Origin of the sequence: Sphingopyxis sp. (assembly GCF_050725655.1) — a bacterium.
In the GTDB taxonomy this organism is placed as follows: Bacteria; Pseudomonadota; Alphaproteobacteria; order Sphingomonadales; family Sphingomonadaceae; genus Sphingopyxis.
Window position 1 is genome coordinate 1 of sequence record NZ_JBOHHT010000046.1, and the last position, 45,119, is coordinate 45,119.

The window sequence follows — 45,119 nt, forward strand, 5'->3', positions numbered from 1 at the left end:
ACGAAGCGCAGCACCAGCGCCGAGAGGATCAGCCAGCCTGTGGAAACGAGGATCGCGGTCGGCAGCGACGCCAGATCGGCGATCAGGCCGAGCGTATAGGCGCCCAGCGCCATCGCGCCGAAGGTTACCGCTTGATAGATCGACAGGCAGCGGCCGAGGATTTCCTCGGGGGAACGCAGCTGCATTGCGACGTTGAGCGTCGTCAGCGTCGACACCCACGCGCCGCCCGCGACAAAGGCGGCGACGATGACCCACGGCACGCTGGCGGTCAGCGCGACCGGCAGCATCGCGGCGGCAAAGATGAGCGAGGCGGCGGTCACCACCCGGTCGCTGCCCCAGCGGTGGCGTGCCGAGCTCACCAACAGCGCACCAAAGATCGACCCCGCACCAAAGGCGGCAAGGCATAGCCCATAGGTGACCTCGGTCCCGTGCAACCGGTCGCGCACGAGCGACGGCAGCAGCGCCTGGAATCCCGCCGCGCCGAAGCCGAAGGCGAAGCCGCGGATCAGCACGCGGCGTACCGGGTCCGAATGCGCGCAGAAACGGATGCCCGCGGCGATCGCGGTCAGCATCGACGTGCGGCGCCGCGGCGTGGTTTCGGGATGCCAGCGCAGCAGCACGACGATCAGCACGATATAGCTGATCGCATTGAGGCCAAAGGCCGCTGCCGTCCCGACAATCGAGATCAGCAGTCCGCCAAGCGCCGGGCCGACGCTGCGCGCGAGATTATAGGCGATGGTGTTGAGCGCGATCGCTTGCGGCAGATCCCTTGGCCCGACCTGCAGCCGCACCGACGCCTGCCACGCCGGGCCATTGAGCGCTGTGCCGCACCCGACCGCGAGGGTGAAGAAAAGCAGGGTCAGCGGTGTGATCGCGTCGAGCCAGGTCGTCAGCGTCAGCGCCGCCGAGACCAGCAGCATCCCCGTCTGCGCCGCGAGCATCACGCGCCGCCGGTCGAAATTGTCGGCGATCGCGCCCGCGAAGATGCCCAGCAACAGGATCGGGATCGTCGCACCCGCCTGCACCAGCGCGATCAGCAGGTGCGATTGGGTGAGTTCGGTCATCAGCCACGCGGCGGCGACCGACTGGATCATCGACCCCATGTTCGAGGCAAGATTCGCGATCCAGATCGCGCGAAACGCCGGATAGCGGAACGGCGCGAGCGCGGAGGGCGGGGGTGGCGTGTCGGGACTCACGTGTCGTCGCGTAACCCGGCCCGTCACCCCCGGCAAGGCCGCGCTATTCGGTGAGTTCGAAAGCGGCCTCGGACCCTTGCGCCGACGACGGCCCGACCCACAGTCGGAACTGGCCGGGTTCGCTGCCCCAGCTCATATCCTGCCGCGTGAAGGCGAGATCTGCGTCGGTCAGGGTGAAGCGGATCGTCCGTTTCTCGCCCTTCTTGAGGCTGATCTTCTCGAAACCCTTCAGCTCCTTCACTGGCCGTGTTACCGATCCGACGAGGTCGCGGACGTACATCTGCACGACCTCCTCGCCATCGCGCACGCCGCTGTTGGTCACCGTGACGGTCGCGGTCAGTTTCTCTCCCGGACGGATTTTCGCCTTGTCGAGCGTCACCGGCGAATAGGCGAAGCTGGTATAGCTGAGGCCGTAACCGAACGGATAAAGCGGGGTGTTCGGCGTATCGAGATAGCGCGAGACATATTTGGCGTTCGGGTCCTCGGGCTTGATCGGCCGCCCGGTGTTTTTCATGTCGTAATGGATCGGCACCTGCCCGACATTGCGCGGGAAGGTCACCGGCAGCTTGGCCGACGGGTTATAGTCGCCATAGAGAACATCGGCGATGGCATGGCCGCCCATCGTGCCCGGATACCATGCCTCGAGGATCGCATCGACATTGGCGTCGGCCCACTCGATGCTGTTCGGGCGACCGCTCATCAGCACGAGGATGATCGGCTTTCCGGTCTTCTTCAGTTCTTCGAGCAGCGCCTGCTGGTTCCCTGGCAGGTCGAGCGAGGTGCGGCTCGCCGCTTCGCCGGTCATGTTCCAATGCTCGCCCATCGCGGCGACGATGACGTCCGATTTCTGCGCGAGCGCGATCGCTTCGGCAAAACCGTCGCTCTTGCCCGCATCGGCGAACTGATAGCCGGCGCCCTTGGCATAGGCGATCGCCGTGCCCTTGGGCGCGCGCGCCTGCATCCCTTCGAGCAGCGTCACCGGCCGCTCCTTGCGGTCGCCCGCGGCGGACCAGCTGCCGATCATATCCTCCTTGCTGTTGCCGAGCGGTCCGATCACCGCGATCGACCTGGCGGTGGCGGCGAGGGGCAGGGCATTGTCCTTGTTCTTCAGCAGCACGATCGACTTGCGCGCGACGTCGCGTGCCGCCTCGAGGAAGTCGGGGCGATAGATGGTCGCCTTTTCGCGCGCCTGGTCGGAGTAGCGATAGGGGTCCTCGAACAGACCGAGGCGATATTTCATTTCGAGGATCGCCTTTACCGCGTCATCGACGCGTTTGACGTCGACTTTACCCTCGGCGACCGACTTGGCGAGGTGGTCCATGAACACCGCGCCCTGCAAGTCCATGTCGACCCCGGCGTTGATCGCCTGCTCGCCGGCCTGCTTCAGGTCGCGCGAATAGCCGTGCGGGACCATTTCGTTGATCGACGTGTAATCGGTTACGATGAAGCCCTTGAAACCCCATTTTTTGCGCAGCACGTCGGTCAGCAGATAGTGGCTGCCCGATGCCGGCACGCCGTCATATTCGTTGAACGAGGTCATGAAGGTCGCGGCGCCCGCGTCGGCGGCCGCCTTGAAGGGTGGCAGATAGATGTCACGCAGCGTGCGTTCGGAGATATCGACCGTGTGATAGTCGCGGCCCGCCTGCGCCGCGCCATAGGCGGCGAAATGCTTGGCGGTCGCGAGTATCGTGTCGACGCGTTTCAGATCGCCGCCCTGGAAACCGCGCACGCGCGCAACCGCGATCTTGCTGCCCAGATAGACATCCTCGCCCGCGCCTTCGGACATGCGGCCCCAGCGCGGGTCGCGCGCGACGTCGACCATCGGCGCGAAGGTCCAGTGAATGCCCTCCGCCGACGCTTCGGTGGCCGAAATTCGTGCAGCTTTTTCAATGGCTTTAAGGTCCCAACTTGCCGATTCGCCGAGCGAAATGGGAAAGATGGTGCGGTGGCCGTGGATGACGTCGTAACCGAAAAGCAGGGGGATCTTCAGCCGCGTCTCTTCGACCGCCAACCGCTGCAGCTCGCGCGTATATTTGGCAGTGAAGGCGTTGAAGATCGACCCGATGCGGCCCTTGCGAATATCGTCCTGATAGCCCTGACGTATCGTCGGACCGGTCGAATCCCAGTCGCTGGTCAGCAGCGACAATTGCCCGACCTTCTCGTCGAGCGTCATCTTCGCCATCAGGTCGGCGATGAAGCGATCCATCTTCGGATCGGGACGCATCCAGCCTGCGGAATCCATTGGCGCCGCATCGTTCGTGCTCGTCGTGGGCTTCGCCATCAGCGGGGCAGGGGACAGCTGTCCCGCCACCATCAGGGTGGCCAGCGTCAGGCATGTCAGGTTGCGCGTCATCGGCGGCATGATTCGTCCTTCCCAGTCGGGCTTGCTTGTACATTGTCACGCGGATTGGCCGAATTTCGGCCGAAAACCGGCTGGTCCCCGATCGCATCCATCTGTGTCGCTTCCCCCTATACAGTGATCGTGAAACCGGTTACAAATCAAAAAAACAACGACAGGATTTCCCGCGATTCGTCGCTGCACCGGAGGCAAGCCGGTCAGCGAATGAGGCGAAAGCGGGGAATGTCGGGGCGCTTAAAAGGGAGGATGCCGTGAAGTTTTTGCATGATTTTCAGACCGTTTCCGCACGCCAGTCGCGCGCTCGTTCGCTTGCCGCTGCGCTGGCGTGGAGCAGCGCCGCCGCGGCGCTCGCCGTGGCGGCCGCGACCCCGGCGCAGGCCCAGGTTTCAGGCGCATCGCTGCGCGGAACGGTGAAGGCCGAAGGCGGCGTGTCCGAGGTGACAGCGATCAACGTCAACACCGGCCTGACGCGCACCTCGACGGTTAGCGCCAGCGGCAGCTATGGCTTTTCCTCGCTTCCGGTCGGCACATACCGCCTCGAATTCACGACGTCGCAGGGCAAGCGCCAGACCGACGAGTTCACGCTTAATGTCGCGCAGAGTGCGGTGCTCGATTTCGACTTTTCGCAGCCCGATATCGCCGAAGGCGGTGATGATGCGATCATCGTCACGGGCAGCCGCCTCCGCTCGATGGAGGGCGGCGAAGTTGGCACCAATATCTCGCAGCGGCTGATCGAGCAGCTGCCGCAGAACAACCGCAACTTCCTCGCGTTTGCCGATCTCGCACCAGGCGTTCAGTTCATCACGAACGGCACCGACCAGTCGCGCCTGCAGGGCGGCGCGCAGGGAAGCAATTCGGTCAACATCTTCATCGATGGCATCGGACAGAAGGACTATGTCCTCAAGAATGGCGTTACGGGTCAGGATTCGACCCAGGGCAACCCGTTCCCGCAGCTCGCAATCGGCGAATATCGCGTCCTTTCGTCGAACTATAAGGCGGAATATGATCAGGTCAGCTCGGTCGCCATCACCGCAGTGACCAAGTCCGGAACCAATGAATTTCACGGTGAAGCTTTTGTCGATTTCTCCAACCAGAGCCTGCGCGATCGCCGGCCGAGCGAGAATTTCCCGACCTATATCCCCAAGACGCGCACCAAGGATTTCCAGTTCGGCGGCGCGCTCGGCGGGCCGATCATCAAGGACGTGCTGCATTTCTTCGTGACCTATGAAGGAAAGCGCCGCATCAATCCGCGCGACGTGACGCCGGGTCTCGAATTGCCGGTCAGCTATTTCCCCGAAAAATATCGGTCGGCGTTCGGGCCGCGGAACGAAACGTTCGACGAAAATCTGTATTTCGGAAAGATCAACTTCACCCCGACGTCGAACGATCTGTTCGAATTTTCGGTCAAATATCGCGATGAAAGCGGCGAGCAGTTCAACAGCGGCTTTGCGGCCTTCGAAACGCGGACGCTCGCAAAGGTCGAGGAATGGCGCGGCCTCGCGCGTTGGGAGCATACCGCCGATACGTGGGTCAATGATTTCAAAGTCGCCTATGAAGACGTGACTTGGGGGCCACGCCCGGTCAATTTCGGCAATATTTCGATCTTCAACGCGACAGTGCCCAACACGCCGCCGGTAACGGGAACCCGTACGGGCGATATCCTGCGCATCGGCGCGGGCAGCAATTTTCAGGACAAGGGCCAGAGTGGCTGGCAGGTCTCGAATGATTTCACCTGGACCGGCCTCGAGAGCCACACCTTTAAGCTCGGCGTGAAGGCGAAGTGGGTCGAGCTCAACACCAACACGCAAAATGGCGTGAATCCGGTGTTCAACTATAATGTGAACTACGCGCCGGGCGGCGCGTTTAACGATACCATTCCCTATCGCATGACGTTCAGCGCGCCGGTCAACGGCGGCGATCCCAATATCACGTCGAAAAATTTCCAGTTCGGCGTCTATGCGCAAGATGATTGGGAAATCGACGACCGGTTGACGCTGAACATCGGCCTGCGCTGGGATATCGAGCGTACGCCCGCGTTCCTCAACTATGCGCACGATCCCGCGATTGCGGAATTCGTTGCCGGCCGCGCGTCATACACCGCCGCGAACGGCACCGTCACTCCGCCGTACACAAACCTGCGCAACGCCAATTTCGATATCAACGACTATATCTCGACGGGCAGCGAGCGGAAAGCATTCAAGGGCGCCTGGCAGCCGCGTCTGGGCTTCACCTATGCGCTTGACGATGAAAAGCGGTTCGCGATCTTCGGAGGCTATGGCCGCTCCTATGACCGCACGCAGTTCGACTTCATCCAGCAGGAATTGGCGCAGGGCCTGTTCGCCGGGCGCACGTTCAACTTCAACAACCCCGGCGACACGCGCAACACCTGCGTGCCGAGTGCGACTTGTATCGCCTGGAATCCCGCGTATCTGACGCCAGAGGGTCGCGATGCCCTGATCGCGGGTCTCCCGATCGGAGCCGGGCGCGAGCTGCGCTTTATCAAGAACGACCTTAAGACGCCCTATTCGGACCAGTTCAGCTTGGGCGTTCGCGGGAAGTTCAACCTGCTCGACCTCGAAGTCGGCTATAGCTATGTCGAGAGCCACGACGGCTTTGCTTACGTCCTTGGCAACCGTCGCCCCGACGGCAGCTTCTTCCCGGCTACGGGCCGTCCCGATGCGCCTTTCGGTAACCCTCCTGCGCCGTTCGGCAGCATTATCCTTGGCACCAACGGGATCGAAACGCGCGCCAACACGGCCTATTTCAAGCTGACCAAGCGCTACACCGAATTCTCACCATGGAGTCTGGACGCGACCTACACCTTCACCGATGCCGAGGAAAATCGTCAGTTCGGCGAGACTTTCTCGCTCGATTTCCCGGGCATCGAAAATTATCCCTTCATCTCGGCAACCGGCGTGCGCAAGCATCGTTTCGTGATGGCGGGCACGGTGGATATTCCGCTGGGGATCACCCTCTCGGGCAAGTTCCAGATCGCGTCGCCCAAATATCTCGCCGCGCTCGTCGATACGCCGGGAACGCCGCCGAGCCGTGACGTCACCTCGATCCAAACCAAGGGCAATGGCGATCGCTGGGGCTATCGTCAGATGGATCTGTCGCTCACCAAATATGTCCCGCTCGGCTTCCTCAGCGAAGACTCGCGGCTCCGCTTCCGCATCGACATCATCAACCTGTTCAACGACCGCAACTATGGCGGTTTCAGCGCCGCGACCGGTCTGCGCAACCAGAATGATCTCAGTCTTGATGGTCCGCCGCGGACGATTAAGCTATCGGCCGGCTTCCAATTCTGACCGGCTGACCAGGCGCCCGGCCCGCACCCCCCTCCCGCGGGCCGGGCGCCTCATTTTTTGGAGTATCGAATGTCGTTTCGTATCGGGGCATCGCTCCTGCCCCTGGTCGCGCTGACTGCAGCATGCACCGCCACTCCGGCGCCCTCGACCGTCGCCCCCGCCGCGAAATTGCCGCCGCTGACCGAGGCGGCCTTTTCGGAAGAGCTGACCGAGCGCACCTTCCGCTATTTCTGGGACACCACCGACACCGAGCGGTGCCTGGCGCCCGATCGCTGGCCGAGCAACCCCTTCTCGTCGATCGCGGCGACGGGCTTTGCGCTGACCGCTTATGGTATCGGCGCCGAGCGCGGCTATGTGACGCGCGCCGACGCGGCGCTGCGCACACGCGACTGCCTGCGCTTCTACTGGAACGCACCGCAGGGGCCCGATGCGGCGGGCACCACCGGCTACAAGGGCTTCTTCTACCACTTCCTGAAGAATGAAGACGGCACGCGGTACAAGACCAACGAGTTGTCGACGGTCGATACCAGCCTGTTCCTCGGCGGCGCGTTGTTCGCGCAAAGCTATTACGACCGGAACGACCCCGTCGAGGCCGAGATCCGCGATCTTGCCGAGAAAATCTACACGCGCGTCGACTGGACCTTCGTCCAGCGGACCAACACCGGCACCGAGGCACGCAACCTGGCGGGCTCGCACGGCATCACCATGGGGTGGAAGCCCGAGAAGGGGTTCGAGACGCACGACTGGGTCGGCTATAACGAAGGCATGCTCGTCTATGTGCTGGCGCTGGGTTCGCCCACGCATCCCGTCGGCAAGGACGCGTGGGACAAGGGCTGGGCCACCGATCTCGAAAAGGACTGGGGCACCTATTACGGCCAGCAGCATCTGCAGTTCGAGCCGCTGTTCGGGCACCAGTATAGCCATGTCTGGGTCGACTTCCGCGGCATCCGCGACGACTTCATGCGCGGCAAGGGCATCGACTATTTCGAGAACAGCCGCCGCGCGACGCTGGTGCAGCGCGCCTATGGCGCCGACAATCCGAACAAATGGACGGGCTATAGCGCGGACATCTGGGGCTGGACCGCGTCGGACGGGCCGGGATATTCGAAGGACAAATATAGCGTCGGCGGAACCCCGCGCTTCTTCAACAGCTATATGGCACGCGGCGTCAGCGCGATCCGCGTCGTCGACGACGGCACGGTCGTCCCCACTGCAGCGGGCGGCTCGGTCGCTTTTGCGCCCGAGGTGGCAATCCCCGCACTGATGGCGATGCGCAAGCAATATGGCACCCGCCTCTATACGCGCTACGGCTTCAAGGACGCGTTCAACCCCAGCTTTACCTTTGCCGGTACGGATACGGGCAGCGGCGCGGTCGATCCGGTCGACGGCTGGGTCGCCAACGACTATCTCGGCATCGATCAGGGGCCGATCCTTGCGATGATGGAAAATCATCGCAGCGGTTTCGTGTGGAAGGTCATGCGCAAGAACCCGCATATCGTCCGCGGATTGAAGCGCATCGGCTTCACCGGCGGCTGGCTCGATCAGGCGAAGCCGGAGTAGCGTCCCCCGGCTTTCGCCGGGGAACAATCAGCAGCCCTTCCCGATGCAAAGGTCCGCCAGCACCGGATAATGATCCGACGGCAGTTTTCCGCCATTCTGATCGGTCAGCGTCGCGTGACGCAGCACCTTCACATCGTCGCTGACGAAGATATGGTCGATCGGGCTAGGGTCCATCTGCGCGATCTTGAAGCCGGTGAAGGTGCCGAGCGGGCCATAATGCGGCGTGCGGCTGATTATGCGGCTGTCGCGGAGCGCGCCCTTGCCCGGCTCGACGATCGCGGCATAGGGATTGCTCGTCGCGGGGCTGTTGAAGTCGCCCATCAGCACCGCGGTTTCGTTCGCCTTGCGCTGCCCGTCGATCCAGTGGCGGATCTGGCGGGCGCTTTCCTGGCGCGCGACCTCGCCGATATGGTCGAAATGGGTGTTCACGACGAGCAAGGTGCGTTTCGCGCTCCGGTCGTGCAGCCGCGCCCAGGTTGCGATCCGCGGCAGCGCGGCGTCCCAGCCCTTGCTCGGCGTATCGGGCGTCGGCGACAGCCAGAAAGTGCCCGATCCGACCAAGGCAAAGCGGTCGCGACGGAAACCCAGCGGTGAATATTCGCCCTTTTCCTTGCCATCGTCGCGCGCGACCCCGACGAATTGATAGCCGGGAAGGTCGGCCTCGACCGCCTGTTTCTGGTGCTGCAGCACCTCCTGCATCCCGACGAAATCGGGCGCCTGATAGGCGACGAGCGCGATCAGCGCACTTCGCCGATGCGGCCAGGCGTTGTCACCGTCCGAGGCGAGGTCGAGGCGGATGTTGTAGGTCATCGCCTCATAATGATCGGCGCGTTCTTTCGCGGCGGCGGGGAGGGCAAGCAGCGCCGCGGCGGCGAGGATCAGGATTTTTTTCATCCGAGGTTCCCTCCATTGGCGACGATGACGCTGCTGTAGAAGCGCGCGCTGCGCTTCGGCGTGCGGACCTGCGTTTCATAGTCGACATGCACGATGCCGAAGCGCTTCGAAAAGCCCAGCGACCATTCGAGGTTGTCGAGCAGCGACCACGCCATATAGCCGCGCACGTCGACGCCCTTTCTGATCGCGTCGCCAATCGCCGAGATGTGCGTGCGGAGGTAATCGCAGCGCAGCGGATCGTCGATCCCGTCGGGACCAGCGGTCGGCGGATCGTAGAAGGCCGCGCCGTTTTCGGTGATATAGACCGGGATCTCGCCATAGGTGTCGCGGAACCAGACGAGCATGTCGGTGAGCGCTGGGGGATAGACTTCCCAGTCGGTCGTCGTGTGCGTCGCGACCTGTTTGACCGGCGAGGCACCGACCGGCCACTGGTTCGGGTCGGCCTTGACGACGTTGCGCGTATAATAGTTGATCCCGATGAAATCGACCGGCTGGCAGATCGCCTTCAGATCCTCGGCGGACCATTCGGGCCATGCCTCGCCGAACACTTCCGCCAGTTCCTCCGGGTAGCTGCCCTTGAGCGCCGGATCGAGATATTGGCGGTTCATATATGCGTGCGCGCGCGCCGTTGCGGCAATATCCTCGGCGCTGTCGCTTGCCGGATATTTGGGCTCGATGTTGACGACAAGGCCGATCTCGTGCGCGCCTTCGCTACGATACGCCTCGACCGCCGCGCCGTGCGCGCGCATCAGATTGTGGCTCGCGATCGGCGTTTCGAACAGGTTGCGATGTCCGGGCGCGAGCGCGCCATGGAGATAGCCGCCGTCGGTGATCACCCATGGCTCATTGAGAGTGACCCACTTCTTCACGCGCCCGTCGAGGCGGCGGTACATCACCGAGCCATAGTCCGCGAACCAGCCGGCAATATCGCGGTTGAGCCAGCCGCCCCTGTCGTCGAGCGCCACGGGCAGGTCCCAATGGTGCAGCGTCAGCAACGGTTCGATGTCGTTCTTCAGCAACTCGTCGACCAGCCGCTCGTAAAAATCGAGGCCGGGTTCGTTCACGCGCCCGGTGCCCTCGGGCAGCACGCGGCCCCAGTTGACGCTGAAGCGATAGGCTTTGAGCCCCAGTTCCTTCATCAGTGCGACGTCGGCGGGCATGCGGTTATAATGGTCGCACGCGATGTCGCCCGTGTCGCCTTTTACCGCCATCAGCCGCGGGTCGTGGCTGAACCGCTGCCAGATGCTCGCGCCCGCGCCGTCGGCAAGCGGCGACCCTTCGATCTGATAGGCGGCGGTCGCCGCGCCCCACAGGAAATCGTCGGGGAAGACACTCTTGCTCATTTTTTGTCCTTGTTGGTGATCGTTGGGGAGGGAAGCTTTTGCTCAAGCAACCAGGCATAGAGCGCCGGGTCGTCATAAGCGGGATCCCAGGCGTTGTGGCCGAGGTCGGGATAGATGGTCAGGCGGACCTTGCGGCCGCCGCAGGCGCGGATCGCGCGCGCCATGGCAAAGCTGCCTTCGGGGATAACGACATCGTCGCGGTCGCCGTGGAATGCCCAGATGGGCAGGTCCATCAGGCGGCATGCCTCGCCGGGATTGCCGCGTCCGGCGACTGCGGCCACCGCCGCGAACCGTTTCGGCTCGGCGATCGCCCAGCGCCAGCTCGCATGGCCGCCGCGGCTGAGGCCGGTGAGATACACGCGTGCCGGGTCGATGCGATACGTCTTCGCGATATGGTCGACCAGCTTGTCGAGCTTCGGGATGTCCCAGTCCTGATCGGTGCCGAGCAAAGGCGACACGGTGAGGAAAGGAAAGGCAGGGTCGCGCTCGGCGATCTTGGGAGGGCCGTGAACCTTGACCTTCGCGACATCGTCGCCGCGCTCGCCCGAGCCGTGGAGGAAGACCAGCAGCGGATATTGCTTCGCCGTGTCGGTCAGATAGCCCTTTGGCACGAACAGCTGATAGGGATAGTTTCCGGCTTCGATCGCCGGCTGCGCTGTCTGACCTTCGACCGCCGCCGCGGCTCTGGTCTTTGCAGCGGCGGGCGATGCGGCGAGGGCAACCCCCAGCAACGCCGCGGTCCAATATGTCATGCGTCTGTCCTTTGTTGAAGGGCTCATCCCTTGACGCTCCCGGTCAGAAGGCCGCTCAGATAAAAGCGCTGGAGCGCGAGGAAGAGGATGAGCACGGGCAGGGTGGTGACGACCGCGCCCGCCATCATCAGCTCATTGTCCTGCACATGCTGGCGGCTCATCGCGGCGAGCGCGACGGGCAGCGTGTAGAGATCCTGGTCGGCGAGAATGATCAGCGGCCACATGAAGTCGTTCCAGCTGCCGAGGAAGACGAACAGCGCGAGCGTGACGACGATCGGGGTCAGGATCGGCAGTATGATGCGGCGGAGGATCTGTCCTTCGCTCGCGCCGTCGATGCGTGCCGCCTCGATCATCTCGTCGGGGATCGACAGGCAATATTGGCGGACGAGGAAGATGCCGAAAATCCCCGCGAGCCACGGCACCAGCGCGCCGGCATAGCTGTTGACCAGCCCCATCGCCTTGAGTTCGAGGAACAGCGGCAGCATCCCGATCTGCCCCGGCACGACGAGCGCCGCGACGAGCAGGCGGAAGGTCGCATCGCGGCCCTTGAAGCGCAGCTTGGCAAAGGCATAGCCCGCGGGGATCGTGAAGAGCAGCGCGAGCCCCGTCGCAAGCGTCGAGATCAGTAGGCTGTTGAGCAGGAAGCGCCCGATGCCGAAGGTGCCGAACAACATGCGGTAATTGTCGAGGCTGGGGTCGCTTGGCAGCAGCGGCGGCGGGAATTGCGACGCCTCGCCGCGCGCCATGAAACTGACCGAGAGCATCCACAGCAGGGGCGCGATCGTTAGCAGTGCGACGAGCGCGGCCAGCAGTGTGACCGACCAACGGCGGAGCGTCATATCGCGCCTCCGCTTTTCGCCAGCCGCAACTGCACCAGCGTTATTGCGAGAATGCAGAGGAAGAGCAGGAAGGCGACCGCCGCACCCGACCCGAGGTTCCACCATTTGAACCCTTCCTCATACATGAAATAGAGGATGGTGACGGTCGACTGGGCCGGGCCGCCCTGCGTCATCACATAGGGTTCGGCGAAAAGCTGGAACATGCCCGCGACAGTCAGCACCGACACCAGCAGCACCGTCGGCGCAATCGCGGGCAGGGTGACGTGGCGAAGGCGCGTGAGCCCTCCGGCGCCGTCGATCCGCGCCGCCTCGTCGAGTTCGCGCGGCACCGTCTGGAGCGCGGCGAGGAAGATGATCATATTATAGCCGAAGGTCTTCCACCCGACGAAGATCAGGATCGCCGGCAGCGACGCATGCGGATCGCCGAGCCAGTCGATCGGCGCAATGCCGAACAGCGACAGCAGGTAATTGACGAGGCCATAGCGCGTGTGGAGCAGGTAGCGCCATACGACCGCGGTCGCGACGAGCGTCGTCACATAGGGCGCGAACAGCGCGACGCGCCACACGGGCCGCCATTTCAGCCAGCGCGAATTGACGAGCATCGCGGCGAACAGCGACAGCGCGACGATGAAGGGCACGCCGAAGCCGACGAACAGCAAGGTGTTCGTCACCGCTTTCCAGAACAGCGGATTAGCGATCAGTCTTTCGTAATTATCGAAACCGACGAAGCGCAAATTTCCGATGTCGGCGAGCGCATAGATGTCGAAATCGGTGAAGCTGAGGAGCAGCGACGCGATCGCCGGCAGCACGAAGAACAGGATGATCGCGGCGAGCGCGGGTGACGACATCGCCCAACCCGCGCGCGCTTCGCTTGCCCGTCCGGCCGCGCTCGCGCTTTCGCTGGTTCGCCACTGCGCGGTCAAAGTGCGCGGCCTTTCTCTAGCATCCAGCGCCGCTTTTCGAGCAGGCGATCGGCGCGAACGTCGATTTCTTTTGCGGCCTCGTCGACGCTATATTGCCCGCGCACCATACGTTCGGCGACGATCTGCATCTCGGTGACGATGCGCTCCCACTCGGGCACCTTGGGCAGCGGGGTCGCATGGTCGAGTTGGGTCGCGAAGGGGGTGACGATCGGGTCGCCCGCGAGCCCCGCTTCCGCCCAGACCGACCGTCGCGCGGGCAAATCCCCGGTGAGTTGCTGAAATTTGAGCTGCGCGGCGGGCGTCATCAGCCGCGACACTAGGTCCCACGCTGCATCGCCTTGGTCATTACCCGCGAACACGACGAGGCTCGACCCGCCCGGTGCCGCCGATCCGATGCCGTCGGGGCCGGGATTCGGCGCGGTCGCCCAATTGTCCTGCATCGCCGGGGCAAGGCGGGTCTTCATATCGCCGATCGTCCACGGGCCCGACAGGAACAGGCTGAAATAACCCTTCGCAAATTCGTCCCATATGTTCGAAATCTGGGCCGAGGATGCCAGCGGCGCCAGCCCCTCATCGAACAGCGATTTATAGAACGCCAGCGCCGCCTTGAACTCGGGGTCCGAAAAGGCGCCGCGTGCGCCGTCGTCGCGCAGCATCCGTGCCCCCGCCGACAGCGCGAGCGTCGTCAGCTGCTCATATTCGTTGAGCGGGTAGAGCAGCGCGTAATTGCCCGTGCCGACCTGGCGCTTCACCTTGTGCAGCGCCGTCTTCCATCCGCCCCAATCCGACGGCGGCGCGCCATATCCGGCGCGTGCGAACAGATCCTTGCGGTAGAATTGCAGCCGCGTATCGACATACCAGGGGACCGCCCAAGCCAGCCCCGCGATGCGATTGGTATCGACCACCGCGCCGAACTGGTCGTCGAGCAGCCCCAGCGCGCGATCTGGAACCGGCGTGATCGCGCCGATCGCGGCGAGTTCGGCGATCCAGCTGTTGCCGACCTGGCCCACCGTCGGCAGCGATCCGCCCGCAAAGCCCGTGAGCAATTTCTCATGTGCGGCGGTCCACGGCAGCGGCTGAACCGTGACCGGCGGCGCGTTCGCGGGCCAATCGAACGTTTTCAGCAGTTCGGGCAGGCTCGCGGCTTCATTGCCCATCGCCCAGACGGTCAATGCGCCGTCGCCACGCGCGCCGCAGCCGGTTAGCAGCGAAGCAAGGGGCAGCGCCGCGAGCGCGCCCGTCAGATGGCGCCGCGTCAGCTGCATAGGCATGGCCGCGCCGGTTGCATCATGTCGGCAAGGCTCCCGCCGCGGCGACGCTCGCCGGCGTTGCCGCCCCGCCCGTCGTGCCCCGCGCAACCAGCGTCGGGGTCAGGATCGTCGCGCTCGCGCCGCCCAATGTTTCGCCGCGAAGGATCCGCAGCAACATCATCATCGCGGTCGACCCTAGCCGGTCGATCTTGACCTGCATCGTCGTCAGCGAGGGATTGAGGTGGCGCGCGAGCGGGATGTCGTCGAACCCTGCCACCAACACGTCGCCGGGAACCGACATGCCGGCATTGGCGAGCTCAGCCATAAGCCCGACCGCCATCTGGTCGTTCGCGGCAAAGACCGCGTCGGCGGGCAATTGTCCCTGCACGAGCAACCGGCCGGCCTGTGCGCCGCTCTCTTCCGAAAAATCGCCGGGCAGGATCGCGGGGTTCGAAATCTTGGCGATTTTCGCCATCGCGTCGACAAAGCCGCGCTGGCGGTCTCGCGCGTCGCGGTTATGCTTCGGCCCCGCGATATGGACGATCTGCCGCATGCCGCGCGCGAGCAGCGCCTCGGTCATCGCATACGCACCGCGATAATTGTCCACCGCCACAAACGGCAGGTCGAGCGAGCCCGCGTCGTAATTGAGCAGCACCGTAGGGAGCGCGGGGTCGAGATAGTCGGAGAGCAGTTCGGGTTTTAAATCGGGCGGCATCACGAGCAGCCCGTCGACGCGCCCGCGCATCGCCGCGATCGCGGCGGCGGTTTCATGTGTGCTGCCGTGCATGTTGCCGAGCAGCAGGTGCATGCCCGATTCATGCGCAACCAGGTCGATGCCGCGGATGATCTCGGAGAAGAATTCGCCGAACAGATCGGGCAGGATGACGCCGACGGTGTCGGTCTTGCGCCGCGTCAGGCTGCGCGCGCCGCTGTGCGGAACGAAATGAAGCTTCTTTACCGCGGCCATCACCGCCGCTTTGGTCGGGGCGGTGACATTGCTGTGGCCGTTGATTGCGCGCGATGCCGTGGCGACCGAAACCCCCGCTTCGCGGGCGACGTCTCTCAATGTTGCCATGTCGCTGGCCCCCTTTCCCTCATATGGCGCCGGGTCGCCTTTGCGACTCCAGTCCTCTTCTTTCGCCGGGCGCGGAAACGGTCATAACGTAACCGGTTACACAGGCGAAATGCAAGGTCATTCCCCCGCCTTTCCCAACGCGTGGCCTTCGGCGTCGAACAGGTGAAGATGTTCCGGGGCAAAGGACGCGGCAACCGCATCGCCCTCGTCAAGGCCGCCGTCGTCGCGCAACTGGCAGGCGATCGGATCGTCGCGTTCGCGTCCGCCCAGATGTACGGTCGCCAATCCGCCGAGCCGCTCGATAAAACGGATCGTGAAGGGCAGCGCATCCGGCGCGTCGCCGATCGCGATGTCTTCGGGCCGGATACCGATGGACAGCGGGGTTCCGGCCGTCAGCGCCGCCGCAAGCGGGGGCAGGGCGATGCTGCGCCCGTCGTCCAGCGTTGCGCGACCATCGGCGGCGACGGTTGCGGGCAAGATATTCATCCGCGGCGTACCGAGGAATTGCGCGACGAAGATGTTCGCCGGCCGCGCATAGAGTTCGCGCGGCGTACCGACCTGCTCGATCCGTCCGTCGCGCAGCACGATGATGCGGTCCGCGAGGGTCATCGCCTCGACCTGGTCGTGCGTGACGTACAGCGTCGTCGTGCCGAGCTGGCGGTGCAGGCTGGCAAACTCGTATCGCATCCGGACGCGTAAATCGGCGTCGAGGTTTGACAGCGGCTCGTCGAACAGGAAGATCTGCGGCTGGCGCACGATCGCGCGGCCGATCGCGACACGCTGCCGCTGTCCGCCCGACAGCGCGGCAGGCTTGCGGTCGAGCAGCGCCTCGATGTTCAATATTTCCGCCGCGCGCTGCACGGCGTCGTCGATCGCGGCCTTGGCCGCCTTCGCGATCTTCAACCCGAACGCCATATTTTCGCGCACCGTCAGATGCGGGTAAAGCGCATAGGATTGGAAGACCATCGCGATACCGCGCTCCGACGGCGGCAGGCTGGTCACGTCGCGGTCGCCGATGACAATGCTACCGCCGGTCAGGTCTTCGAGCCCTGCCACGGCCCGCAATAACGTCGACTTTCCGCACCCCGAGGGGCCGACGATCACCGTGAACTCGCCGTCGGCGACGTCGATCGACACGCCTTTCAGCACCTCGGTGGTGCCGAAGCTCTTGCGCGCATTGCGGATCGACAGTCCGGCCACGGCCCCCTCGCCCTCGAGGGTCAGTGAACGGTCACGCCCGCGCTCGCTTGCCGGGCCGGGGCCCGTCCGGCGGCGATGGCGAAGACGCAGAGCATGGCATAGCAGGCGGCGGGCAGGATCAGCGCGGCGGCATAGCCGACCGTGCCCGACAGCAGGCCGATGAAATAGGGGATCACCGCTCCGCCGACGATCGCGGTGCAGAGCAGCCCCGAGGTCGCTTCGGCGCGCGCGTTCGAGCGTTCGAGCGTCAGGGTGAAGATCACCGGGAACATGATCGAATTGAAAAGGCCGATCGACAGCGCGACGAAGCCGGCGGTCACGCCGCCGACAAAGACGACGTAGAGGCAGAGCAAGGCGGCGATGGCGGTGAAGGCCACAAGCATCTTCGATGCCGAGAAGCGTGCGAGCAGCACCGATCCAATCGCGCGGCCGACCATCGCGCCGCCCCAATAAAGCGCGACTGCCTTTCCTGCCTCCTGCAACGAAACGCCGGAGACGCCGTCGTTGCCCATGATCCAGCCGAACGTGCCAAAGGCGGCGTCCGACTGCCCCCAGATCGCATCGCTGTTGAGGAACAGCGCCATCTGCGTGCCGATCGCCACCTCGGCGCCGACATAGAGGAAGATCGCAAGCCCGCCGAGCAGCGCCCAGCGCGACGAAAATGCCTCGTGGATCAGTTCGCCCATTCCGGCGCGCTCGCCGATCGGCGCGGGCGGCACCGCTTCGTTGACGATCCGCCGGCTGACCCAGAAGAACAGGAGCAGCGCGACGATCAGGCCGCAAATCCAGAAATAGGCCGAATCGATCCCAGCGAGCGCCTGCGCGCGCACGGCGTCGGTGACCACCCTGCCTTCCTTGACCTCGACGCCCTCGAGAAACAGGTGCGCGCCGATCAGCGGACCGAGAAAGGTGCCGAAGCTGTTGAACGTCTGGCTGAAGGTCAGGCGGAAATGGCTGCGTTTCGGATCGCCCAGCGCCGCCGCGAGCGGGTTCGCCGCGACCTGCAAGATGGTGATGCCGCTCGCGAGGATGAAAAGTCCGGCGAGTACGAGCGGATAAATCGCAAGGTTCGCCGCCGCGAGCATGACGAGGCAGCCGACCACCATCGTCGACAGCGCGGTCAGGATCGACGGCACCGAATGGAAGCGGGCGATCAACGCGGCGGCGGGAAAGGACATCAGGCCGTAAGCGATGAAGAAGGCCGAGGCTGACAATTGCGCCTCGGCGTCGCTCAGCGTGAAGATGCCCTTCACCGCGGCGACCAGCGGATCGATCAGCGACGTGATGAAACCCCAGGCGAAAAACAACACGGTGACCGCGGCAAAGGCCGCCATGGCATTCGACCGGCCGCCGCTATGGGTGGTCGCCTGGCTGGGCACGTTCATCCGGAATATCCTCTTCGCCGAAACTATGTTATGCGCAGCGGTCTAACGAGCGGCCGCAGGCAATGCAATCGGTTACATTTTTCGGCCTGCCGCCTCGTTTTTCCGTGCCCCCGCCGATGATCCAGCCCCACGCGAAATAATCGTTCGTCACCCACTGGCGCGCGCGGGCCTGACTGGTTACATGGGCCGCCACCAAACGAATCGCGTGTGCCGCCCGGAAAACCGGGGCAGGCGCCGCCCGCACCAGAAAGTGGCACCCATGGAAATCATCACCGGCCTCACCTTCGACGATGTGCTGCTGGTGCCCGGCGCGTCGGATATTTTGCCGTCGGACGCGAACCTGTCGACCCAGCTCACCAGTGAAATCAGCCTCAACATCCCGATCCTCTCCTCGGCGATGGACACGGTGACCGAGGCCGACATGGCGATCCTGATGGCGCAGATCGGCGGCATCGGCGTCCTTCACCGCAACCTCACGATCGAGGAGCAGGCGGCCGCAGTCCGCCAGGTGAAGCGCTTCGAAAGCGGCATGATCGTCAACCCGATCACCATCACCCCCGACGCGCCGCTGTCCTATGCGATCGCGCTGATGGACCAGCACCGGATTTCGGGCATCCCCGTCGTTGAAACCGGTGGCAAGCTCGTCGGTATCCTCACGCACCGCGACGTGCGCTTTGCCGACAATCCCGGCCAGCCGGTTCGCGAGCTGATGACCGCCGAAAATCTCGCTACGGTGCGCGCCGGGGTCGAGCAGGACGAGGCGCGCAAGCTGCTGCACCAGCGCCGCATCGAAAAGCTGCTTGTCGTCGACGATGATTATCATTGCATCGGCCTGATCACCGTCAAGGACATGGAAAAGGCGGTCAATTTCCCCGACGCGACGAAGGACGCCAGCGGCCGCCTGCGCGTTGCGGCGGCGACGAACACCGGCGACAGCGGCATCGAACGCGCCGAGGCGCTACTTGAGGCCGAGTGCGACCTGATCGTCGTCGACACCGCACACGGCCACAGCAAGGGCGTTGGCGAGACCGTCGCGCGGATCAAGAAATTGTCGAACCGCGTTCAGGTGCTCGCGGGCAATGTCGCCACGGGCGACGCAACGCGCGCGCTGATCGACGCGGGCGCCGACGGCGTGAAGGTCGGCATCGGGCCGGGCTCGATCTGCACGACGCGCGTCGTCGCGGGCGTCGGCGTGCCGCAACTCACCGCGATCCTCGACAGCGTCGAGGCGGCGTCGAAGCTGGGCGTGCCCGTGATCGCCGACGGCGGCCTCCGCACCTCGGGCGACATCGCCAAGGCCCTCGCGGCTGGCGCATCGAGCGTCATGGTCGGGTCGATGCTGGCAGGGACTGCCGAGGCGCCGGGCGAAACCTTCCTGTTCCAGGGCCGCACGTATAAAAGCTATCGCGGCATGGGCAGCGTCGGCGCGATGGCGCGCGGCTCGGCCGACCGTTATTTCCAGCAAGACATCAAGGACCAGATGAAGCTGGTTCCCGAAGGCATCGAGGGCCAGGTGCCGTTCAAGGGCCCCGCGAAGGATGTGATCCACCAGATGGTCGGCGGCGTGAAGGCCGCGATGGGCTATACCGGCAGCCGTACGCTGAAGGATTTCCGCGAGCGCGCCAAATTCGTGCGCATCACCAACGCGGGTCTGCGCGAAAGCCATGTCCACGACGTCGCGATCACACGCGAAGCACCGAACTATCCGGCGGGGTAATCTGCCCCGTCGTCATTGCTAACGCCGCGAAACAATCCAGAGCGGATATACACCGCACTGGACTGTTTCGTCGCTTCGCTCCTCGCAATGACGGGGAAGAAAGGTTGAACTCATGACCCCCGCTGCGCGCGTCCAGACTGCCATCGAAATCCTCGATGCCATCGCCATCTCCGCGCGCGACGGCGGAGCGCCTGCCGACGCGATCTTTGCCGAGGCGATGCGCGCGCGCCGCTATGCCGGATCGAAAGATCGCCGCGCGATCCGCAACCATGTCTATGATGCTATCCGCAGCGTGCGGTCGGTGCCGGCCTCGGGCCGCGCCGCGATGCTTGCGCTTGCCGATGCCGATCCCGAACTAGCCGCGCTGTTCAATGGCGCACCCTATGGCCCGGCAGCCATTTCGGCCGACGAACCGCGCGCCGAAACCGGGATCGCCACCACCGCGCTGATGAAACTCTTCGACCCGCTCGTGGGAAAGGCGGAGCGCGAGGCGATGCTGGCTCGCGCGCCGCTCGACTTGCGCGCCAACCGACTGCGCTCGAGCCGCGACGAACTCGCGTTGATCTTTCCGGACGGCGAAGCGATTGCCGGCCTTGCCGACGGCTGGCGCCTGCCCGGCGAAACTCCAGCGGTCCAGCACGCCTCCTACGCCGAGGGTCAGTTCGAGGTGCAGGACGCCGCGAGCCAACTTGCCGCCGCCGCGCTTGACGCTCGAGCCGGGCAGGTGGTCATCGATCTGTGTGCCGGCGCGGGCGGCAAGACGCTCGCGATCGCTTCGGCGACGGGCGACGAAGCCGCGATCCTCGCCTGCGACACCAATCGCGCGCGGCTTCAGCAATTGCCGCCGCGCGCGCACCGCGGCGGGGCAACGGCGATCGAAACGCTGCTGCTCAATCCGGGGCAGGAACGCGCGATGCTCGCCGACCGGATGGGCAAGGCCGATCGCGTAATCGTCGATGCTCCCTGTTCGGGCAGCGGCACCTGGCGTCGCAGCCCCGAACTGCGCTGGCGCTCAACCCCCGCGCGGCTCGACCGTCATGTCGCCGACCAGGCGAAACTGATCGACATCGGCGTCGATCTTGTAGCGCCGGGCGGCAAACTTCTTTATGCTGTCTGCTCGATCATCACGCGCGAGGGGCGGGCACAGGTGGACGATTTTCTGAACCGGCATCCCGGCTGGACGGCCGATGACGGCTATCTTCCGGATGGCGTCGGACGCGCCGCAGGGGCGGGGTATCTGATGACTCCGGGCCATGACGGCTGCGACGGATTTTTTCTCGCACGACTGACGGCACCATGTTAGCATCGCCTGCAATGAAGCGATGGGAGAATGCGATGCGCGTCGGTTTTTTGGCTCTAACTGCGGGTTTGATCCTCGCCAGTCTGCCCACCGCGTCCGATGCGCAGCGCGCCGATAACGACATCTTCCCGCGCTCGATAGCGCTCCAGCAAGAAGGTCACAAGGCGCAGGACTCCGGCGATCTCGACGCCGCCATCGGTTTCTATGAATCGGCGCTCGCCGCCGACCCGCGCAATCGGTCGGCGATCATCGCGCTGGCGCAGGTCGCACGCGCGCAGGGGCTGCCGGGCAAGGCCATCGGCCTCTATCGCGAGGCGCTTGTCCTCGAACCCAACGACATCGTCGCGCTGACTGGGCAGGGCGAAGCGCTCGCCGACAAGGGCGCTCTCGAACTCGCGCGCGAAAAGCTGGTCGAGGCGCAGCGCGTGTGCGGTGAGAAATGCCCACAGGTCGCCGCGCTCGAAAAGACGATCGCATCGAGCGCGTCGAAGCGCGTCGTTGCCGCCGAAGTGCTGGTGCCGAAGCCGGTTGTCGCCACCGTCGGGACGGCCAGCAACAAGAATTGATCGAGGTCAGGCGCCGAGCGCGCGCGCCAATGCTACCCATTCGGCGACACTGACCGTCTCCGCGCGCCGCGTCGGCTCGATCCCCAGCGCCTCGGCCGCGGCAACCGCACCCTCGACGCCCTTCAGGCTCTGTCGCAGCATCTTGCGCCGCTGGCCGAATCCCTTTTCGGTGAGCTTCGACAGCAGTTTCGGGTTTACGCCTTCGGGCTGATCGGCCGGTGTCACATGGACGATCGCCGACATTACTTTCGGCGGCGGCGTGAAGGCCGAGCGATGGACTTTCATCGCGATCTTCGCGGTCGAGCGCCACTGTGCGAGCACTGCCAGCCGCCCATAGGCGTCGGTCCCGACGGGCGCGACGATGCGTTCGGCGACCTCGAGCTGGAACATCAGGGTCAGCGACAGCCAGCGCGGCGGCCAGGCCGCGGGCTCCAGCCAGCGCGTGAACAGCGCGGTGCCGACGTTATAGGGCAGGTTCGCGACGATATGATAAGGCGCGCCGCCGGTCAGCGCGTCGACATCGACCGCCATCGCGTCGTCGGCGATCACCGTCAGCTGCCGCGGAAATGCTTCGCCGAGTTCGGCGAGCAAAGGCAGGCAGCGGTCGTCGCGCTCGACCGCGATCACTTTCGCGCCGGCGCGCAGCAGCGCGCGCGTCAGCCCGCCGGGACCGGGGCCGACCTCGAACACCGTGGCGCCGTCGAGATTGCCCGGAATCGCCGCGATCCGATCGAGCAATTGTTCGTCGAACAGGAAATTCTGCCCCAGCGCCTTGCTCGCCTGCAGGCCGTGGGTGCGGACCGTCTCGCGCAGCGGCGGCAATTCGGGCGCTGGTCGGGCCGTCACTTCGCCGGCGCGTAGCTGCGCTCGCGTGACGTGGCGAGCTGGGCGGCCATCGCGATCGCCGCGATCGTCGGCCCCGGATCGGCGGTGCCGGTGCCCGCGATGTTGAACGCCGTACCATGGTCGGGCGAGGTGCGGATGATCGGCAGACCGAGGGTCAGATTGACGCCGTCGTGGAAATGCAGCGCCTTGAACGGGGTCAGTGCCTGATCATGATAGGCGCAGAGCAGCACGTCATATTGCGCACGAACCGCGGGTGCGAACAGACTGTCGGCGGCGAGCGGGCCGTCGACGATGATCCCTTCCGCGGCGAGCTGCGCGACCGCGGGCGCCATGATCCGCTCTTCTTCGCTGCCCAATTGGCCGCTCTCGCCCGCGTGCGGGTTGAGGCCGGCAAGCGCGATGCGCGGCGCGTCGATTCCGAAATCGCGGCGCAATCCGCGCGCGACGATCCGCGCCTTGGCGACGATCAATTCGGCGGTCAGCCGGTCGGGCACTTCGGACAGCGGGATATGCACGGTCAGCGGCACGACGCGCAGGCTTGGCCCCGCCAGCATCATCACGGCATTGGTCGCGGTGACGCCGCAGCGTTCGGCGATGAATTCGGTCTGCCCCGGATGCGTATAGCCGATGCCGTGCAGCGCATATTTGGAGACCGAACCCGTGACGAGCGCCGAACTCGCCTGGTTGCGGGTCAGCCCGATCCCAGTCTCGAGTGCATGGAGCGCGCAGGTTGCCCCCGCCGGGGTCGGCACGCCGGGGGTCAGCGGGCCGCTGTCCTCCAGATGCCAGACGGGCAGGGCATCGTCAAAGGCCCGCACCACCTCGTCCATGTCGCCGACGCGCGCGACCGGGCCGTCCCAGACGGCGGCGATCGCCGCCGCGTCGCCGACGGCGACAAAGGGGGGCAGGTTGTTTTCGCGGCGCGCGGCCCAGGCGCGGGCCGTGACTTCGGGGCCGACGCCGGCCGGGTCACCCATGGTGACCGCGATCGGACGTCGATTGCTGTAATCAGACATCAGCTATATTCGATCACGGCATCCCGGCGGAGGTCGCGCAGATAGCGCTGGGCCCGCTTGTTGACCTTGTCTTCCAGCAATTTCTGTTCGATCTGCTCGAGGTTCGGGGCGGTCGCGGTCTGCGGCATGTCGCGGCCGCAGAGCACGAGGACACTGACGCCTTCGTTCGCAGCGCCGAACGGCTGCGTCGTCTGGCCGATCTGCAGGCTGGCCAGCGTCGCTTGCAGCGGGGCCGGCAGCGCGCGCATCTCGATATTGTCGCGCGACACGACCGCGGCTCCCAGGCTCTGCGCCACCGCGTCGGCGGCACCGCAACCGGCGATACCGCGCGTCTTTTCGGCAAACTGGCTCGCCAGTTCAGAGGCTTTTGCCGCCGTGATGCCCGCCGGGAAATCGAGTGAAATCTGCTTGAGGCTGAGGATCGCGTCGCGCGGATCCGCGGTCAGCACCTGACGCCGGTCGATCATCAGCATGATCGAAACGCCGCCCGGAACCTCGATCGGGCCGACAAGCTGGCCGGGCTGCATCTGCGTTGCCGCCTCGCCCATCGATCCGGGCAACTGCCCACCCTTTACCCAACCCAGGTCGCCGCCGACGACGGCGGTCGATGCTTCCGAAAACTGGCGCGCATAGGCGGCGAAGCTGCCGCCCGCCTGCAACGCCTGGATGATCTTCTTCGCATTTTCGCCGACCGCGGCAGCGGTTTCGGGCGTCGACGACAGATAGATTTCGCCGAGGTGGAACTCGTCCTGCCCCTTGGTTCCGGTCATCTGATCGGCGACGATCTTGACCTCTTCGGTCGACACGTTGGTGGTCGACTGGATGTTGCGCGACAACAGGCGGTCCCAGGCGAATTCGCCGCGGATCTGCTGCTTCACCGCCGCCGCCGACGAGCCTTTCGTCGCGAGATAGGTCGAAAACTGGTCGGGCGTCTGTTTGAACCGCGTGGCAAGGCGGGCGAACTGATCGTTCACGACATTCTCGTCGATCGTGATCTCGGCCGCCTTGGCTTCCTGAATCTGCAATTTTTCGTCGATCAGGTTGCTGAACACCTGGCTGCGCAGCCGTTGGATTTCCTCGGGCGGCAGTTCGACATTGTTGTTGGCGATGCGGATCAGCGCCATGCGCTGCTCGATGTCGGTCGCGGTGATGATCTCGCCGTTCACGGTGGCCGAGGGGCGATAGACGTTCGGCTTTGCATCGCCGAAAAGCTGCACATTGCCCGGGATGTTGAGGCTGGTCGTCGGAACGTCACTGTCGGCAACGGTCTGGGCCAGCACGGGCGTAACGCCGACGGCGGCCAAGGCGATCAGGCCGGTCATGGTCGAAAATTTGGTCATCTTTACCCTATTCGAGAAAGTCCGACGCTCCGTATCAGCGGAAACGCCCGATGGTCCAGCGCAATCCGCCATTGGAGCCATTTGATGCCCGCAGTTACGCCGCACACGCTGAACCTAGGCTGAGCGAAGGGGAACCGCCGTTGGGCTTTAAGGAGACAAAGGATGCGCATGCGCGGTCCGATTCTGTCTCCTTTGTCGCTTTAAGCCGGGGAGCGTATGCCGACGAGGTCAGAGAACGGACCGGAGGTTGGCATAGCGGAATAATGTAGGAAAGGTGCATTTTGCGGGATGGGATGTCGGCATCGGGGTGGGAAGCGGACGTTGCTTTCCGTCATCCCGGGCTTGACCCGGGACCCGCCTTTTTCTTCAAGACAGGCAGGCCCCGGGTCAAGCCCGGGGTGACGTCGTTTGGGTTGGCAACGTCCACTTCTGGTCGTCAGCTGTCAGAACCCCAGATTACGGAACGCGATGCGGAACGAGAAGCTGTTGCCGCGCCGCGCGTCGCCGGTGTCGGCATAGTCGCGCCGCCAGGTCAGCGCGATCGACAGGCACTCGTCGTCATAGGCGACACCCAAACGGTGACGAATCGGTTCGAATCCGTCGGCGCTGCTCAGCGGATCGTCGGTCCGCTGCGTCAGATCGACGATCGCCGATCCGAAGACCGACCAGTTTTGCGCCACCGCGACGCGTCCGCCGACACGCGCTTCCTCGCGGTCCTGCAACTCTTCGCCGAGCAGCAAAATGTCGCGGTTGAGCCGCGAATAGCCGAGCACGGCATAGGTCGAGCGGCTGCCGATCGTCGCGTCGAATTCGTTGCGGCGGATCGCGAGGTTATCCTTGTCGAGCCGGTAGCGGTGGGTCAGACGCAGAAAATCGCGATAGGCAACCGTGGTGCGCCCGACGATGTCCGACGTCCGGTCGGTCAGCCCCGTGCCGTCGGGAAACAGGCTGGGCTTGTCCGACAGGCGATAACTCTGGCCGACGACGCTGCTGATGTTGAAGCCCGGCCGGCTGTAATTCCATTCGACGCCATAAGTGATGCGCGCGCCGTCCTCGAACCGGTCGTGGCCGTTGAAGCGGTTGATCGCGAACAAATTGCTGTCTTCGAGGTCGAAGGCGCGCGAATCCTCGTTCGGGATGTCGAGATTCTTGATCGGCGGGGTCGCGACGATCTGGACGCGCGGAGTCAGCGTCTGGGTGCCGCCCGCGAATTCGCCGACAAAGGGCCAGCGCATGTCGGCGGCGACCGCGGCGATTCCGCGCGCCTGCCAGCCCGATTTGCCGCGATAGCCGGGGATGGCGGTCAGCAGATTTTCGTCGCTGTGATACACGTCGCCGCGGACCAATGCGGTCAGCGTCACTTCCTGGCCCAGCCCCGTCAGCCCGCGCAAATTCCATTGCGCCCCGGCAAAGGCGCGTTGCGTATCCTGCCCCGCGGTGCGCCCGATCGCGAGTGTGTTGAGCTGCAGTTCGAACTGGCCGCCAAAGATCGGATCGTCGAGGCGCTGGCGATAGTCGATGATCGGCAATGCGATCGGCTGCTGGCCCTGTTCGTCGTTGCGGCGCAGCGTCTGTGTCGCCCAGCCGGCGATCGACAGATAGGAGTTGCCCCCGATCCGCTCGAGCTCGAAGGTCGAGCGCAGCCGGTCGTCGCGGCTGATGTCATAGCGGCGCATGAAGGTGCGGTCGGTCGCGATGCGGCCCGAATAGGTCAGGCTCCAGCGCGGATCGAACTGGAACTTGCCCGCGCTTTCCAGATAGCCGCGAAAGCGTTTTTCGCTGTCGGGGTCGTCGCCCGTCAGCGGGACGAGCGAGCCATAGGTCGCATAGCCGTTGATGCGGAACGAGCCGATGTCGGTCAGCGCGCGAAACTCGCCCTCGATCATCGGCGCCGCGCTGGTGTAGATATGCGGCGTGATCGTGACATCGCGGTCGGGTGCGAGGCGCAGATAATAGGGAACCGCGATTTCGAACCCGTTGCTGCGGTCGAGCCTGATTTCGGGCACCAGGATGCCGCTGCTCGCCTCGTTGTTGATCGAATGGCTGAGGCCGGGAAGCGGGATCAGCGGCAGGCCGAAAATCTCGACGCGCGCGCCCTTGTAGCGGACCTTGTTCTTCGCCCGGTCGTACATCACCTTTACGGCGCGAATCTGCCAGCTCGGGTTCTTGGGACAGCCTTCGTCGTCCTCGACCGGACAGGGCGTATAGGCGGCATTCTCCAGCTCGATATTGCCATTGTCGAACCGCGTGCCCCTGATCGCCGCCAGCCGCGATCCATTGTCGAGCACGACGAGCATGTTTTCGACTACCCCGTCGCGCAGCGTGTCGGTCAGCTCGATCTTGTCGCCATAGGCGGTGTCGCCTTCGGGGTTCTTGATGACGACATTGCCTTCGGCGAAGACCTGGCCCGTCTTGCGGTTCCAGGTGACCTTGTCGGAGCGCATCTCGATCGCTTCGCGGTTCATCTGGACATTGCCCTCGGCAATGACGACTTCGCTGTCGCTGTCGTAATTGAGGTTATCGGCGGCGAAACCGATCTGGTCTTCGGTCTCGACCGCGGGCGCATCGGTCGTCGTCGGGACGACGTCGGGGGTTTGCAGGTCGGGCTGCCCCGTCACCTCGGCCGACTGGGGCGATTCGTCGTTCGACTGGGCCAGCACGGGGCAAGCGGCCAAGGCCACGCCGCTCGCCGTCGCCAGCCAGAACGGCCGCGCACGCGCTGCCCGATGGAACAAAGCCCAGCTCATTTAATCCCTTTGTCCCGAACCCTATATCGACGTTTCCCGGCTTGGACCGGCAGCTTTGTTTTTGCAACTCGCAAGCGAAACCCCTATCGGTCCGCCACGTTCCAATCAATCACCGCATAAGAAAGTTAAGGCATGGACATTCAGTTTGTCGCGCAAATCGATGCGTCTGCCGACGTCGTCGCATTTCCGGTCCGCAAGGGCGAGGCCGGCCCACTCGGCGCATTGCTCGGCGCCGCGGCGGCGCAGGCGCGCTTCGAAGGCGCCGCGGGCGCGATTGCCGAGACCGCGGCGATCGACGGCGAACAGGCGAAGCGCCTGCTGCTTGTCGGCATCGGCGAGGGCAGCGAGCAAGACCTCGAGCGCGGCGGCGCGGCGCTGACGGCGAAACTGCAGACGAGCGGTGCGACCGCGGTCCATGTCGATTTCGCGAGCACGGGTCAGAGCGATACCGACGACGTCCTCGCCTTCGCGATGGGCGCGCGCTTGCGCAACTGGCGCCTCGACACCTATCGCACGCGCCTCGCCGATACGGCGAAGCCAAGCCTGAAGACGGTTACGATCGCGTCGCCCCACGGCGACCTGTCGGGCCGCTGGGCGGAAAATGAAGCGATTGCCGACGGCGTGGCGCTGACGCAGACGCTCGTCGCCGAGCCGCCGAACATCCTTTACCCGGAGACGTTCGTCGATCGCTGCCAGCATCTTGCCGACCTCGGCGTCGAAATCGAAGTGCTCGACGAGCGCCAGATGAAGGCGCTCGGCATGGGCGCGCTGCTCGGCGTTGCGCAGGGCTCGACGCGCCCGCCGCGGCTGCTCGCGATGCGCTGGAACGGCGGCAATCCGGGCGACGCGCCGGTGGTCTTCATTGGCAAGGGCGTCACCTTCGACACCGGCGGCATCAGCATCAAGCCCGCCGCGGGCATGGACATGATGAAGTGGGACATGGGCGGCGCGGGCGCGGTCGCGGGCGCGATCAAGGCGATCGCAGGCCGCAAGGCGAAGGCGAATGTCGTCGGCGTCGTCGGCCTCGTCGAGAACATGCCCGACGGCAATGCGATGCGTCCCGGCGACGTCGTCACCACCATGTCGGGGCAGACGGTCGAGGTGCTCAACACCGACGCCGAAGGCCGCCTTGTCCTCTGCGATGCGATTAGCTGGGCGCAGAGCGCCTATAATCCCAAGGTGATCGTCGACCTCGCGACCTTGACCGGCGCGATGGTGATTTCGCTCGGGCATGAATATGCGGGCATCTTCGCCAACGACGACACGCTTGCGGCCGACCTGCTGGCGGCGGGCGAGGCCAGCAACAACAAGCTGTGGCGCTTTCCGCTGTCACCCGCCTATGACAAGCTGATCGACAGCCCGATCGCCGACATGAAGAATATCGGCCCGCGCGAAGGCGGCTCGATCACCGCTGCGCAGTTCCTGAAGCGCTTCGTCGGCGAAGGCGTCGCATGGGCGCATCTCGACATCGCGGGCGTGGCGTGGGGTGACAAAGACGGTCCGGTGTGGGCGAAGGGCGCGACGGGTTACGGCGTGCGCCTGCTCGACCGCTACATCGCCGCCAACCACGAAGGCTGAGCAAGTCAGAAAGCAGAATAGGGGGCAGGGAGCATGGCGCGCGTCGACTTTTACCGGCTGACCCGCGACCCGGTCGAACGGGTGCTCCCGGCGCTTGCGACGCGCATATTGGCAAACGGCGACCGCCTGCTGGTGGTCGCCGCGTCCGCGATGCAGCGTCAGGCGATCGACGAGGCGCTGTGGACGCTCCAGCCCGCAAGCTTCCTGCCGCATGGTATGGCGGGGTCGTCCGATGAAGAGATCGAGCCGATCCTGATTTCGGGAACACTCGAAACCTCGCCGCCCAACCGCGCCAGCCACCTCGCGCTCGCCGACGGCGAATGGCGCGACGCGGCGCTGGGGTTCGAACGCACCTTCCTGCTCTTCGACAACAGCCGCATCGACGATGCCCGCGCGCTCTGGCGCACGCTCGCCGCCCGCGATGACGTCGACAACCGCTTCTGGAAACAGGACGAGAACGGCCGCTGGTCCGAAGGACCCTGACCGCTAGTCGTCCATCAAAATGACGTCCCAGCGATATTTCGCCGGGCTGTCGAGCTTCGCGATCGCCGTGTCGGCCAAGTCGCCCAACCCCTTGTAAAGCATGTCGTTCGCGTTGGTTTCAGCATCGTCGGCAAAATACATTTGCGAAACCAGCCGGTGGCTCTTGCCATGCACGTCGAAATGGATGTGCGGCGTCCGCCGTCCGATCGGCGAGTCATAGGCTGCGGGCTTGATCGTCGTGACCCGCCATTCGCCGCCCGCGCCCGTCGTCAGCCGGGCATAGCCCTGGAAATTCGGATCGAGCGGCGCGGTCGCAACATCGTTCGGATGCGCATAGCGCCCGACCGAATTCGCCTGCCACACCTCGATCGCCGCATTGCGGACGGGATTGCCATGGCGGTCGAGCACGCGCCCGCTGACCTCGATCACATTGCCCAGCGCGCGCGCACTATGCCCCTTGATCCATGTGAGGTCGGCATCATCCTCGGTGAGTCTTTCGATCGGGTAGAAGGGCCCAAGGTCCCCGGAAGCCGTAAGGCGCAACGTTGCTTCCGCCGCTTTCGCCCCGCTAGTCAGCGCTATAGACGCCATAAGCGCCGAACCCGCAAAGGCACGGCGCGTCACTCTCTCCAGTCCGTCGGTCATGAGATGGCCCCTCTCAAGCCGCGCCATAGCATGAATCGCGCTATTTCGCAGCGTCTTTGGACCCAGACGACCTTGCAGTGCAGCAAAAGCGCGGCTAGAGGCGCGCGCATCGCAGACCATAATAACACAGGAGCTTCCCCATGGCGGTCACTCGCACCTTTTCGATCATCAAGCCCGACGCCACCCGCCGCAACATCACCGGCGCCGTCACCAAGATGCTGGAAGACGCCGGCCTGCGCGTCGTCGCCTCGAAGCGCATCCACATGACCCGCGAACAGGCCGAAGGCTTCTATGCGGTCCACAAGGAACGCCCCTTCTTCGGCGAACTCGTCGACTTCATGATCAGCGGCCCCGTCGTCGTCCAGGTCCTCGAGGGCGAAAATGCCATGCAGGCGAACCGCGACATCATGGGCGCGACCAACCCGGAGAACGCCGAGCCCGGCACGATCCGCAAGGAACTGGCCGAAAGCATTGAAGCGAACACCGTCCACGGTTCGGACAGCGACGAGAATGCCGCGATCGAAATCGCCTATTTCTTCAAGCCCGAAGAAATCGTCGGCTGATCCCAGCGGGATAACGATAAAAAAGGCCGCCGGAGCGATCCGGCGGCCTTTTTCGTTCAGTCGAGCGTCGCCCGCGCCCATCGGAAATGCGCCAATTTCGTCTCCGGCGTCCGGCTCATCCGGGCCGCCGCGCGCAGCACGTCGACCGACGCCGGGCGGCATTCCTCGTCGAAACCGTCGAAGCGCACCAGTTCCTCGGGAGTGTCTTCGTCGGTCCCCGGGGCGTTCGGTTTATGGGTCCCGCACATCGCGACCCACAATTTGACCGAGCGCAGCTTGGTGCTGGCATCGACGGGTTTGTCGTCGAAAGCCGCGAAGAAATAGGCCGAGGGCCCGGGTGGATCGTCGCTCGATGCGGCGTCTCCGTCCGGATCGTCGAAGCGCACCTGGACGATGGCGATGTCGCCGCCGGTAATCAGGACCGATCCCGCCACCGGCTTCGTCGCGATACCCGTCTCACCGTCGCGCTCGAACCATTGCCCGTTCCGGTAAAGCGCCCAAGCGGCGCATTTCGGCCAAGTCGAGACTGGCTTCGCGACATCGACGGCGCACGGACTCGCGTCGTCTTCGATCTTTTCGGGCATCAGCCAGACGCCGTTTTCGAGCGGGGGCGCACCGACGGTATCGGCGTCGGTGAACATCGGTTTTTCGGAAACGGCCACGTCGCAGCCACCTAGTACGAGGATCAACAGCGCCGCGAAAAACCGCATCGTCAAAACTCCTCGGCTATCCCCATCAGTCCGGCCAGCTTCTTCGGTGCGACCGACAGCCAGCTTTTGCGCAGCCATTCGCCGATCGCGTCCCAGTCGGTCTCTCCCCGGTCAAGGCGGACGCCGAGCCAGCCGTCGCCGAAGTAGGCGGGGCGGTAATAGCGGTCTTCGTCGAGCTCGATCAGCATCGCCTGTTCCTCGGCGCCGCTGATCTTCACCAGGATCGCGATCTTGCCGTCGCCGTGATGATCCTCGGTGAAATAGGCGAATTTCTTGCCCTTCACGATGCCGAAACACGGCATGCCGTGCGAGATCACTTCGTCGGCTTCGGGCAATGCCAGCGCGAGTTCGCGCACGCGGCTGCGCAGATAGTCGGGCGACCGTTCGCGCATCACAAAGGCGGCGAGCGTGGCGGGATAAAGCTGGTGTTCGGCGAATTGCACCCGCCGCGTGAGCGTTTCGACCGTGTCGCCGGGCAGGATCGCGACCGGCGTCTGCGCGAGCACGGGCCCTTCGTCGACGCCGGGCGTCACGATATGGACGCTGCATCCACCGAATTTGTCGCCTGCCTCGATCGCCTGGCTATGCGTGTTCAGCCCCTTGTAGAGCGGCAGCAGGCTAGGGTGGATGTTGATCATCTTGCCCGCCCAGCGGCCGACAAAATCGTCGGACAGGATGCGCATATAGCCCGCAAGAGCGACAAACTCCGCGCCCGCCGCGCGCAACTGCTCGTCGACGAGTGCGTCGAACGCATCGCGGTTCATGCCCTTGTGCGACAGGCCCCAAGCGGAGATGCCTTCGGCCTCGGCAATCTTCAGCCCCGGCGCGTCGGGGTCGTTGCTGCCGACGAGCACCAGTTCATAGGGGCAGTCTTCGGCCTTCGCCGCATAGAGCAGCGCTGCCATATTGGTGCCGGCGCCCGAAATCAGGACGGCGACCCGCGCTTTAGCCATTATGCGTTGCCGACCAGGCGCTCATTGCACTCCACGTTTCGGTGCTGCCCGTCACGGTGCAGCCCTTTTCGCCGTCGGCGATATGGCCGATGCGGAACACGGTTTCGCCGGCCGTTTCAAGTGCGGTGGTAACGCTGTCAACATCGGCTTCCGCGACGACAACCGCCATGCCGATCCCGCAATTGAAGGTGCGCGCCATTTCCTCGGGTTCGATGTTTCCCTGCGCTTGCAGGAAGGCCATCAGCCGCGGCTGGTCCCACGCATCGGCATCGACATGCGCGTGCAGGGTCTTGGGCAGGATGCGCGGGATATTCTCGAGCAGCCCGCCGCCGGTGATATGTGCGAGCGCATGAATCTTGCCGCTCTTCACCAGCGGGAGCAGGCTCTTCACATAGATGCGCGTCGGCGCCATCAGCGCGTCGATCAGCAGGATCGTCTGGTCGAACAGAGCAGGGCGGTCGAGTTTCCAGCCCTTGTCGGCCGCGAGCCGGCGCACGAGCGAGAAGCCGTTCGAATGAACCCCCGACGAAGCGAGGCCCAGAATCACGTCGCCCGCCGCAAGTTTGTCGGCGGTCAGCACCTGATCGCGCTCGACCGCGCCGACACAGAAGCCCGCGAGGTCATAGTCGCCGTCCGAATACATGCCCGGCATTTCGGCGGTCTCGCCGCCGATCAGCGCGCATCCGGCCTGCTTGCATCCCTCGGCGATGCTGGCGACGACTTCGGTCGCGACGTCGTTGTCGAGCTTGCCGGTCGCATAATAGTCGAGGAAAAACAGCGGCTCGGCACCCTGCACGATCAGATCGTTGGCGCACATCGCGACCAGGTCGATCCCGACCCCGTCATGCTTGCCCGATTCGATGGCGAGTTTCAGCTTTGTGCCGACCCCGTCGTTCGCCGCGACGAGCAAAGGGTCGTTGAACCCCGCTGCCTTCAGGTCGAAAAAGCCGCCAAAGCCGCCGAGGTCAGCGTCGGCGCCGGGGCGGCGCGTCGCACGGGCGAGCGGGGCAATGGCACGGACCAGCGCGTTGCCGGTCTCGATCGATACGCCGGCCTGCGCATAAGTGTAGGAGCCGGGTTTGTTGTGCTTGGAATCCATGGCCAGCGCGACTAACGACTCTGGCCACGAAATGCCATGATTTCCTTGTCCGGCGCCAAGCTTTTGGGCAAAGCATAGAGAAGATATGATTTCGGCTGCTTTCCCCCGCTTCGCGCCCCGCCTGAACCTCGATGCCTTTCGCCCGCGCGACTGGCGCTGGGCCGCGCTTTTCGGCCTGTTCTTCGCGATTCTGCTCGTCGGCGTGGTCGAAGGGCAGATCAGCCGCGGCGATCGCGGTATCACCCCGATCAACAGCAGCGGCGATTTTCTCGCGAGCGGCATCATGGTCGACGTCACCGGCGACAATGCCGACGATGCGCGCACCAAGGGCTGGCGCGAGGCTCAGCGTCTCGGCTGGACGCAGCTTTATCGCAAATTGAACGGCAGCGACGGCCCCAAACTTGGCGATTCGGTGCTCGACGGTATCGTCACCGCGATCGTCGTCGAGGAAGAGCAGATCGGCGCGCGCCGCTATGTCGCGCGGCTCGGCGTCCAGTTCGACCGCGTGCGCGCGGGGCAGATTCTCGGCGTCAGCGGCCGCACGCTGCGTTCGCCGCCGCTGCTCGTCATTCCGGTCTATGCAATCGACGGCATCCCGCAGGTGTTCGAACAGCGTAGCGCCTGGCAGCGCGCGTGGGCCGAATATAATACGGGGCAGAGCGCGATCGACTATGTCCGCACCGCGGGCACCGGCGCCGATACGCTGCTGATCAACGCCGGGCAGACCGGGCGCCGTGGCCGCGTCTGGTGGCGCGTGATTCTCGATCAATATGGCGCCGCCGATGTGCTGACGCCGATCGCACGCGTCGAATATTCCTATCCCGGTGGCCCGATCAAAGGCTATTTCACCGCGCGCTTCGGCCCCGACAGCAAGCTGATCTCCAGCTTCACGATGACCGGTCCCAGCCCCGCGGCGCTGCCCGACATGATGGAAAAGGCGGTCGCGCGAATGGACCGCATCTATATCGACGCGCTGGCGTCGGGCGTGCTGCGCACCGATACCTATCTCGTGCTCGAAAAGCCCGTCGAACGGGAAGACCTGCCCGAAGAGGCCGCGACCGACGAGGATGTGCTGCCCAGCGAAACCGATGCCAGCGTGCCGACGACGGCGGCCGTCGGGGCGCAGAGCTTCACCGTTCAGTACAGCTCGCCCGACGTCGATTCGGTTACCGCGACCGAGCGTGCGGTGGCGGGTGCCGCTGGCGTCCAGTCGGCCTCGACCACCAGCCTTGCGCTCGGCGGCACCTCGGTGATGCGCGTCAGCTTCCGGGGTGACCTCGCCGCGCTCAAGGCCGCGCTCGCCGCGCGCGGATTCACCGTGCAGGAAGGCGGCGGCCAGCTCAGGATCAGCCGCTGATGGCGCGCGCCGCTTCCGGCCAGATCGCACTGCCGCTCGACTGGAGCGCCGGGGGCAGCAACGACGGTCCGCTGATCGTCGGCACCAGCAACGCGGATGCCGTGCGCTATCTGCGCCATGTCGCGACCTGGCCGGTGCGCACAGCGGTGCTCACCGGGCCGCCCGGATCGGGGCGCAGCCTGATGGGCCGGCTCTTTGCCAGCGACACTGGTGGCCGCGTGATCGACGGACATGGCAGCGTCAGCGAAGAAGACGTCTTTCACGCCTGGAATGCCGCGCAATCGAGCGGTTCGCCGTTGCTCATTATTGCGGGCGCGCCGCCCTCCGACTGGAACATTGCCCTGCCCGACCTCGCTTCGCGACTTTCCGCCGTGCCGGTGCTGACAATCGGCGAACCCGATGATTGCCTCGCGCGCGACCTGATCGAAGCGCTGTTCGCGCAGCGCGGCATGGCGCTCGCGCCCGGCGTCGCCTCCTATATCGTGCCGCGGATGGAGCGCAGCTATGCGATGATCCACCGCGTCGTCGCGGCGCTCGATGCGGCTTCGCTCGAACAGGGACGGCGCGTTGGCATCCGTCTCACGCGTGAAACATTACTGTCACAAGGGCTGATCGATCCCGATCTGCTCGAACGACAGGAGAGCACCCCATGACCCTGACCGGCCAGCCGCTCCGTGCTGACAATGACCCCGCGACGGCGCTGCCGCCGACCTTTGGCCCTGGACGTTTCTTCAACCGCGAACTCAGCTGGCTGGCGTTCAACCGCCGTGTGATGGAGGAAGCGCGCAACCCCGCGCATCCGCTGCTCGAACGGCTACGTTTCCTGTCGATTTCGGGCAGCAACCTCGACGAATTCTTCATGGTCCGCGTCGCGGGGCTGAAGGGTCAGCAGTTGCAGGGGATCGACGACCCTTCGGCCGACGGCCGCTCGCCGGGGCAGCAGCTTGCGGAGATCGAAGCCGAGGTGAACCGCCTCGTCGATCAGCAGCAGAGCGAATGGCAATTGCTCCACCGTCAACTCGGCGAACAGGGCATCGTTGTCCACGGCACGGGGTCGGACAAGGAAGCGCTGCGTACCGCGCTCCGCCAATATTTCATCGACCAGATCTTCCCGATCCTCACGCCGCAGGCGCTCGACCCGGCACATCCCTTTCCCTTCATCCCGAACCGCGGGCTGGGCGTGATCTTCGACCTGCAGCGCAAGGCGGACGGGGAGACGGTGCGCGAGCTGGTGATGATCCCCGCCGCGCTGCCGCGTTTCGTGCCGGTGCCGGGACAGCCGGGCGCGTTCGTGCCGATCGAATTTCTGATCGAGATTTTCGGCGGCCTGCTGTTCCCCGGTTTCACGATTCGCTCGCTCGGCGTGTTCCGGATCATCCGCGACAGCGATATCGAACTGGAAGAAGAGGCCGAGGATCTCGTCCGCTTGTTCCGCACCGCGATCCGCCGCCGCCGCCGTGGCCGCGTGATCCTGCTCGAACTCGAGGCCGACATGCCGGGCGAAATCGCCGCGGTGCTCAACGCCGATATTCAGGGGCATGAGGCGATTGTTGCCAAGATCGGTGGCTTCATCGGTCTCGCCGCGCTGTCGGCGCTCGTCGACGTCGATCGCCCCGATCTCAAATTCCCCGCTTACTCGGCGCGCTTTCCCGAACGCATACGCGAACATGGCGGCGATTGCTTCGCGGCGATCCGCAGCAAGGACATCCTTGTCCATCATCCGTATGAAAGCTTCGAGGTCGTGCTCGCTTTCCTGCGCCAGGCGGCGGCCGACCCCGACGTTGTCGCGATCAAGCAGACGCTCTATCGCGCCGGCGATCAGTCGCCGGTGATTCGCGCGCTGATCGAGGCCGCGGAAGCCGGCAAGTCGGTGACCGCGGTCGTCGAACTCAAGGCGCGCTTTGACGAGGAGCAGAATCTGCTCTGGGCGAACCAGCTCGAACGCGCCGGGGTGCAGGTCGTCTACGGCTTCATCGAGTGGAAGACGCACGCGAAGATTTCGATGGTCGTGCGCCGCGAAGGGCAGGGATATAAAACCTACTGTCACTTCGGCACCGGCAATTATCACCCGGTCACCGCACGCATCTACACCGATCTCAGCTTCTTCACCGCCGACCCGCGCGCGGGGCGCGATGCGGCGCAGCTGTTCAATTACATCACCGGCTATGTCGAACCCGAACGGCTCGACCTGATCACCATGTCGCCGCTCAACATGCGCGCGCATCTTTGCGACCTGATCGACGCCGAAACCGCCGCGGCGCGGGCGGGGCAGCCGTCGGGCGTCTGGGCCAAGATGAACAGCCTCGTCGATCCCGATATCATCGACAAACTTTATGAAGCGAGCGCGGCCGGCGTGCCGATCGAGCTGATCGTGCGCGGCATCTGCTGCCTGCGGCCGGGCGTGGCCGGCCTGTCCGAAACGATCCGCGTCAAGTCGGTCGTCGGCCGCTTTCTCGAACACAGCCGCGTCTGGGCGTTCGCGAACGGCGCCGCGCTGCCGCACCGGGGGGCAAAGCTCTACATCAGCAGCGCCGACTGGATGCCGCGCAACTTCGACCGCCGCGTCGAATATATGATCCCGATCGAAAACCCGACCGTCCACGACCAGATATTGGATCAGGTGCTCGTCGCCAACCTGATCGACAATGAACAAAGCTGGATCCTGCAACCCGACGGAACTTCGGTGCGCGTCACGCCGGGAGACAAGCCGTTTAACTTGCACCATTATTTCATGACGAACGCGTCACTCTCGGGTCGCGGAACGGCACTCCACAAGCGCCACGACGTTCCGACGCTCGCCTTCAACATGCGTGAAGATTGAAAAAATTGAGCCCCCAACGTTCCTCCAAGCAGGCGGTCCACCGATCCGCCGTGATCGACATTGGGTCCAACTCGGTCCGCATCGTTGTCTATGAAGGGCCGGCGCGTGCGCCTGCGGTGATCTTCAATGAAAAGGTCGCCGCGGGCCTCGGCCGCGGTCTGGCGGTCGACGGCCGCATCGCGCCCGAAGATGCCGAACGCGGCTTGGTCGCGCTTCGTCGCTACGCGCTGCTTGCAAAGCATATGGACGTGAAGGACGTGCAATGCGTTGCCACCGCCGCGGTGCGCGATGCGGTGAACGGTCCGGAGTTCATCAAGGCGGCGGCCGAGGCGGGGCTCCAGATCCGGCTGCTCTCCGGCGAGGAAGAAGCCGAAGCGGCGGGTTATGGCGTGCTCGCCGCGATCCCCGACGCACACGGTATCGCCGTCGATCTCGGCGGCGGCAGCCTGGAACTTGCAGAAGTGTCGAATGGCCGGGTCGGCCGCCGCGCCTCCTTCCCGCTCGGCGTGCTTCGCCTGCCGGCGCTACGCAAGGATGGCGATCAGGCGTTCGAGCGCGCGATCCGCAAGATGCTGCGCGCGGCGGGCTGGCCCGACGGGATGACCGGCCTGCCGCTCTACCTCGTAGGCGGCTCATGGCGCGCGCTCTCGCGTCTCGACCTCGAACTCACGCGCGATCCGCTCGCGGTGCTCGACCAGCATACGCTGCCGCGTAGTGCAATTCGCCGCCTGATCCGCGCTTCGAAGCGGCTGAGCTTCGAGGAATTGCGCGCGATCCCCGGCATGGCGTCGAACCGCGCCGCGGCCTTGCCCGATGCGGCGGCGCTACTCGCGGCGCTCGTCAACATTCTCGACGTACCCGAAATGACGGTGTCGTCGTCGGGGCTTCGTGAGGGACTGCTTTATCAGGCGCTCGATGCGCAGACGCGCGCGCAGGACCCGCTGATCGTCGCCGCCGAATTCGAGGGGCGACGCCTTGCGCGTTTCGCGCCGCACGGCCGCGCGATCGCCGAATGGATCGCGCCGCTGTTCGACGATGAAGCGCCCGCCGACAGCCGCGTCCGGCTCGCGGCGAGCCTGCTCAGCGATGTCGCCTGGTCGGCCAACCCCGATTTCCGCGCCGAACGCGGCACCGAGATCGGCCTGCACGGTAACTGGCGCAGCATCGATATTCCGGGGCGCATCCTGCTCGCGCGCGCGCTGTATGCGGGCTTTGGCGGCGCCGATGCCGAATTTCCTGCGATGGGGACACTGGTGTCGCCCGAACGGCTCGCGCGGGCGCGCCAATGGGGGCTCGCGATCCGCCTTGCGCAGCGCCTGACCGGCGGCGTCGAGGCGCCGCTGAAGGCGAGCGGCGTGGCGCTGGTCGATGGCAAGCTGAAGCTTTGCCTCGATGCCGGCTGGCATCATCTTGCGGGCGAATCGGTCGAGCGCCGCCTGCGCGTGCTGGCGCAGGCACTCGATGCGAAGCCCGAGCTGGTGTTGCTTTAGATTTCGGCCGCGGTTGCGGCGTCGATTTCGCTCATCAGCAGCTTGCCGTTCTTGACGGCAAAGCCCATCCGGCCTTCGACGAGGTCGAGCGCGGCATGGCCGAACACGTCGTAACGCCACCCCTGCATCATCTGGATGCCCTCGCGTGCGCCGGCGGCGAGCGCTTCGAGATCGTCGCTGCGCGCGATCAAACGCGCGGCGACATTGAGTTCGCGCGCACGGATTTTCAGCAGCAGCTTGAGCAGGTCGGCGACCAGCGTGCCTTCCTTGCCGAGCCCCGGGCCGCGCGGCGCGCGCTCGGGCATCTCGTCCTTCGACATCGGCTTGGCATTGGCGATCGCGTCCATCAATCGGCCGCCGATGTCGTTCGTGCGCCAGGTTGCCGACAGGCCCCGAACGCGGCCCAGCCCGTCCTGATCCTTCGGCGGGTGCGCGGCGAGGTCGGCCAGCGTCTCGTCCTTGACGATGCGGCCGCGCGGCAGATTCTTTTGCCGCGCCTCGCGTTCGCGCCAGGCGGCGAGCGATTGCAGGCGGCCGAGCACGTCGAGCTTGCGCGTCGGGACCTTGATACGCTGCCACGCCTTTTCGGGGTCGACGCTGTAGTTCGCAGGATCGGCGAGCTTTTCCATTTCCTCGTCGAGCCAGTGGCCGCGGCCGGTCTTGATCAGCTTGTCGAGCATCATCGGGAAAATCTTGGCCAGATGGGTCACGTCGCCGACCGCATAGTCGATCTGGCGCTTGTCGAGCGGGCGGCGGCTCCAGTCGGTAAAACGCGCACCCTTGTCGAGCTGCAGCCCGATCCACGCTTCGACCAGGTTCGAATATCCGACCTGTTCGGCCTGGCCGAGCGCCATCTGGCCGATCTGGGTGTCGAAGATCGGATGCGGCGTCTTGCCGGTCAGGTTGAAGATGATTTCGACATCCTGCCCGCCGGCGTGGAAGACTTTCAGCATGTCCTCATTATCGACGAGCAGGTCGAGCAGCGGCTTCAAATCCATGCCGGGCGCCATCGGATCGATCGCCGCGGCATGGTCGCGGTCGGCCACCTGGATCAGGCAAAGCTCTGGCCAGAAAGTGTTTTCACGCATGAATTCGGTATCGACCGCGATGAAATCGCTGTTCCGAATGAGGTCGCAGAATTCGACGAGCGCGGCGTTGGTTTCGATCAACGGATGGACTTGCATAGCGCGCCTATACAGCTAGTTGAGAGGAACGGGCAGGAAAAATTGCCCGTGCTCTTCGGGTCGCGGAGCCGGAACACCGGCTGGGGAAAAAGACGAAGGGATTTGGGGCATGATGTGGCTCGGTTGGGCGCTCGCTGCGCTCGGTTTTGCGTTGCTTTTCGGGCAATATGCTGCGGGGCAGGCAGACATCTTCGTGTCGATCGCCAATCCGCGACCGCTCGACGAAGAATCGATGGTGGTGACGCTGAAGGGCTGGGGTTTCGCCGCCCAGGCCGCGCAGCCGTTCGTGACGCCCGAATCCGACCACGGCCTGTGCGACGTTCGGCTGTTCGCGACGCGGCGCCAGATGCTCGTCGCGATCGCGACCTTCGGTTTCCTGCGGCCGGTCACCGTCGCTTGGCGCGCCCATGCGGGCATCCTGCCGCTGGGAGACGCCTGATGCCCATCGTCAGACTCGGCGACGAAGGCCGCTGGACTAATTATCACGGCACCGGCACCTGCGAGGCGGCGACGCGATTCGCCTTGCGCAGCGGTGACGCGGAGCGCGGACGCGACGAGATCGCGATCGCCGCGAAGTCGGTGCAGGACTGGCTTGCGCAGGCTGAAACGGCCAAGCGCCGCGTCCGCCCGCTCGGCGCGGGCTGGTCGCCGTCGAACGTCAATATCAGTTCGCAAAGCTGGCTGCTCCACACGCGCCGCTTCAACCGCTGCTTTCGCATCGGCACCGATGACGTCCGCCCCGGCATGGACGCGGGCGCCTTGATGCTCGTCGAAGCGGGGGCGCTCGTCGACGAGGTTTCGGACAAGTTCGAGGAACAGGGCCGTTCGCTGTGGACGAGCGGTGCCGGCAACGGACAGACCTTCGCGGGCGCGTGCGCCACGGGCACCCACGGATCGATGATCGCGCGGGGCGGCATCCAGGATCATATCCGCGCGCTCCAGATCGTCACTCCCGCCGGCATCCGCTGGATCGAGCCCGACGCGGGCGTGATGAGCGATGCCTTCATCGCCGCCACCGGTTCGACGGCGCTGCGCGACGACACTATATTTGCCGCGGCGCAGCTTCCCGTCGGCTCGCTCGGTATCGTGACTGCGCTCGTCGTCGACAGTGTGCCGAAATTCCTCGTCCGTCCGATCCAGAATTTGCGCAAGGTGGATCGGGCGGCGCTGGACTGGCTCGCCGCGGGCGATTTCCGCCGCTTCTCGGCCGCCTATGCGCTCGATCGCGATCCCGACTTTGTCCAGATGATCGTCAATCCCTATAAGCCCTTCAAGCGGCCGGCGATGCTGCGTTTCCTTTATCGCGAACCGTGGCGCGACGACTATCCCCGTGCGACGCCCGGCCAGCTCGGCGCGGGCTATGACGCGCTCAGCCTGCTCGGCCGGCTGCTCAACGATTATCCGTGGGCGCGCGGGCCGTTGCTTCAGTTCGCGATGAAGCAGGGCTATGCGAGCGGCCCCGATGTCGACGCGCCGCCGGTCTATGGCAGTTGGGGGGAGGGGCTCGATACGCACCGGCCGCTCGCCGACCTGTTCAATGCCTCGGTCACCATAGACCGCGCCGACCTCGCGCGCGCCTTTGAACGCATTTGCGCGGTTTATGCCAAGCACGGGGGCTCGACCGTCGTCACCATACGCTTCATGGAGCGCGCGCAGGGCCTGCTCGCGCCCGCGCGCTTTACGCACAATGCCGTGATCGATTTCGACGGCCCGCGGAGCCAGCGCACCGCCGACGCCTATGCCCGCGTCGTCGAATGCCTCGATGCAGAGGGGATCACCTTCACCCGCCACTGGGCGAAAAGCTGCCGGCTCGACGCGGCGCGTGTCGCTGCCGACTATGGCGAGGATTTCCGCCGCTGGCGCGCCGCGCAGGGCCGTCTGCTTACCGATCCGGCGCACCGCGCGCTGTTCGGTAGCGAGGTGCTCGACAACCTCGGGCTGACCCGTTGATTTGCGCCCTCCACCCTTGACAAATCGCTCGCCGCGCTGCCTTAGGCGCGGCCATATCGGTACGTTTGCGCGTGCCTTCCCGGACATGTGAAAGACCCAAGGAAAATGCACGCCTATCGTACCCATAATTGTGGCCAGCTCCGCGCCGAGGATGTCGGCCAGAATGTCCGTGTCTCGGGCTGGGTGCATCGCAAGCGCGATCATGGCGGGCTGCTCTTCGTCGACCTGCGCGACCATTATGGCCTGACCCAGATCGTCGCGGACTCGAGCGATGCGGCTTTCGCAACGCTCGACGGCCTGCGCGCCGAAAGCGTCGTGACGATCACCGGCGATGTTGTCGCGCGCTCGGCGGAAACGACGAACTCCAACCTGCCGACCGGCGCGATCGAAGTGCGCGCGCGTGACGTGTCCGTCCAGTCGGCGGCGATCGAGCTGCCGATGCCGGTCGCGGGCGAACAGGAATATCCCGAGGATATTCGCCTGAAATACCGTTTTCTCGACCTGCGCCGCGAACGCCTGCATGCCAACATCATGCTGCGTTCGAACGTCATCGCGTCGCTGCGCCGTCGCATGGTCGATCAGGGCTTCACCGAATTTCAGACCCCGATCCTGACCGCCTCGTCGCCGGAGGGCGCGCGCGACTATCTGGTGCCGAGCCGCGTTCATCCCGGCAAATTCTATGCGCTGCCGCAGGCGCCGCAGATGTTCAAGCAGCTGCTGATGGTCGCGGGCTTCGACCGCTATTTCCAGATCGCGCCCTGCTTCCGCGACGAAGACGCGCGCGCCGACCGTTCGCCCGGCGAATTCTACCAGCTCGACTTCGAAATGAGCTTTGTCACGCAGGACGACGTCTTCAACGCGATCGAACCCGTGCTCGCGGGCGTGTTCGAGGAGTATGCGAACGGCAAGTCGGTGACCCCGGCCGGTTCTTTCCCGCGTATCCCGTACCGCGAATCGATGCTGAAATACGGCAATGACAAGCCCGACCTGCGCAACCCGCTCATCATCGCCGATGTCTCGTCGCACTTCACCGGGTCGGGCTTTGGCCGTTTCGCCGACATCGTCGCCGCGGGCGATGTCGTGCGTGCAATCCCCGCGCCCGCCACCGCGGAGAAGAGCCGCAAATTCTTCGACGACATGAACAGCTGGGCGCAGGGCGAAGGCTTTGCCGGGCTCGGCTATGCAACGCGCAAGGGCGGCGAATGGGGCGGCCCGATCGCCAAGAACCACGGCGCCGACAAGATGGACGCGCTCGCCGCCGAACTCGGCACCGGTCCCGACGATGGCCTCTTCTTCGCCGCGGGCAAGGAAGCCATGGCGGCGAAGCTCGCCGGCCTCGCCCGCACCCGCGTCGCCGAACAGCTTGAGCTGATCGACCCCGGCAAGTTCGAAATGTGCTGGATCGTCGACTTCCCGATGTTCGAGGCCGACGAGGACACCGGCAAGATCGATTTCAGCCACAACCCGTTCAGCATGCCGCAGGGCGAGCTCGAAGCACTCGAAACCAAGGATCCGCTCGACATCCTCGCGTGGCAGTATGACATTGTCTGCAACGGCGTCGAACTATCGTCGGGTGCGATCCGCAACCATCGCCCCGACATCATGTACAAGGCGTTCGAAATCGCGGGCTACAGCCAGGCCGACGTCGATGCGAACTTCAGCGGCATGATCAACGCCTTCAAGTTCGGCGCACCGCCGCACGGCGGTTCGGCGCCCGGCGTCGACCGCATCGTGATGCTGCTCGCCGACGAGCCGAACATCCGCGAAGTCGTCGTCTTCCCGATGAACCAGAAGGCCGAGGATCTGATGATGAACGCCCCGGCGCCGGTCAGCGACAAGCAGCTCAAGGAACTTGGCATCCGTATCGTCGACGGTCCGAAGAGCTAAGGCGTGAGCGAACCCCGGGAGCACCGGCTGGAAACGCCGGAAGGCGATATTTGCTGGTTCGAATGGGGAACGCGGGGGCAGGGGCCTTCGCTGCTCCTGCTCCACGCCACGGGTTTTCACGCGCGCCTGTGGGGTCAGGTCGTTGCGGCGCTGCCCGCCGGCACCCACGTCATCGCGCCCGATCATCGCGGCCATGGGCGCAGCTTTCGCCCCGCGACGCTTGCCAACTGGGCGGCGACCGCCGACGCGCTATTGCCGCTGCTCGACGGGCTCGGCGGGCATCCGCTCATCGGCTGCGGCCACAGCATGGGCGCCTATATCCTGACCCGGCTCGCGTCGCAGCGGCCCGCCGGCTTCGGTCATCTGGTCCTCATCGATCCGGTGATCATGGACCCCGTCTTTTACGAAGGCGAGGCGGCCAAGCCGATCCCCGATCCCGCCGAGCATCCCGTCGCGCGCCGCCGCAATAGCTGGACGAGCGCCGAAGAGATGCGCGCGCGCTTTGCCGACCGGCCGCCCTATGCGAACTGGGACCCGCGCGTCCTCGCCGACTATTGCACCTATGGCCTACTTCCCGCCGCGGACGGCGAGGGGCTGGAGCTCGCCTGCCCCCCGTCGCTCGAAGCATCGGTCTATCAAAATGCGCTACGCACCAGCCCGCACGAGTGGCTGCACTATCTGGCCACGCCGTCGACGGTCATCCGCGCCCCGACCGGCGAGCGCGGCGGCCCGCTCGATTTTTCGCTGAGCCCGGCCTGGATCGGTCTCGGTGCGGCGCTCGGC

The 45,119-nt window shown here is 65.0% G+C and carries 36 protein-coding genes; 16 read left to right on the forward strand and 20 right to left on the reverse strand.

Going from position 1 to position 45,119, the window contains the following annotated elements:
* Both ACREBX_RS05975 and bglX read right to left on the reverse strand, forming a co-directional pair.
* A partial coding sequence (locus ACREBX_RS05975) for an MFS transporter (protein ID WP_431560840.1) occupies positions 1-1,196 on the reverse strand: 1,196 nt, incomplete at its 3' end.
* Positions 1,197-1,239: 43 nt separating this feature from the next.
* Positions 1,240-3,558 carry a beta-glucosidase BglX gene (gene bglX / locus ACREBX_RS05980; protein WP_431560841.1) on the reverse strand — a complete coding sequence of 773 codons (2,319 nt, stop codon included), beginning with the start codon at positions 3,556-3,558 and terminating at the stop codon, positions 1,240-1,242.
* Positions 3,559-3,806: 248 nt separating this feature from the next.
* Between bglX and ACREBX_RS05985 the strand changes: the two genes are divergently transcribed.
* Positions 3,807-6,863 carry a TonB-dependent receptor gene (locus ACREBX_RS05985; protein ID WP_431560842.1) on the forward strand — a complete coding sequence of 1,019 codons (3,057 nt, stop codon included), beginning with the start codon at positions 3,807-3,809 and terminating at the stop codon, positions 6,861-6,863.
* Positions 6,864-6,932: 69 nt separating this feature from the next.
* The gene (locus tag ACREBX_RS05990; RefSeq protein WP_431560843.1) at positions 6,933-8,423 is read left to right on the forward strand and encodes a glucoamylase family protein; all 1,491 of its coding nucleotides are present in this window, start codon (positions 6,933-6,935) and stop codon (positions 8,421-8,423) included.
* 27 nt (positions 8,424-8,450) lie between these two features.
* On the opposite strand, the gene ACREBX_RS05995 is transcribed toward ACREBX_RS05990, so the two are convergent.
* From ACREBX_RS05995 to ACREBX_RS06035, 9 genes are all read right to left on the reverse strand, one after another.
* The gene (locus tag ACREBX_RS05995) at positions 8,451-9,317 is read right to left on the reverse strand and encodes an endonuclease/exonuclease/phosphatase family protein (RefSeq protein ID WP_431560844.1); all 867 of its coding nucleotides are present in this window, start codon (positions 9,315-9,317) and stop codon (positions 8,451-8,453) included.
* Positions 9,314-10,660: a GH1 family beta-glucosidase gene (locus ACREBX_RS06000; protein ID WP_431560845.1), complete on the reverse strand. Its 1,347-nt coding sequence runs from the start codon at positions 10,658-10,660 to the stop codon at positions 9,314-9,316. Before ACREBX_RS06000 ends, ACREBX_RS05995 begins: the two co-directional genes overlap by 4 nt.
* Entirely contained in the window at positions 10,657-11,412 is a 756-nt protein-coding gene (locus ACREBX_RS06005; protein WP_431560846.1) for an alpha/beta hydrolase-fold protein, read from the reverse strand. Before ACREBX_RS06005 ends, ACREBX_RS06000 begins: the two co-directional genes overlap by 4 nt.
* Before the next feature lie 23 nt (positions 11,413-11,435).
* Positions 11,436-12,251, reverse strand: coding sequence for a carbohydrate ABC transporter permease (locus ACREBX_RS06010; RefSeq protein WP_431560847.1), 816 nt, complete (start codon positions 12,249-12,251; stop codon positions 11,436-11,438).
* The gene (locus ACREBX_RS06015; RefSeq protein ID WP_431560848.1) at positions 12,248-13,174 is read right to left on the reverse strand and encodes a carbohydrate ABC transporter permease; all 927 of its coding nucleotides are present in this window, start codon (positions 13,172-13,174) and stop codon (positions 12,248-12,250) included. The genes ACREBX_RS06010 and ACREBX_RS06015 overlap by 4 nt, the downstream gene beginning before the upstream one ends.
* Positions 13,171-14,445: an extracellular solute-binding protein gene (locus tag ACREBX_RS06020; RefSeq protein ID WP_431560849.1), complete on the reverse strand. Its 1,275-nt coding sequence runs from the start codon at positions 14,443-14,445 to the stop codon at positions 13,171-13,173. The genes ACREBX_RS06015 and ACREBX_RS06020 overlap by 4 nt, the downstream gene beginning before the upstream one ends.
* 16 nt (positions 14,446-14,461) lie before the next feature.
* Positions 14,462-15,499: a LacI family DNA-binding transcriptional regulator gene (locus tag ACREBX_RS06025; RefSeq protein WP_431560850.1), complete on the reverse strand. Its 1,038-nt coding sequence runs from the start codon at positions 15,497-15,499 to the stop codon at positions 14,462-14,464.
* A gap of 117 nt (positions 15,500-15,616) precedes the next feature.
* Positions 15,617-16,699, reverse strand: a complete 1,083-nt coding sequence (locus ACREBX_RS06030) for an ABC transporter ATP-binding protein (RefSeq protein WP_431560851.1) — start codon at positions 16,697-16,699, stop codon at positions 15,617-15,619.
* Positions 16,700-16,719: 20 nt separating this feature from the next.
* Positions 16,720-18,084 carry an MFS transporter gene (locus ACREBX_RS06035; RefSeq protein ID WP_431560852.1) on the reverse strand — a complete coding sequence of 455 codons (1,365 nt, stop codon included), beginning with the start codon at positions 18,082-18,084 and terminating at the stop codon, positions 16,720-16,722.
* A 259-nt stretch (positions 18,085-18,343) separates the two neighbouring features.
* Between ACREBX_RS06035 and guaB the strand changes: the two genes are divergently transcribed.
* The 3 genes from guaB to ACREBX_RS06050 all read left to right on the forward strand — a co-directional run bounded on the left by guaB (position 18,344) and on the right by ACREBX_RS06050 (position 21,667).
* Positions 18,344-19,801 carry an IMP dehydrogenase gene (guaB, locus tag ACREBX_RS06040; protein ID WP_431560853.1) on the forward strand — a complete coding sequence of 486 codons (1,458 nt, stop codon included), beginning with the start codon at positions 18,344-18,346 and terminating at the stop codon, positions 19,799-19,801.
* A gap of 112 nt (positions 19,802-19,913) precedes the next feature.
* Positions 19,914-21,104 (forward strand): RsmB/NOP family class I SAM-dependent RNA methyltransferase, encoded by a 1,191-nt coding sequence (locus ACREBX_RS06045; RefSeq protein ID WP_431560854.1) that lies wholly within the window; start codon positions 19,914-19,916, stop codon positions 21,102-21,104.
* A 32-nt stretch (positions 21,105-21,136) separates the two neighbouring features.
* Positions 21,137-21,667, forward strand: a complete 531-nt coding sequence (locus ACREBX_RS06050; protein WP_431560855.1) for a tetratricopeptide repeat protein — start codon at positions 21,137-21,139, stop codon at positions 21,665-21,667.
* 6 nt (positions 21,668-21,673) lie between these two features.
* Here the strand turns inward: ACREBX_RS06050 and rsmA are convergent, their stop codons facing one another.
* The 4 genes from rsmA to ACREBX_RS06070 form a co-directional block, all read right to left on the reverse strand.
* Entirely contained in the window at positions 21,674-22,513 is an 840-nt protein-coding gene (rsmA, locus tag ACREBX_RS06055; protein WP_431560856.1) for a 16S rRNA (adenine(1518)-N(6)/adenine(1519)-N(6))-dimethyltransferase RsmA, read from the reverse strand.
* Complete coding sequence (gene pdxA, locus ACREBX_RS06060; protein WP_431560857.1) at positions 22,510-23,529, reverse strand: 4-hydroxythreonine-4-phosphate dehydrogenase PdxA; 1,020 nt, start codon at positions 23,527-23,529, stop codon at positions 22,510-22,512. The genes rsmA and pdxA overlap by 4 nt, the downstream gene beginning before the upstream one ends.
* Entirely contained in the window at positions 23,529-24,869 is a 1,341-nt protein-coding gene (locus ACREBX_RS06065; RefSeq protein WP_431560858.1) for a peptidylprolyl isomerase, read from the reverse strand. Before ACREBX_RS06065 ends, pdxA begins: the two co-directional genes overlap by 1 nt.
* 443 nt (positions 24,870-25,312) lie before the next feature.
* Entirely contained in the window at positions 25,313-27,616 is a 2,304-nt protein-coding gene (locus tag ACREBX_RS06070; RefSeq protein WP_431560859.1) for an LPS-assembly protein LptD, read from the reverse strand.
* 132 nt (positions 27,617-27,748) lie between these two features.
* On the opposite strand from ACREBX_RS06070, the gene ACREBX_RS06075 reads away from it, so the two are divergent.
* Entirely contained in the window at positions 27,749-29,194 is a 1,446-nt protein-coding gene (locus ACREBX_RS06075) for a leucyl aminopeptidase (protein WP_431560860.1), read from the forward strand.
* Positions 29,195-29,227: 33 nt separating this feature from the next.
* Positions 29,228-29,677: a DNA polymerase III subunit chi gene (locus ACREBX_RS06080; RefSeq protein ID WP_431560861.1), complete on the forward strand. Its 450-nt coding sequence runs from the start codon at positions 29,228-29,230 to the stop codon at positions 29,675-29,677.
* 3 nt (positions 29,678-29,680) lie between these two features.
* Here the strand turns inward: ACREBX_RS06080 and ACREBX_RS06085 are convergent, their stop codons facing one another.
* Entirely contained in the window at positions 29,681-30,322 is a 642-nt protein-coding gene (locus ACREBX_RS06085; RefSeq protein WP_431560862.1) for a hypothetical protein, read from the reverse strand.
* Between the two features lie 140 nt (positions 30,323-30,462).
* Here ACREBX_RS06085 and ndk point away from each other — a divergent pair, with 140 nt between their 5' ends.
* Entirely contained in the window at positions 30,463-30,885 is a 423-nt protein-coding gene (gene ndk / locus ACREBX_RS06090; protein ID WP_431560863.1) for a nucleoside-diphosphate kinase, read from the forward strand.
* A gap of 56 nt (positions 30,886-30,941) precedes the next feature.
* Here ndk and ACREBX_RS06095 read toward each other — a convergent pair whose 3' ends face one another.
* Genes ACREBX_RS06095 through purM form a run of 3 tightly spaced genes read right to left on the reverse strand, consistent with a single transcriptional unit; the run spans position 30,942 to position 33,647 of the window.
* Positions 30,942-31,595, reverse strand: a complete 654-nt coding sequence (locus tag ACREBX_RS06095; protein ID WP_431560864.1) for a hypothetical protein — start codon at positions 31,593-31,595, stop codon at positions 30,942-30,944.
* 2 nt (positions 31,596-31,597) lie between these two features.
* On the reverse strand, positions 31,598-32,548 hold the full coding sequence (gene purN, locus ACREBX_RS06100) for a phosphoribosylglycinamide formyltransferase (protein WP_431560865.1): 951 nt from the start codon (positions 32,546-32,548) through the stop codon (positions 31,598-31,600).
* Positions 32,541-33,647: a phosphoribosylformylglycinamidine cyclo-ligase gene (purM, locus tag ACREBX_RS06105; protein WP_431560866.1), complete on the reverse strand. Its 1,107-nt coding sequence runs from the start codon at positions 33,645-33,647 to the stop codon at positions 32,541-32,543. Before purM ends, purN begins: the two co-directional genes overlap by 8 nt.
* Before the next feature lie 85 nt (positions 33,648-33,732).
* Between purM and ACREBX_RS06110 the strand changes: the two genes are divergently transcribed.
* From ACREBX_RS06110 to ACREBX_RS06125, 4 genes are read left to right on the forward strand one after another with little or no spacing between them, the layout of a single operon-like run.
* The gene (locus tag ACREBX_RS06110) at positions 33,733-35,004 is read left to right on the forward strand and encodes a heavy-metal-associated domain-containing protein (protein WP_431560867.1); all 1,272 of its coding nucleotides are present in this window, start codon (positions 33,733-33,735) and stop codon (positions 35,002-35,004) included.
* Complete coding sequence (locus tag ACREBX_RS06115) at positions 35,004-35,657, forward strand: HdaA/DnaA family protein (RefSeq protein ID WP_431560868.1); 654 nt, start codon at positions 35,004-35,006, stop codon at positions 35,655-35,657. Before ACREBX_RS06110 ends, ACREBX_RS06115 begins: the two co-directional genes overlap by 1 nt.
* Positions 35,654-37,825, forward strand: coding sequence for an RNA degradosome polyphosphate kinase (locus ACREBX_RS06120; RefSeq protein ID WP_431560869.1), 2,172 nt, complete (start codon positions 35,654-35,656; stop codon positions 37,823-37,825). Before ACREBX_RS06115 ends, ACREBX_RS06120 begins: the two co-directional genes overlap by 4 nt.
* 50 nt (positions 37,826-37,875) lie before the next feature.
* On the forward strand, positions 37,876-39,315 hold the full coding sequence (locus ACREBX_RS06125; protein WP_431560870.1) for a Ppx/GppA family phosphatase: 1,440 nt from the start codon (positions 37,876-37,878) through the stop codon (positions 39,313-39,315).
* On the opposite strand, the gene rnd is transcribed toward ACREBX_RS06125, so the two are convergent.
* Positions 39,312-40,499, reverse strand: a complete 1,188-nt coding sequence (gene rnd / locus ACREBX_RS06130) for a ribonuclease D (protein ID WP_431560871.1) — start codon at positions 40,497-40,499, stop codon at positions 39,312-39,314. The genes ACREBX_RS06125 and rnd overlap by 4 nt on opposite strands.
* Positions 40,500-40,608: 109 nt before the next feature.
* On the opposite strand from rnd, the gene ACREBX_RS06135 reads away from it, so the two are divergent.
* The 4 genes from ACREBX_RS06135 to ACREBX_RS06150 form a co-directional block, all read left to right on the forward strand.
* Positions 40,609-40,938, forward strand: coding sequence for a hypothetical protein (locus ACREBX_RS06135; protein WP_431560872.1), 330 nt, complete (start codon positions 40,609-40,611; stop codon positions 40,936-40,938).
* Entirely contained in the window at positions 40,938-42,449 is a 1,512-nt protein-coding gene (locus ACREBX_RS06140; RefSeq protein WP_431560873.1) for an FAD-binding protein, read from the forward strand. Before ACREBX_RS06135 ends, ACREBX_RS06140 begins: the two co-directional genes overlap by 1 nt.
* 105 nt (positions 42,450-42,554) lie before the next feature.
* Entirely contained in the window at positions 42,555-44,336 is a 1,782-nt protein-coding gene (gene aspS, locus ACREBX_RS06145; RefSeq protein WP_431560874.1) for an aspartate--tRNA ligase, read from the forward strand.
* Between the two features lie 3 nt (positions 44,337-44,339).
* On the forward strand, positions 44,340-45,119 hold a 780-nt coding region (locus ACREBX_RS06150), incomplete at its 3' end, for an alpha/beta fold hydrolase (RefSeq protein WP_431560875.1).

Coding starts and splice junctions, on each gene's coding strand:
- bglX (WP_431560841.1), bottom strand. CDS start 3,558: ATGCCGCCGATGACGCGCAACCTGACATGCCTGACGCTGGCCACCCTG.
- ACREBX_RS05990 (WP_431560843.1), top strand. CDS start 6,933: ATGTCGTTTCGTATCGGGGCATCGCTCCTGCCCCTGGTCGCGCTGACT.
- ACREBX_RS05995 (WP_431560844.1), bottom strand. CDS start 9,317: ATGAAAAAAATCCTGATCCTCGCCGCCGCGGCGCTGCTTGCCCTCCCC.
- ACREBX_RS06000 (WP_431560845.1), bottom strand. CDS start 10,660: ATGAGCAAGAGTGTCTTCCCCGACGATTTCCTGTGGGGCGCGGCGACC.
- ACREBX_RS06005 (WP_431560846.1), bottom strand. CDS start 11,412: ATGACATATTGGACCGCGGCGTTGCTGGGGGTTGCCCTCGCCGCATCG.
- ACREBX_RS06010 (WP_431560847.1), bottom strand. CDS start 12,251: ATGACGCTCCGCCGTTGGTCGGTCACACTGCTGGCCGCGCTCGTCGCA.
- ACREBX_RS06020 (WP_431560849.1), bottom strand. CDS start 14,445: ATGCCTATGCAGCTGACGCGGCGCCATCTGACGGGCGCGCTCGCGGCG.
- ACREBX_RS06025 (WP_431560850.1), bottom strand. CDS start 15,499: ATGGCAACATTGAGAGACGTCGCCCGCGAAGCGGGGGTTTCGGTCGCC.
- ACREBX_RS06035 (WP_431560852.1), bottom strand. CDS start 18,084: ATGAACGTGCCCAGCCAGGCGACCACCCATAGCGGCGGCCGGTCGAAT.
- guaB (WP_431560853.1), top strand. CDS start 18,344: ATGGAAATCATCACCGGCCTCACCTTCGACGATGTGCTGCTGGTGCCC.
- ACREBX_RS06045 (WP_431560854.1), top strand. CDS start 19,914: ATGACCCCCGCTGCGCGCGTCCAGACTGCCATCGAAATCCTCGATGCC.
- ACREBX_RS06050 (WP_431560855.1), top strand. CDS start 21,137: ATGCGCGTCGGTTTTTTGGCTCTAACTGCGGGTTTGATCCTCGCCAGT.
- pdxA (WP_431560857.1), bottom strand. CDS start 23,529: ATGTCTGATTACAGCAATCGACGTCCGATCGCGGTCACCATGGGTGAC.
- ACREBX_RS06065 (WP_431560858.1), bottom strand. CDS start 24,869: ATGACCAAATTTTCGACCATGACCGGCCTGATCGCCTTGGCCGCCGTC.
- ACREBX_RS06070 (WP_431560859.1), bottom strand. CDS start 27,616: ATGAGCTGGGCTTTGTTCCATCGGGCAGCGCGTGCGCGGCCGTTCTGG.
- ACREBX_RS06075 (WP_431560860.1), top strand. CDS start 27,749: ATGGACATTCAGTTTGTCGCGCAAATCGATGCGTCTGCCGACGTCGTC.
- ACREBX_RS06080 (WP_431560861.1), top strand. CDS start 29,228: ATGGCGCGCGTCGACTTTTACCGGCTGACCCGCGACCCGGTCGAACGG.
- ACREBX_RS06085 (WP_431560862.1), bottom strand. CDS start 30,322: ATGACCGACGGACTGGAGAGAGTGACGCGCCGTGCCTTTGCGGGTTCG.
- ndk (WP_431560863.1), top strand. CDS start 30,463: ATGGCGGTCACTCGCACCTTTTCGATCATCAAGCCCGACGCCACCCGC.
- ACREBX_RS06095 (WP_431560864.1), bottom strand. CDS start 31,595: ATGCGGTTTTTCGCGGCGCTGTTGATCCTCGTACTAGGTGGCTGCGAC.
- purN (WP_431560865.1), bottom strand. CDS start 32,548: ATGGCTAAAGCGCGGGTCGCCGTCCTGATTTCGGGCGCCGGCACCAAT.
- purM (WP_431560866.1), bottom strand. CDS start 33,647: ATGGATTCCAAGCACAACAAACCCGGCTCCTACACTTATGCGCAGGCC.
- ACREBX_RS06110 (WP_431560867.1), top strand. CDS start 33,733: ATGATTTCGGCTGCTTTCCCCCGCTTCGCGCCCCGCCTGAACCTCGAT.
- ACREBX_RS06115 (WP_431560868.1), top strand. CDS start 35,004: ATGGCGCGCGCCGCTTCCGGCCAGATCGCACTGCCGCTCGACTGGAGC.
- ACREBX_RS06120 (WP_431560869.1), top strand. CDS start 35,654: ATGACCCTGACCGGCCAGCCGCTCCGTGCTGACAATGACCCCGCGACG.
- rnd (WP_431560871.1), bottom strand. CDS start 40,499: ATGCAAGTCCATCCGTTGATCGAAACCAACGCCGCGCTCGTCGAATTC.
- ACREBX_RS06135 (WP_431560872.1), top strand. CDS start 40,609: ATGATGTGGCTCGGTTGGGCGCTCGCTGCGCTCGGTTTTGCGTTGCTT.
- ACREBX_RS06140 (WP_431560873.1), top strand. CDS start 40,938: ATGCCCATCGTCAGACTCGGCGACGAAGGCCGCTGGACTAATTATCAC.
- aspS (WP_431560874.1), top strand. CDS start 42,555: ATGCACGCCTATCGTACCCATAATTGTGGCCAGCTCCGCGCCGAGGAT.